Origin of the sequence: Amycolatopsis pittospori (genome assembly GCF_013870525.1) — a bacterium.
Lineage (GTDB): Bacteria > Actinomycetota > Actinomycetes > Mycobacteriales > Pseudonocardiaceae > Amycolatopsis > Amycolatopsis pittospori.
This window is the reverse complement of the sequence record NZ_JACBXD010000004.1, coordinates 115,344-172,365: the sequence shown is the minus strand read 5'-3', so window position 1 is coordinate 172,365 and position 57,022 is coordinate 115,344. Positions and strand designations below refer to the sequence as shown.

Annotated in this window: 53 protein-coding genes and 1 riboswitch (1 of these 54 running past the window's edge); of the genes, 31 read left to right on the top strand and 22 right to left on the bottom strand. The window is 68.9% G+C overall.

All coding sequences use genetic code 11. From position 1 onward, the window contains the following. Positions 1-474, top strand: the 3' portion of a protein-coding gene (gene wag31, locus H5J31_RS03845) for a DivIVA-like cell division protein Wag31 (protein WP_181771022.1). The gene continues 393 nt to the left of window position 1, outside the view; 474 of the gene's 867 nt are visible here — the last part of the coding sequence; its start codon lies off the left edge, out of view; its stop codon occupies positions 472-474. A 91-nt stretch (positions 475-565) separates the two neighbouring features. After that, positions 566-1,177, top strand: a complete 612-nt coding sequence (locus H5J31_RS03840; protein ID WP_181771021.1) for a translocon-associated protein subunit alpha — start codon at positions 566-568, stop codon at positions 1,175-1,177. 162 nt (positions 1,178-1,339) lie between these two features. Here the strand turns inward: H5J31_RS03840 and H5J31_RS03835 are convergent, their stop codons facing one another. Beyond that, positions 1,340-3,157, bottom strand: a complete 1,818-nt coding sequence (locus H5J31_RS03835) for an FUSC family protein (RefSeq protein ID WP_181771020.1) — start codon at positions 3,155-3,157, stop codon at positions 1,340-1,342. 472 nt (positions 3,158-3,629) lie between these two features. Here H5J31_RS03835 and H5J31_RS03830 point away from each other — a divergent pair, with 472 nt between their 5' ends. Beyond that, positions 3,630-4,886 carry an HNH endonuclease signature motif containing protein gene (locus H5J31_RS03830; protein WP_181771019.1) on the top strand — a complete coding sequence of 419 codons (1,257 nt, stop codon included), beginning with the start codon at positions 3,630-3,632 and terminating at the stop codon, positions 4,884-4,886. 176 nt (positions 4,887-5,062) lie between these two features. Here H5J31_RS03830 and H5J31_RS03825 read toward each other — a convergent pair whose 3' ends face one another. Further along, positions 5,063-5,614 (bottom strand): hypothetical protein, encoded by a 552-nt coding sequence (locus H5J31_RS03825; RefSeq protein WP_181771018.1) that lies wholly within the window; start codon positions 5,612-5,614, stop codon positions 5,063-5,065. Positions 5,615-5,694: 80 nt separating this feature from the next. Between H5J31_RS03825 and H5J31_RS39595 the strand changes: the two genes are divergently transcribed. From H5J31_RS39595 to H5J31_RS03775, 11 genes are all read left to right on the top strand, one after another. Then, the gene (locus H5J31_RS39595; protein WP_207897367.1) at positions 5,695-5,835 is read left to right on the top strand and encodes an Imm21 family immunity protein; all 141 of its coding nucleotides are present in this window, start codon (positions 5,695-5,697) and stop codon (positions 5,833-5,835) included. An 82-nt stretch (positions 5,836-5,917) separates the two neighbouring features. Then, the gene (locus H5J31_RS40550; protein ID WP_407925037.1) at positions 5,918-6,031 is read left to right on the top strand and encodes a hypothetical protein; all 114 of its coding nucleotides are present in this window, start codon (positions 5,918-5,920) and stop codon (positions 6,029-6,031) included. Between the two features lie 374 nt (positions 6,032-6,405). Continuing rightward, positions 6,406-9,576, top strand: a complete 3,171-nt coding sequence (gene ileS / locus H5J31_RS03815) for an isoleucine--tRNA ligase (RefSeq protein WP_181771017.1) — start codon at positions 6,406-6,408, stop codon at positions 9,574-9,576. Positions 9,577-9,784: 208 nt separating this feature from the next. Further along, positions 9,785-11,383: a penicillin-binding transpeptidase domain-containing protein gene (locus H5J31_RS03810; RefSeq protein WP_181771016.1), complete on the top strand. Its 1,599-nt coding sequence runs from the start codon at positions 9,785-9,787 to the stop codon at positions 11,381-11,383. 43 nt (positions 11,384-11,426) lie between these two features. Then, on the top strand, positions 11,427-12,110 hold the full coding sequence (locus H5J31_RS03805) for an ArsR/SmtB family transcription factor (protein WP_181771015.1): 684 nt from the start codon (positions 11,427-11,429) through the stop codon (positions 12,108-12,110). Positions 12,111-12,221: 111 nt separating this feature from the next. Next, complete coding sequence (locus H5J31_RS03800) at positions 12,222-13,700, top strand: potassium/proton antiporter (protein WP_181771014.1); 1,479 nt, start codon at positions 12,222-12,224, stop codon at positions 13,698-13,700. Between the two features lie 131 nt (positions 13,701-13,831). Further along, entirely contained in the window at positions 13,832-14,512 is a 681-nt protein-coding gene (locus H5J31_RS03795; protein WP_181771013.1) for a M23 family metallopeptidase, read from the top strand. A 161-nt stretch (positions 14,513-14,673) separates the two neighbouring features. Beyond that, a riboswitch (SAM riboswitch) is annotated at positions 14,674-14,788 on the top strand. Positions 14,789-14,820: 32 nt separating this feature from the next. Further along, positions 14,821-16,197, top strand: coding sequence for an aminotransferase class V-fold PLP-dependent enzyme (locus H5J31_RS03790; protein ID WP_181771012.1), 1,377 nt, complete (start codon positions 14,821-14,823; stop codon positions 16,195-16,197). Between the two features lie 19 nt (positions 16,198-16,216). After that, a complete protein-coding gene (locus tag H5J31_RS03785) occupies positions 16,217-16,831 on the top strand; it encodes a hypothetical protein (RefSeq protein WP_181771011.1) in 615 nt (204 codons plus the stop codon). Positions 16,832-16,855: 24 nt separating this feature from the next. Further along, positions 16,856-17,419: a signal peptidase II gene (gene lspA / locus H5J31_RS03780; protein WP_181771010.1), complete on the top strand. Its 564-nt coding sequence runs from the start codon at positions 16,856-16,858 to the stop codon at positions 17,417-17,419. Next, positions 17,416-18,342, top strand: a complete 927-nt coding sequence (locus H5J31_RS03775; protein ID WP_181771009.1) for an RluA family pseudouridine synthase — start codon at positions 17,416-17,418, stop codon at positions 18,340-18,342. The genes lspA and H5J31_RS03775 overlap by 4 nt, the downstream gene beginning before the upstream one ends. 143 nt (positions 18,343-18,485) lie before the next feature. Here the strand turns inward: H5J31_RS03775 and H5J31_RS03770 are convergent, their stop codons facing one another. Further along, on the bottom strand, positions 18,486-19,505 hold the full coding sequence (locus tag H5J31_RS03770) for an AsnC family protein (RefSeq protein ID WP_181771008.1): 1,020 nt from the start codon (positions 19,503-19,505) through the stop codon (positions 18,486-18,488). A 134-nt stretch (positions 19,506-19,639) separates the two neighbouring features. Here H5J31_RS03770 and H5J31_RS03765 point away from each other — a divergent pair, with 134 nt between their 5' ends. From H5J31_RS03765 to H5J31_RS03745, 5 genes are all read left to right on the top strand, one after another. After that, entirely contained in the window at positions 19,640-22,954 is a 3,315-nt protein-coding gene (locus H5J31_RS03765) for a DUF885 domain-containing protein (RefSeq protein ID WP_181771007.1), read from the top strand. 39 nt (positions 22,955-22,993) lie between these two features. After that, entirely contained in the window at positions 22,994-23,782 is a 789-nt protein-coding gene (locus tag H5J31_RS03760) for a class I SAM-dependent methyltransferase (RefSeq protein ID WP_181771006.1), read from the top strand. A 32-nt stretch (positions 23,783-23,814) separates the two neighbouring features. Next, positions 23,815-24,855 (top strand): LLM class F420-dependent oxidoreductase, encoded by a 1,041-nt coding sequence (locus H5J31_RS03755; RefSeq protein ID WP_181771005.1) that lies wholly within the window; start codon positions 23,815-23,817, stop codon positions 24,853-24,855. 209 nt (positions 24,856-25,064) lie between these two features. Next, positions 25,065-26,021, top strand: coding sequence for a Ppx/GppA phosphatase family protein (locus H5J31_RS03750; protein WP_181771004.1), 957 nt, complete (start codon positions 25,065-25,067; stop codon positions 26,019-26,021). Positions 26,022-26,072: 51 nt separating this feature from the next. Then, entirely contained in the window at positions 26,073-26,252 is a 180-nt protein-coding gene (locus tag H5J31_RS03745) for a hypothetical protein (protein ID WP_181771003.1), read from the top strand. A gap of 3 nt (positions 26,253-26,255) precedes the next feature. Here the strand turns inward: H5J31_RS03745 and H5J31_RS03740 are convergent, their stop codons facing one another. From H5J31_RS03740 to H5J31_RS03725, 4 genes are read right to left on the bottom strand one after another with little or no spacing between them, the layout of a single operon-like run. Further along, positions 26,256-28,556, bottom strand: a complete 2,301-nt coding sequence (locus tag H5J31_RS03740; RefSeq protein WP_207897391.1) for a glycoside hydrolase family 65 protein — start codon at positions 28,554-28,556, stop codon at positions 26,256-26,258. Between the two features lie 56 nt (positions 28,557-28,612). Then, a complete protein-coding gene (locus tag H5J31_RS03735; RefSeq protein WP_181771001.1) occupies positions 28,613-29,347 on the bottom strand; it encodes an HAD family hydrolase in 735 nt (244 codons plus the stop codon). A 35-nt stretch (positions 29,348-29,382) separates the two neighbouring features. Continuing rightward, positions 29,383-29,727 (bottom strand): ArsR/SmtB family transcription factor, encoded by a 345-nt coding sequence (locus tag H5J31_RS03730; RefSeq protein WP_181771039.1) that lies wholly within the window; start codon positions 29,725-29,727, stop codon positions 29,383-29,385. Between the two features lie 16 nt (positions 29,728-29,743). Beyond that, on the bottom strand, positions 29,744-30,334 hold the full coding sequence (locus tag H5J31_RS03725) for a TetR/AcrR family transcriptional regulator (RefSeq protein ID WP_328701367.1): 591 nt from the start codon (positions 30,332-30,334) through the stop codon (positions 29,744-29,746). Positions 30,335-30,408: 74 nt separating this feature from the next. On the opposite strand from H5J31_RS03725, the gene H5J31_RS03720 reads away from it, so the two are divergent. Continuing rightward, positions 30,409-30,915 (top strand): PaaI family thioesterase, encoded by a 507-nt coding sequence (locus H5J31_RS03720; RefSeq protein ID WP_181770999.1) that lies wholly within the window; start codon positions 30,409-30,411, stop codon positions 30,913-30,915. Between the two features lie 9 nt (positions 30,916-30,924). Here H5J31_RS03720 and H5J31_RS03715 read toward each other — a convergent pair whose 3' ends face one another. The 3 genes from H5J31_RS03715 to H5J31_RS03705 all read right to left on the bottom strand — a co-directional run bounded on the left by H5J31_RS03715 (position 30,925) and on the right by H5J31_RS03705 (position 33,497). Continuing rightward, positions 30,925-31,290: a nuclear transport factor 2 family protein gene (locus H5J31_RS03715; protein ID WP_181770998.1), complete on the bottom strand. Its 366-nt coding sequence runs from the start codon at positions 31,288-31,290 to the stop codon at positions 30,925-30,927. 55 nt (positions 31,291-31,345) lie between these two features. Further along, positions 31,346-32,548, bottom strand: a complete 1,203-nt coding sequence (locus H5J31_RS03710) for an ROK family transcriptional regulator (RefSeq protein ID WP_181770997.1) — start codon at positions 32,546-32,548, stop codon at positions 31,346-31,348. Between the two features lie 220 nt (positions 32,549-32,768). After that, complete coding sequence (locus H5J31_RS03705; RefSeq protein ID WP_181770996.1) at positions 32,769-33,497, bottom strand: zf-HC2 domain-containing protein; 729 nt, start codon at positions 33,495-33,497, stop codon at positions 32,769-32,771. Positions 33,498-33,555: 58 nt separating this feature from the next. Between H5J31_RS03705 and sigC the strand changes: the two genes are divergently transcribed. The 5 genes from sigC (at position 33,556) to H5J31_RS03680 (ending at position 39,282) form a co-directional block, all read left to right on the top strand. Beyond that, positions 33,556-34,125, top strand: coding sequence for an RNA polymerase sigma factor SigC (sigC, locus tag H5J31_RS03700; RefSeq protein WP_181770995.1), 570 nt, complete (start codon positions 33,556-33,558; stop codon positions 34,123-34,125). A 205-nt stretch (positions 34,126-34,330) separates the two neighbouring features. Continuing rightward, entirely contained in the window at positions 34,331-36,586 is a 2,256-nt protein-coding gene (locus tag H5J31_RS03695) for a xanthine dehydrogenase family protein molybdopterin-binding subunit (RefSeq protein ID WP_181770994.1), read from the top strand. Positions 36,587-36,612: 26 nt separating this feature from the next. Continuing rightward, positions 36,613-37,068 (top strand): (2Fe-2S)-binding protein, encoded by a 456-nt coding sequence (locus H5J31_RS03690; protein ID WP_073848534.1) that lies wholly within the window; start codon positions 36,613-36,615, stop codon positions 37,066-37,068. A 140-nt stretch (positions 37,069-37,208) separates the two neighbouring features. Then, on the top strand, positions 37,209-38,450 hold the full coding sequence (locus H5J31_RS03685; protein ID WP_181770993.1) for a PucR family transcriptional regulator: 1,242 nt from the start codon (positions 37,209-37,211) through the stop codon (positions 38,448-38,450). 10 nt (positions 38,451-38,460) lie between these two features. After that, positions 38,461-39,282: an aldo/keto reductase gene (locus H5J31_RS03680; protein WP_181770992.1), complete on the top strand. Its 822-nt coding sequence runs from the start codon at positions 38,461-38,463 to the stop codon at positions 39,280-39,282. On the opposite strand, the gene H5J31_RS03675 is transcribed toward H5J31_RS03680, so the two are convergent. The 5 genes from H5J31_RS03675 to mgrA form a co-directional block, all read right to left on the bottom strand. Then, complete coding sequence (locus H5J31_RS03675) at positions 39,268-40,161, bottom strand: TIGR03564 family F420-dependent LLM class oxidoreductase (protein WP_181770991.1); 894 nt, start codon at positions 40,159-40,161, stop codon at positions 39,268-39,270. The two genes, H5J31_RS03680 and H5J31_RS03675, sit on opposite strands and share 15 nt — an antisense overlap. A 12-nt stretch (positions 40,162-40,173) precedes the next feature. Beyond that, positions 40,174-40,848 (bottom strand): TetR/AcrR family transcriptional regulator, encoded by a 675-nt coding sequence (locus H5J31_RS03670; protein WP_181770990.1) that lies wholly within the window; start codon positions 40,846-40,848, stop codon positions 40,174-40,176. A 4-nt stretch (positions 40,849-40,852) separates the two neighbouring features. Continuing rightward, a complete protein-coding gene (locus H5J31_RS03665; RefSeq protein WP_181770989.1) occupies positions 40,853-42,046 on the bottom strand; it encodes an MFS transporter in 1,194 nt (397 codons plus the stop codon). Between the two features lie 53 nt (positions 42,047-42,099). Next, on the bottom strand, positions 42,100-42,858 hold the full coding sequence (locus tag H5J31_RS03660) for a class I SAM-dependent methyltransferase (protein WP_181770988.1): 759 nt from the start codon (positions 42,856-42,858) through the stop codon (positions 42,100-42,102). A 68-nt stretch (positions 42,859-42,926) separates the two neighbouring features. Further along, a complete protein-coding gene (mgrA, locus tag H5J31_RS03655; RefSeq protein WP_181770987.1) occupies positions 42,927-43,961 on the bottom strand; it encodes an L-glyceraldehyde 3-phosphate reductase in 1,035 nt (344 codons plus the stop codon). Positions 43,962-44,170: 209 nt separating this feature from the next. Here mgrA and H5J31_RS03650 point away from each other — a divergent pair, with 209 nt between their 5' ends. Then, positions 44,171-45,148, top strand: a complete 978-nt coding sequence (locus tag H5J31_RS03650) for an ArsR/SmtB family transcription factor (protein WP_181770986.1) — start codon at positions 44,171-44,173, stop codon at positions 45,146-45,148. Between the two features lie 158 nt (positions 45,149-45,306). On the opposite strand, the gene H5J31_RS03645 is transcribed toward H5J31_RS03650, so the two are convergent. After that, positions 45,307-46,287, bottom strand: a complete 981-nt coding sequence (locus H5J31_RS03645; protein WP_236004642.1) for a helix-turn-helix transcriptional regulator — start codon at positions 46,285-46,287, stop codon at positions 45,307-45,309. Positions 46,288-46,349: 62 nt separating this feature from the next. Here H5J31_RS03645 and H5J31_RS03640 point away from each other — a divergent pair, with 62 nt between their 5' ends. From H5J31_RS03640 to H5J31_RS03630, 3 genes are read left to right on the top strand one after another with little or no spacing between them, the layout of a single operon-like run. Then, complete coding sequence (locus H5J31_RS03640) at positions 46,350-47,795, top strand: MFS transporter (RefSeq protein WP_181770985.1); 1,446 nt, start codon at positions 46,350-46,352, stop codon at positions 47,793-47,795. Between the two features lie 21 nt (positions 47,796-47,816). After that, positions 47,817-48,698, top strand: a complete 882-nt coding sequence (locus H5J31_RS03635; RefSeq protein ID WP_181770984.1) for an AAA family ATPase — start codon at positions 47,817-47,819, stop codon at positions 48,696-48,698. Beyond that, positions 48,695-50,044: a vWA domain-containing protein gene (locus H5J31_RS03630; protein ID WP_181770983.1), complete on the top strand. Its 1,350-nt coding sequence runs from the start codon at positions 48,695-48,697 to the stop codon at positions 50,042-50,044. The genes H5J31_RS03635 and H5J31_RS03630 overlap by 4 nt, the downstream gene beginning before the upstream one ends. Here H5J31_RS03630 and H5J31_RS03625 read toward each other — a convergent pair. Continuing rightward, positions 50,041-50,598, bottom strand: coding sequence for a TetR/AcrR family transcriptional regulator (locus H5J31_RS03625; RefSeq protein WP_181770982.1), 558 nt, complete (start codon positions 50,596-50,598; stop codon positions 50,041-50,043). The two genes, H5J31_RS03630 and H5J31_RS03625, sit on opposite strands and share 4 nt — an antisense overlap. 102 nt (positions 50,599-50,700) lie before the next feature. Between H5J31_RS03625 and H5J31_RS03620 the strand changes: the two genes are divergently transcribed. Next, the gene (locus H5J31_RS03620) at positions 50,701-51,624 is read left to right on the top strand and encodes an NmrA family NAD(P)-binding protein (protein ID WP_181770981.1); all 924 of its coding nucleotides are present in this window, start codon (positions 50,701-50,703) and stop codon (positions 51,622-51,624) included. Here the strand turns inward: H5J31_RS03620 and H5J31_RS03615 are convergent. Then, on the bottom strand, positions 51,614-52,426 hold the full coding sequence (locus H5J31_RS03615) for a lytic murein transglycosylase (protein ID WP_328701366.1): 813 nt from the start codon (positions 52,424-52,426) through the stop codon (positions 51,614-51,616). The genes H5J31_RS03620 and H5J31_RS03615 overlap by 11 nt on opposite strands. 137 nt (positions 52,427-52,563) lie before the next feature. Continuing rightward, positions 52,564-53,538 (bottom strand): adenosine deaminase, encoded by a 975-nt coding sequence (gene add, locus H5J31_RS03610; RefSeq protein WP_181770979.1) that lies wholly within the window; start codon positions 53,536-53,538, stop codon positions 52,564-52,566. Between the two features lie 163 nt (positions 53,539-53,701). Here add and H5J31_RS03605 point away from each other — a divergent pair, with 163 nt between their 5' ends. Then, the gene (locus H5J31_RS03605; protein ID WP_181770978.1) at positions 53,702-53,920 is read left to right on the top strand and encodes an antitoxin; all 219 of its coding nucleotides are present in this window, start codon (positions 53,702-53,704) and stop codon (positions 53,918-53,920) included. A 4-nt stretch (positions 53,921-53,924) separates the two neighbouring features. Here H5J31_RS03605 and recQ read toward each other — a convergent pair whose 3' ends face one another. From recQ to H5J31_RS03590, 3 genes are read right to left on the bottom strand one after another with little or no spacing between them, the layout of a single operon-like run. Further along, positions 53,925-55,760, bottom strand: a complete 1,836-nt coding sequence (gene recQ / locus H5J31_RS03600; protein WP_181770977.1) for a DNA helicase RecQ — start codon at positions 55,758-55,760, stop codon at positions 53,925-53,927. 48 nt (positions 55,761-55,808) lie between these two features. Further along, positions 55,809-56,639, bottom strand: coding sequence for an SMI1/KNR4 family protein (locus H5J31_RS03595; protein WP_328701365.1), 831 nt, complete (start codon positions 56,637-56,639; stop codon positions 55,809-55,811). A gap of 9 nt (positions 56,640-56,648) precedes the next feature. Beyond that, the gene (locus H5J31_RS03590) at positions 56,649-56,996 is read right to left on the bottom strand and encodes an ArsR/SmtB family transcription factor (protein WP_181770976.1); all 348 of its coding nucleotides are present in this window, start codon (positions 56,994-56,996) and stop codon (positions 56,649-56,651) included. Positions 56,997-57,022: the final 26 nt, after the last annotated feature.

Genomic DNA, 57,022 nt, shown 5'->3' with positions numbered 1-57,022 from the left:
CTCACCGCCGAGGCCAAGACCGAGTCGGACGGCATGCTCGCCGAAGCCCGGACCAAGTCCGAGCAGCTGCTTTCGGACGCGCGGTCCAAGTCGGACTCGATGGTGAACGAGGCACGTACGCGTGCCGAGACCATGCTGAACGACGCGCGTACCCGTGCCGAGACCTTGGAGCGCCAGGCGCGCGACAAGGCGACGACCATGGAGCGCGAGGCTCAGCGCAAGTACACCGAGACCATGAACAACATGAACGCGGAGAAGGGCTCGCTGGGCAAGAAGATCGAAGAGCTGCGCACGATCGAGCGGGAGTACCGCACGAGGCTGCGTGGGTTCCTCGAGTCCCAGCTGCGTGAGCTCGACGACCGCGGGTCGGCCGCCCCTGCTTCGGCGTCTTCGTCGAACTCGGGTCAGTCGGCGTCGTCCTCGGGCGGTGGCGGACAGGGTTACTCGTTCGGCCCTCGCGCCGAAGCGGGCTGATTTTCTTCACTGGTTTCTACCCAGTGGAACGGCCTCGGCACTCTCCGGAGGGTCGGGGCCGTTTCGCTTGCCCGTCGTGTTGTAATTCACCGTGCTCTACATCGTCCTAGTACTGGTACTGGCGGCTCTGGGGCTGCTCGTCGCGGCGCTCATCACCGCCAACTCGCTGTGGGCCTGGATCTCCATCGGCCTCTCCGTCCTCGCCGGGCTGCTGCTCGTCTTCGACTGGCTGCGCCGTCGGAAGAAGCGCTCCGCCGAGGCGGCCGGCGCCGATGAGCCTTCCGACGTCGATTCCGACTCCGAAGACACCGCGGACTCCTCGGACGTTGAGTCTTCTGAGACTGCGGTCGAAGAAGACGACGAGAAGAAGCCCGAGGACGCCGAGCAGACCGTTCTGATGCCCGCCACCGGTGAGCTGGGCGAGGCGGACGAAGCCGAGGAAACCCCGCGCAACGGTGATCCGGGTGAGGAGAAGAGCGATCCCGCGGACGTGGCGATCGTCTCCGAACTCGAAACCGAGATCGTCGTCGTCGACGAGTACCCGCGCTATCACGTGACCACTTGCACTTGGCTCGAAACCCGGGACACCATTCCGCTCGGCATCGGCGAGGCGCGTCAGCTCGGGTTCACCCCGTGCGCGCTGTGCAAGCCCGACGCCGAGATCGCCGGGCAGCACCGCGACAAGTCCACTGCGGACGACTAGGGCGTGTTTCACAAGTCGGGTTCGCGGTCTTCGCGCCCAGGCGGCCCCTGACGGCACGGGCGGATACGCCCGAGTACGACCCCCGGTACGAGGGCGATCCGCCCGCACCGCCAGGAACCACCTGGATCACGAAGCCCATCGAACAGACTTATGAAACACGCCCTAGGCGTCCTTGAGCGTCTGAGCCGCTTCGCCGACGGTGACCACGTCGGCGGCGATCGTGTCGAGCACCAGACGTTGTTCCTCGTCGGCGTCCGCCGGCACCGGGATTTCCGCCGGATCTTCGGTTCCGAGCGCGCGGGCCGCCTCCTCGACCGCTGCCGCCACTCCGGCCGATCCGGGGCGCAGCAACAGCGACGAAGCGGTGACGGACAGGCCGCGCAAGGCCTCGGCCGCGTTCTCCAGTGCGTCACGCTGTCCCGGCGCGGGTTCCTTCGTGCCCGGCTCCGCGGCGAGCAGCCCGTGGTGCGCGATCGCGGCGGCGCGGAATTCGCGGCCGAGCGTCCGCGGGTCGACGTCGTCGCCGCGCAGTTTCCGCCCGACCGAGCCGAGCAGCGCGCGCGTGGCGTCGACGGCGGTCCCGAATCGCTCCGCCGGACCGGGTTTCGGCACGCCAGGGATCGCGGCGAAGCCGAACAGCAGCGCGATGGCGCCCGCCAAGATCATCAGAAGCAGATACTCGACGAGCACATAACGCGGGTCCAGGTGTTTGGTCGTCGCGTTCATGCCGACGGACATCAGCACCATGCAGCCGTTGAAGATGGTCGGACGCGTTTGCATGACGGAGAATCCGCCGAGTAGCGCGACGAGGCCGACAGGTAGCAGAAACCCTTGCGGCAGCAGCCAGAGGACGAGCGCGAGTACGACCGCGCCGCCGAGGGAGCCGCCGATGCGCTGCCACGCCTTGCTGAGGCTGTCGCGCCATTCCGGTTGCATGATGGCGAAAGTGCCGAGCAGGAACGACACCGTGAGCGGGTCGCCGGGCCGGAAACTCGCCACCACCAACGCCAGCGCCACCCCGAGACCGCAGCGGAGCGCGTGCCGGAACTGCGGCGACTGCCACGAAAGCGCGCCACCGAGCTCGATCCGGCGCAGTTCCCGGCGGAGTCCTTTCGGGACGTCCACACGGGACTCGTCGCGATCGGTCGCCGCCGCCCGGACGGTTTCGAGAGAGTCCCAGAGTGCGGTGACAAGCCTCTCCGTGGCGCCCGGCAAGCCAGCGAGTTCCTTGCGGTGCACCGGTTCGACGTCCTCGGGTGCCTGCGGTGCGCGGACGGCTTCCGCGAGCCTCACCGCCTCTTCCTGGGCCGCTTCGAGAGTTTCGCCGATTTCGTTGTTGTTCAGTCTTTTCCGGCGGATTTCGAGCAACCCGGTGGCCGCGCGGTACCGGAACGCCCCGCCGAGAACCCTGGCCGTCCAACGATGAGGCCGGTCCGCCAGCCAAAGCCTCGCCGCGCGCTCCTGCTTTTCCGAGGTGCCGGTGGCGAGCGCGTCCGCCAACGCTTCACGGGTCGGCTTGGCTGGATCCTTGACGCCCATCAGCACCCGCAGCAGCAGAACGACGCCCACCGCGAGCGCCGGCGCCCCCAGGATCTGCCCCGCGGACGCCGTCCCGGTCAACTGGAAGCCGTACCCGAACAGCGACGCCATCCCGAGCCCCAGGCCGACCGTGACGAACCGCGCCCCGAGCACCGGCAACAACCCGGCGACGACCACGATCACGACGAGCAGCCCGATCGCCGCCCACTGCGAGACCTCGCCCACCAGCCGCGGTACCCCGACCGCGAGGATCAGCGCGGGCGCGAACCACGCCAGCATCCGCAGATCCGCCCAGAGCGGCCCGCCGACCGCCGCGATGAGACAGAAGAGCGCCGTCAGCGCCGCGAGGACGGCCGCGTTCCCCAACCCCAGCAGGAACCCCAGCCCGCTGACGCCGCCGAGGACCACCAACACGACGATGAGGAGGCCGGGCCCTTTCATCGGACCTCGAAGTCAGGCATACCCGCCAACCTAGAGGTGATGGCGGGGACGGCAACTCGAGGCCTCTTGTCCCGAGTCCCGGCGGATCGCATTCAGAGGACTAAATGCGGCCCGCTGGTCGCGTTTAGGGTCCCTTTATTGAGGTGCTAGGCAAAGGTGGAGTGGTCGGCGCCGACCATTGTGTCCGGGTCGTGGATAGGTCTCGTTCGTCCGGATTATGGGCGGACGCAGGGGCGCGACTCGTGTACTTGGACCCGGATCTCGTGTGCTTGGAGGCGTGATTCGCGTGCCTGGCTGCCAAACTCGGGTGTGCGGCGCCGAGCACGCGAGATCCGGCTCCAAGCCGCCGCCCCGCCGAGACGCGACATGTTTGCCTTGCCCCTCAATAACCCTGTCGGGTGATTGGTGCTCGTTCGCATTTCGTGCTGATATTGGTAGCACAGGTGTTCGACTGTCGGGTATCGTTGATGTCGTGGCCAGCGAAAACAGTCCCCAGGCAGCGTGTACCGAGTGGTGGCGTGTCGATACTGCGACGCTGCATGCCCGCAAACAGGAAATCGAAGTCCTGAAACGCCGGTTGGACGCGGAGCAGTACGCGATCTTCGCGGAACTCAATACGCGCGGGATTCGTGGTTGTTATGGGCATTCGACGTTGATGGGGTTGATCCTGCAGGACTTCCATGTGTCGGAGAAGGAAGCCTCAGCCCGCGCCGATCGGGCGTTGGCTTTGCATCCTGGGGTGTCTGTCGGCGGTGACGTCGTGCCGCCGTTGGCGCCTTTGACTGCTGCGGCTGCTGCGGAGGGTGCGATCGGTGGCGGTCAGATCGATGCGATCATCGGTGCTCTGGCTCAGGTTCCGTCGTTCGTGCCTGAGGAGGATGTGCGGGCGGGTGAGAAGATCCTGGTCGACTTGGCTCGTCGTGCTGGGCCGAAGGAGATCGTCAAGGCTGGGCGTCGGATGCTGGACACCATGGATCCCGACGGTAAAGAGCCTCGTAACGAGGATCCGAAGGATGCTCGGCCGGAGTTGCGGTTCGTCAAGCATCGGGATGGCACCCTGGGTCTGAAAGGGACTCTCGATCTGGAGACGTATGCGCGGTTGAAGTCCGACCTCGACCCTTTGGTCAAACCGCACAAGGCCGTCGACGGTGTTCGAGACTCCCGCAGCCAAGGTGAACGCTATGGGGACGCGTTCTCCGACTACGTCCGGATGAAGACCGCCAGCCCCGACATCCCCAGCCAGGCCGGGGAGTCGACCCAGATCCTGGTCACCATGGCCTACGAGGATCTGATGAACGAGGTCGGTGACGGCCTCCTGGATTTGGTCGGGCCGATCTCCGCGACTGATGTGCGGATCCTCGCCTGCGACGCCCGCATCCGGCCGATCGTGCTCTCCGGCGCCGGACAACCCCTCGACGTAGGCCGCTCCAGCCGCTCCACCACCACACCGCAGAAACACGCGTTGAAGATCCGGGACGGTGGCTGTGCGTTCCCGGGCTGCGACATGCCGGTGCAGCGTTGTACGGCTCACCATATTGTTTTCTGGCGCCATCGTGGCGAGACGAAGATCGACAACCTGGTGCTGCTGTGCACGAAGCATCACCGGTTGATCCACAAAAGCGAGTGGAAAGTGCGGATCGCCCAGGATGGGTTGCCGGAGTTCATCGCACCGGCCTATCTGGACCCGACCGGGACACCGAGGCGCAACACCATGCACCTACAGGTATAGGCCGATTGTCCAAGGCGTGCTTTCGTTGTCGTGCCCGCACTGACCCCGACCGGGCCGGCCGGGCTGGGCCGGCTTCTGCTGAGCACGCTCCGGCAACGCCCAAAGACGAACTTGCCCCCGGCATATCGAGACGCAACACCATGCGTACGGGTCTAGGCCGATGACTGTATAACGCCCTACACGCTGGCGTATTCGACACATCCTTCCCTTGAAGTATTCCAGGGAAGTCGATCGGCCGCGGCAGGGTCGAGAAAAGCAAGGACGGACTCGTCGAGCCGCTGGAATATCAACTCGCCTGTGTAGTGCTCCTCCAGTTCGCCTGCGAGCAGGACCAGCGGCCGTCCGCCGATTCGTAAGTGCGCCTCGGCCAAGACGTCTTCGTCCGAGAACACGGCCACCCGCTCGACCAGGCCGGTCGGCAATTCGGGAAGCGACCTCCAGCGGTAGATCCCGTCCCAATGCTCTGCGTCACGGAACTCGCTCGCAGGACGGCAGTACAGGCCGAACAGGTCGTTGTTCTGGTAGGTGCCGACACTCAGAGAAGTGTCGGTGCCCACGCGAGCCTGCAACTCGAGCAGCTGAAGACAAGGGACGTCCGGATCTGTGAACTGAGGGCCGTTTCCCGCCACGTTCTCCCTCAGCGCCATCTCGACACCCGCCCATGCCTCGATGCGTTCGCCGACCAGTGCGGTGAACCTCGATGATGGCTCGGCTACCCAGTCCGTCATGGCGGCAGTATGGACGTGGCCCGAACCGGCCCCCCATCGTGACACCGGAAACCGTCGGTCCTTCAAGTCACACTGCCACCGTGACCATCACGCAGATGCAAGCCACCTGGGTCGAGTCCCTCGGCGGCCCGCTCATCGTCGTGCCCGTCTCGGCCTTGGCGCGGTGGAGGGGGAGCGCCGAAGAGTCCGACGGTCCGGGACGACTACGACCGCGCCTGTGAGGTCAACGCACCGGCCGCCACCCTCCCCGTCGGGTAAGCCCAAGGGCTCGTCCTCGGGGATGATCCGGCCACCACCTGCTACCTGCCCCGGCATCGCGTCTTCCTCCGCTGGCCGGCCGGTGACCGCCGGAGCCGAACTGGGCGTCGAGTATCCCGCCGGCGGGATACCGGAGCAGGCGCACGTCGAGATCGATAAGGGGGCGATTCAGGGTGCGCGCGATCCACACGGACGGCGAGTCCACCTGGGTCGGCGTGGTCCAGCTCCTGCCCGAGGACTGAAGCCGGCGGCGATCCCGGCCACCCCGACAAACCCCGTTGCCCCCGCGCGCTACCCTTGAAGCAACTGGCACCGATCCGGCCATCACCGGGGAGCCTCCGGAAGAACAGGGCTCGCGCCCTCAGTAGAACCGGACGGGTACGGCCCGTCACAGCCGTCGAATGAGCGGCCCAGCCGGAACACCACCGGCGGGGCAAGCGGGGTGGTACCGCGGAACGCGCCGGAAACGGCCGTCTCGTCCCCGTGTGGGTGAAAACCCGTACGAGAGAGACGAACCGCGAGGAGCACCGAAGATGTATCCCAAGGCACAGATGGACGGCGAGACCGGCGTCCCGTCCCAGCCTTCGTTCCCTGAGTCGGAAAAGCGCGTCCTCGCGTACTGGGAATCCGATCGGACCTTCCAGGCCTCGATCGACAACCGCGATCCCGGTGTCAACGGCTCGAACGAGTACGTCTTCTACGACGGCCCGCCGTTCGCGAACGGTCTTCCGCACTACGGTCACTTGCTCACCGGGTACGTGAAGGACCTGGTGCCGCGTTACCAGACCATGAAGGGCAAGCGCGTCGAGCGCCGCTTCGGCTGGGACACCCACGGCCTGCCCGCCGAACTCGAGGCGATGCGCCAGCTCGGGATCACCGAGAAGTCCGAGATCGACGCGATGGGCATCGACGTCTTCAACGAGGCCTGCCGCGAGTCCGTGCTGCGCTACACCGGCGAGTGGCAGGACTACGTCACCCGCCAGGCGCGCTGGGTCGACTTCGACAACGACTACAAGACGCTCGACCTGTCCTACATGGAGTCGGTCATCTGGGCGTTCAAGCAGTTGTGGGACAAGGGCCTGGTCTATGAGGGCTACCGCGTCCTGCCCTACTGCTGGCGCGACGAGACGCCGCTGTCCAACCACGAGCTGCGGATGGACGACGACGTCTACGCCAGCCGCCAGGACCCGGCCGTCACGGTCGGTTTCCGCTTGGAAGGCAACGACAACGAGCTCGACGGCACCTATCTGCTGATCTGGACGACGACGCCGTGGACGCTCCCGTCCAACCTCGCGACCGCGGTGCACCCCGACGTCCGGTACGTCGTCGTGGAGTCCGAGGCGCAGGAGGGCAAGCGGTTCCTGCTCGCCGAAGCGCGCGTCGCGTCGTACGCCCGCGAGCTCGGCGAGGAGCCGACGATCGTCGGGCACTACACCGGTACCGAGCTGCTCGGAACCCGTTATGCCCCACCGTTCCCGTACTTCGCCGGACACGAGAACGCGCACCGCGTGCTGTCCGCGGATTACGTCACCACCGAGGACGGCACCGGTATCGTCCACATCGCTCCCGCCTACGGTGAAGAGGACAAGGCCGTCACCGACGCCGTCGGGATCGTGCCGGTCACGCCGGTCGACGCGCAGGGCAAGTTCGACGCGACCGTCGGGGACTACGCGGGCCAGCAGGTGTTCGACGCCAACCCGAACATCATCAAGGATCTCAAGAACGGCACCGGTTCCGCCGGTCGTCAGGGCGCGGTATTGCTGCGCCACGAGACCTACGAGCACCCGTACCCGCACTGCTGGCGCTGTCGGAACCCGCTGATCTACCGCGCCGTCTCGTCGTGGTTCGTCGCGGTGACCGAGTTCAAGGACCGGATGATCGAGCTGAACCAGCAGATCACCTGGTACCCGGAGAACGTCAAGGACGGCCAGTTCGGCAAATGGCTGGAGAACGCCCGCGACTGGTCGGTCTCCCGCAACCGCTACTGGGGCACGCCGATCCCGGTGTGGCAGTCGGACGACCCGGCGTACCCGCGCACGGACGTCTACGGCTCGCTCGACGAACTCGAGCGCGATTTCGGTGTGCGGCTGGAGAACATGCACCGGCCGTTCATCGACGAGCTGACCCGGCCCAACCCGGACGACCCGACCGGGAAGTCCACCATGCGCCGGATCGAGGACGTGTTCGACGTCTGGTTCGACTCGGGTTCGATGCCCTACGCGCAGGTGCACTACCCGTTCGAGAACACCGAGTGGTTCGAGCACCACTACCCGGGTGACTTCATCGTCGAGTACATCGGGCAGACCCGCGGCTGGTTCTACCTGCTGCACGTGCTGGCGACCGCGTTGTTCGACCGGCCGGCGTTCCGCACCTGTATCTCGCACGGCATCGTGCTCGGCTCGGACGGTCAGAAGATGTCCAAGTCGCTGCGCAACTACCCGGACGTCAACGAGGTCTTCGACCGCGACGGCTCGGACGCGATGCGCTGGTACCTGATGGCGAGCCCGATCCTGCGCGGCGGGAACCTGGTCGTCACCGACCGGGGCATCCGCGACGCCGTCCGCCAGGCCGTGCTGCCGCTGTGGAACTCGTACTACTTCCTCGCGCTCTACGCGAACGCCGAGGGTGTGGAAGGCAAGTGGCGCACGGATTCGAAGCACGTCCTCGACCGGTACGTGCTGGCGAAGACGCACGAACTGGTGACCGACGTCGAGCACGCGCTCGACACCTACGACGTCGCCGGTGCCTGTTCGACCGTCCGCGACTTCCTGGAGGTGCTGACGAACTGGTACGTGCGCCGTTCGCGCGACCGGTTCTGGGCGGGCGAGCAGGACGCGATCGACACCCTGCACACCGTGCTGGAGGTGACGTCGCGGGTCGTGGCGCCGCTGCTGCCGCTGACCAGTGAGGTCGTCTGGCGTGGACTGACCGGTGGCCGTTCGGTGCACCTGACCGACTGGCCGAACGCGCTCGACCTGCCCGCCGACGCGGCGCTCGTGACGGCGATGGACCGCGTGCGCCAGGTCGCTTCTTCGGCGCTTTCGCTGCGGAAGTCGAACAAGCTGCGGGTGCGGCTGCCGCTGGCCAAGCTGGTCGTCGCCGCGCACGAGGCCGATTCGCTGCGCGAGTTCACCGACATCCTGCGCGACGAGGTCAACGTCAAGTCCGTCGAGCTGACCACGGATGTGGCCGCGCACGGCGGGTTCGAGGTCGCGGTCAACGCCCGTGCCGCCGGACCGCGGCTCGGCAAGGACGTCCAGACGGTGATCAAGGCCGTCAAGGCGGGCGAGTGGACGACGTCGGAGAGCGGCGCCGTCGTGGCCGCCGGGATCGAACTCGTCGAGGGCGAGTACGAGCGGCGCCTGGTCGCCAAGGGTGGCGGCGCGGCCGCGGAACTGCCGGGCGGTGCCGGTCTGGTGCTGCTCGACACCGAGGTCACCGACGAACTGGCGGCCGAGGGGCTGGCCCGCGACCTGGTCCGGGTCGTGCAGCAGGCCCGCCGTGACGGCGGTCTCGACGTCGCCGACCGGATCGCGCTCACCGTCGACGCGCCGGAAGACGTGGTCACGGCCGCGAAGACGCACGAGGAGTTCATCGCTTCGGAGACCCTGGCGACTTCGGTGGCGTACGGCGACGTCGCCGACGGCTCGGCCGGGACGGTCGGTGAAGGCACGAAGGTGACCGTGGCGGTCGCCAAAGCCTGATCCTCTCAAGTGACATGAAAGACCCGTTACTTGCAAAATTTGCAAGTAACGGGTCTTTCATGTCATCCCGGACAGGGGCTGGACCACCGGATCACGAAACGGATTCGGAAACGTCGCTTTCTCGCTCGAAGGCGGCCTTGCGTGGCGGAAATCGGCAGGCTGACCCGAGGCGCGCGAAGGCCGTGCCGCACTGGGGGAGAGCGAGTCCATGAGTCCTGCCCGGAAAAGAGGGATCCTGATCGGCGCCGCGCTGGCCGTCGTCGCCATCGTGGTGGCCGCGGTGGTGCTGCTGGCGAGGGAGGACACCGCGCCCGCGGCCACCGGCCCAGGGGAGTCCGGGGAGACCGCGCAGGAGAGCCCGGCGAAGGTCGCGACCCGGTTCCTGCGGCAGTTCGACGCCGGTGACCTGAACACGGCGCCGGTCGACGATCCGCCGGGAGCCTCGGTCGCGTTGGCCGAAGCGCGCGGGGCGCTGAAACCCGCCTCGGTCAAGACGACGCTCGGCGAGGTCCCGACGACGAACGGCGACGCGACCACCACGTCGGCCACCTTCCACGCCTCCTGGACCCTCGCCGCCAACAGCGTCTGGACCTACGAAGGCAAGCTGGAACTGGTCCGGAACGCCGGGAAATGGGTCGTCCACTGGGCGCCGTCGGTGATCCATCCGAAGCTCGAAGCCGGTCAGAAGCTGTCCGTCGCCCCTGTTTCGGCCAAGCCGGTCGTGGCCGACCGTGACGGCAAGGCGCTCGTCGGCGGGGATGCCGCCGGGGTCGCGCCGATGCTGCAGAGCGCGCTGAGCACGGTCGCGTCCGAGCAAGGCGGCTCCGGGAGTCCGGCCGGCGTCACGGTGTCGCGGCTCGACGCCTCGGGCAAACCGGTCGAGACACTTTTCGGGAAGGCCCAGGACACTGACAAACCGCTGGTCTCGACGTTGAGCGTGGCGAGCCAGAGCGCCGCGCAGAAGGCTGTCGACGGTTTCCAGGGACCGGCGATCATCGTCGCGATGAAGACCTCCGGAGATCTTCTGGCGGTCGCGCAGAACTCCGCGGCCGGGAGCCAGCCGAAGGCCCTCAGCGGCCTGTACGCGCCCGGTTCGGCCTTCAAGATCGCCACGGCGACGGCGGCGCTTCAGCAGGGTGGGGTCTCCGTCGACTCGCAGGTGGCTTGCCCGGGCAGCGAACAGATCGGCACCCGAACCCTCAAGAACGACAACGGGTTCGACCTGGGGACCGTCTCGTTGAAGACGGCGTTCGCCGCCTCGTGCAACACGACGTTCGGGCGGCTCGCGGGGCAACTGCCCAAGGACGGTCTCGCGAAGGCCGCGAACCAGTTCGGCCTCAACGCCGACTTCGAGATCCCTGGGCTGTCCACGGAGACCGGGAAGGTGGAGCCGTCGAGTAGCGGCGACGAACAGGTCGAGGCCGGCATCGGACAGGGGAAGGTGCAGGTCAGCCCGCTCGGAGCGGCGTTGATGGCGGCCACCGTCGCGGCCGGGAAACCGGTGGTGCCGAAGCTCTGGCAGGGGCTGGAAACCAAGGTCAACGCCGGTTACCAGGCTCCGCCCGCCGGTGTGCTGAACCAGGTCCGCGCGATGATGCGCGAGGTTTGCACGACAGGGACCGCGAAGGCGCTGAAGAGCAGCGGGAACGTCTTCGGCAAGACCGGGACGGCGCAGTTCGGTTCCGGCGTCGACGCCAACGGCTGGTTCGTCGGCTATCGCGGCGACGTCGCCTTCGCGGTCATGCTCGAAGGCTCCAACGACTCCAAACCCGCGGTGCAGCTGGCGGCGAAGTTCCTGGCCGGCTGATATTTCGGCGCCCGCCGAACCGTCCGCCTTCTACGGTGAACGCATGGAGACGATCGCCTTGGCCGAGGTCGCGGCCGTGCTCGCCGATCCGAGCCGCGCGTCCATGTGCCTGGCACTGCTCGACGGACGGGCCTGGACGGTGACCGAGCTGGCCGGAGCGGCCGAGATAGCCGCTTCGACGGCCAGCGAGCACGTGACGAAACTGGCCGAAGCCGGCTTCGTCGCGCGAGTCAAGCAGGGGCGGCACAGCTACGTCCGGATCGCCGACCCCCGGGTGGCGGAGCTGATCGAGCATCTGGCGCAGCACGCCGAACACCGTCCGGTGAAGGGGTTGCGCTCGTCGGTCCGGGTGAAGCGGCTCGAGTTCGCCCGGACCTGTTACGACCACCTCGCCGGGACGGTCGGGGTGGCGTTGCGGGACGGCATGCTCTCCGCCGGGCTGATCGACGAATCCGACGGCCTGACGCTGACCGGCCGGGGCCGGGAGGTGCTCGGCGCGCTCGGGGTGGAGATCGCCGACAGCCGCCGTCCGATGCTGCGCGACTGTCTGGATTGGACGGTCCGCCGTGATCATTTGGCGGGCCGGGTACCGGCGGCGTTACTGTCTCACGGAGTGAGTGCCGGCTGGTTGTCCCGTGAGGGCGATCGCGCGGTGAAAGTCCTGCCCGCGGCGGAAGAACCGTTCGCGGAACTCGGTGTCGACCTCGTGTCCCTGCGGAGTCCGTAAAGGACAGTCTGTAACACAGGCTATCCGGACGGTTTTCGACCGGTACACGATCGAGTGACGATCGCCGCCTCACTATTCTGGAGCCCTCACGGCGACCGGACGGGAGGCGACATGGAGCAGCTCCCGCTCATCCTGGGTACCGGTGGTGCGGTACTCCTCGTCGCCGTGATCGCCGTCCGCGTGTCGATCCGGGTCGGTCTTCCCTCGCTGCTGCTCTATCTGGGCATGGGCGTCCTGCTCGGCGAAGCCGGGCTCGGCATCCAGTACGACAACCCCGAACTCACCCAGTCGCTCGGCCTCGCCGCGCTGGTGATGATCCTGTCCGAAGGTGGCCTCACCACCCGATGGGCGGCCGTGAAGCCCTCACTGGGCATCGGAATCGCACTGTCCACAGTGGCCGTCGTGGTGAGCATCGCGGTCACCGGCGCCGCCCTGCACTGGTTGCTGGGCCTCGATTGGCGGATGGCGTTGCTGTGGGGCGCGGTGCTCGCGTCGACCGACGCCGCCGCGGTGTTCTCGGTGCTGAGATCGGCTGGTGTCGGGAAGCGGCTCGTCGGCGCGCTCGAAATCGAGTCGGGGATCAACGACGCCCCGGCCTACATCGCCGTCGTCGTGCTGGCCGAGGGGACGACCGTCGACTGGTCGCTGCCGCTGCTGGTGGTCTACGAGCTCGCCGCCGGACTGGTGATCGGCCTGGCGTTCGGCTGGATCGGCGCGCACGCGCTGCGGCGGGCCGCGCTCCCGGCGACCGGTCTCTATCCGCTGGCCACGGTCGCGGTCTGCGTCGTGGCGTACTCGAGCGGGCAGCTCGCGCACGCCTCCGGCCTGCTCGCCACCTACGTCGCGGGCCTGGTGCTGGGGAACTCGAAGCTGCCGCACCGGTCGGACACCCTCTCCTTCGCCGAAGGGCTCGGCTGGCTCGCGCAGATCGGGCTGTTCGTCCTGCTGGGCCTGTTCGCCTCGCCGAGCCGGATCTTCGAAAGCCTGGTCCAGGGCCTGGTCGCGGGCGCCGTCGTACTGCTGCTGGCCCGCCCGCTGTCGGTGGTGCTCTCCGCGCTGCCGTTCAAGATCCCGTGGCGGGATCAGGTGTTCTTGTCCTGGGCGGGGCTACGGGGGGCCGTGCCGATCGTGCTCGCGCTGATCCCGCTTTCGTCCGGGGTGCCGGGGGCGCAAGAGCTGGTCGACGCGGTGTTCGTGCTGGTCATCGTGCTGACCCTGCTCCAGGGGGCGACGCTGACGCCGCTCGCGAAGGTCCTCGGGCTGGCGCAGGGCTCGGAACCGCACGAGATCGATGTCGACTCCGCCCCGCTCGACGAGATGGGCGCGGAACTCCTGCAGGTCCGCATCAACACCGGGTCCAAGATGCACGGCGTCTACCTGGCGGAGCTGCGGCTGCCGATCGGGGCGACGATCAGCCTCCTCGTGCGTGACGGCACCGGCTTCACGCCGAACAAGAACACCCGCCTCCAGGAACGCGACCAGTTACTCGTCGTGACCACCTCCGAGGCGCGCGACGTGGCCGAACGACGCCTGCGGGCCGTCGACCGGGCCGGTCGCCTCGCCAGGTGGAAGGGCGAATCCGGCCAGTAGGTCACGAACCTGCACCAGCTGTTCGTCGGTTGATCTCAGAATTTTCTTCCCATTTGTACTCCTTTTGGATTACTTTCCCCGCAATCGACTCCATCGAATGGGTGAGCGTGACGGGTTAAGGAGTACGTAGGGTGACGAAGCTTCAGGCAAGGTTCGCCGTTCTGGGGGCCGCGGCCGTTCTCGTCGGAGTGGTTCTCTCGGCGCCGGTGGCGTCCGCCGCCGGTGAATTCCCGGCTTTCGGGCTGCCGTTCGATACCGGCCAGTCGATCTATTCGGCGGGTATCCACTCGGACAACGGGACCTCCGGCGTGAAGAACGCCATCGACTTCAGCCCGGCGGACAAGACCGTCCGCGCCCCGCTGCCGGGCACCGTCCGGATCCAGCACTGCGACGGCGGCGACTGGGTGACCATCGACCACGCCGGCGGATGGCGGACCGGGTATTACCACATGGAGGGCATTTCGGTCACCGAAGGCCAGCAGGTCGTCCCGGGTGACGCCCTCGGCCGGACCGGCAACGCGTTGCCGTGCGGTGGCAGCAGCACCGGCGCCCACGTGCACTTCACGCTGTGGACCCTGCCGACGGCCGCGGCGCAGGGCGACTCGCGTGACTTCGGGGTCGGCGCCGGCAACTGGAACGGCCTCTCCTACGACGAGGTCTCGACCAAGGTCGCCGACGCCTACGGCGAAGCGGTGAACGGCAAGACCTTCGGCGGCTGGCAGTTCACCGAAGGCGCCGATCAGTACTCGGGGACCGCGACCGAGGTCTCCTCGCGTTCGACGATCCCGCTGCCGGGCCGATTCCGCGTCTGACCTCCCGCGTTTCGTCCTCTACTTGCGGTAGTTGCACGCACAAATACCGCATGTAGAGGGCGAAATGCGGGTTCTTCTCGCTTGCGGAGTACGTGAGCGGCGTCTCAACATGCGGGCAAGGGGTGGCTCGATCGCCCGGACATCCGCTAACTTCGTTCGTAGGTCACGAGTGTCAGCGTCAAGCCCCGGCTAGCTGACCGGCAACCCTCCTTCCGCGGTGGGGTGCCCCGGGTGAGGACCTGGCTCGTCGCGCGGTGCGACGGGCAAGCGCGGGATCCTCGGCGGGTCCCCTGGCCCGGAGGATGATCATGACTCTTGCTCTCGAACGCACCAGCGCCGTTGTCGCGAAGACCGCCGTTGTCGCGGAAACCGTTGCCACGCAGGAGATCCCGACCGTCGCGTGTGCCGATCTGCGGGTCCCGCTCGTCACCGGTGGCGACATCGCCTACGCCAACCTCGACCACGCGGCGAGCGCTCCCTGTCTGGACAAGGTGCGGGACGCGGTCGACGAATTCCTGCCCTGGTACGCCAGCGTGCACCGCGGCGCCGGGTTCGCCTCGCAGGTCTCCACCAAGCTTTACGAGCGCACGCGGGGAATCCTGCGGGACTTCGTCGACGCGCGATCGACCGACACCGTCGTGTTCACCCGCAACACCACCGACTCCTTCAACCTCCTCGCGCGCAGCCTGCCGAAGCACACGTCGGTCGTCGTGTTCGACACCGACCACCACGCCGCGCTGCTGCCGTGGAAGGGGCCGAACGTGCGCCGGATCCAGACGCCGCGCACGCGTCTCGCGGCAGTGTCCGCTGTGGACGAAGCGCTCGCGGACTGCCCGCAGGGACCGCGGCTGGTCGTCATCACCGGCGCCTCGAACGTGACCGGGGAACTGTTGCCGGTCAAGGAGATCGCCGCCGTCGCGCGTCGGCACGGCGCCCGGATCGCGCTCGACGCCGCGCAGCTGGCCCCGCACCGCAAGATCTCCGTGCGCAAGCTGGACGTCGACTACATCGCACTCTCCGGTCACAAGCTGTACGCGCCTTTCGGGGCCGGCGCGCTGATCGGCCGCGCCGACTGGTTGCGCGCCGCCCAGCCGTACCTCGCCGGCGGTGGTGCCACGAAGCTCGTCACCCGTGACTCCGAAGACCTCGGCGTCGTCTGGAACGCTGGAGCCGAGAGGCACGAAGCCGGTTCTCCCAACACCGTCGGCGTCTACGCCCTCGGCGTCGCCTGCGAGACGCTGGCCGCGAACTGGGACGGGATCGTCGCCCACGAGGACGAACTGCTGGTGCGACTGCGGCGCGGTCTCGCCGGGATCCCCGGGTTCGCCGAACTGCGGCTGTTCGACGCACCGGTCGACCGGGTCGGCACGCTGAGCTTCATCGTCGACGGCTTCGAGCCCGGCTGGCTCGCCGCGGTCCTTTCCGCTGAATACGGCATCGGCGTGCGGGATGGCGCGTTCTGCGCGCACGTCGCGACCAAACGGCTGATCGCCGCCGCCGGTTCGGAGGGGCAGCAGGCCGTCCGCGTCAGTCTCGGTCTCGGCAGCACCGCCGAGCACGTGGACCGGTTGGTGCTGGCGCTGCGCCAGATCGTCGCCCGCGGCGCGCGCTGGCAGTACGAGAAGCCGGAGGGCCGCTGGGTGCCGGAGCACGATCCGCGGGAGCTTCCCCCGTTCTGCGCCTGACCCACTACCCTCACCCCGCATGGGGAACGAGCGACCGCGTTACTGGTTTCCGCTGGCGCTGCTGGGCTTCGCGCAGCTGGTGGTAGTGGCGTTTTCTTTCGTGGGCGGGCGATCCGGGGGATGGTTCGCGTACACGCCGTACGAGGACGCCGGCCGTTACGCGACGCTCCAGGGTGTCGGCATGAGCAGGGCCTACAGCACCTCACTGGACGTCACTTTCTCCGGCGTGGGCAGGAACGACGGCTGGCTCTTCGCCGTACTCGCGGTCTACCTCTGCACCGTGGTCTTCTACGCCGTCCACGCTTGGCGGGTGGGCAGCGGGACGAAGTGGTGGAAGGTGCTCGCGATCGCCCTCGGCGGCCTGGTCGCGATCGCGCTGGCCGACCTGGTCGGCTACTGGGAATTCGACATGGACGGCGACGCGCGGTCGGCGGTCCTGCTGACCCTTGGCCTGGTCCTGCTCGCGTGGCTGGACCGCAGCGTGCTGGTGCTGGTGGTGGCCGCGGCCTACGTGCTCTGCGCGGTCGTGCTGACGCAAGGGGCACTCGCGCTGGTGCTGTCGTCGCTGGTCGCGCTCGCCGGGGCGTTCGCGGCGCTGCTGAGCAGGCCGAAGACGGCCGCCGAGGGGACCTGAACACGCTCCGTGGACAATGGGGGAGTGAGTACAGAGCCCGAGACCGCGCCCCCCGCGCCGTCGCTGCCGAAGAAGCGTGTCGGCGTGGTGTTCGTCGTCGCCGCGGTGCTGTGGGGGATCGACATCCTCACCAAGCAGATCGCCGTGTCCACGCTGGCGGGCAAGGAGCCGGTCGAGTTCCTCGGCGGGTTCGTGTACTTCCAGCTCGTGCGCAACCCCGGTGCCGCCTTCTCGATGGCGACCGGGCTGACCTGGGTGCTCGCGCTGGTCGCGGCCGCGGTCGTGGTCGCCATCATCTGGCTTTCCCGGCGGCTGCGCTCGGTCGGCTGGGCGATCGGCCTCGGCCTCGTGCTGGCCGGCGCGCTGGGCAACCTGACCGACAGGCTCTTCCGCGCGCCGGGCCCGCTGCAGGGCCACGTCGTCGACATGATCTCCGCCTTCGCCCCCAACGGCAAGGGCTGGGCGATCTTCAACGTGGCCGACGCCGCGATCTGCGTCGGTGGCGTACTCATCGTGATTCTTTCCTTGCTGGGCAAGGACTACGACGGAACGTCTATAAAGGACAAGAAGAAGGCGGCAAGCGAATGAGCGCGCGGATGTTGCCCGTTCCCGACGGGCTCGACGGCATGCGCGTCGACGCGGGACTGGCGAAACTACTGGGACTTTCCCGCACCGTGGTGGCGGAACTGGCCGAATCCGGCGAGGTCCTGCTCGACGGCAGGCCCGCCGGGAAGTCCGACAGGCTCGCCGCCGGCGGACTGCTCGAAGTGACGCTGCCCGACCCGGCCTCGCCCATCGAGGTCGTCGCGGAACCCGTCGAAGGCATGCGGATCCTGCACGACGACGACGACATCGTGGTGATTTCGAAGCCGGTCGGCGTCGCCGTGCACCCGAGCCCCGGCTGGAACGGGCCGACCGTGGTGGCCGGTCTCGCCGCGGCCGGGCTGCGGATCGCCACTTCCGGTGCCGCGGAGCGCCAGGGCGTCGTGCACCGGCTCGACGCGGGGACCACCGGCGTGATGGTCGTGGCCAAGAGCGAGCACGCGTACACCGTGCTGAAGCGTGCGTTCAAGGAGCGCACCGTCGACAAGGGTTACCACGCCATCGTGCAGGGCCATCCGGATCCGACGCGTGGCACCATCGACGCGCCGATCGACCGGCACCCCCGGCACGACTACAAGTTCGCCGTCGTCCAGGGCGGGCGGCCGAGTGTCACGCACTACGAGGTCGTCGAGGCCTTCCGTGCCGCGTCGCTGGCCCAGATCAAACTGGAGACCGGTCGCACCCATCAGATCCGCGTGCACTTCTCGGCGCTGAAGCACCCGTGCGTCGGCGACCTGACCTACGGCGCGGACCCGGTGCTGGCGCGCAAACTCGGACTGTCCCGGCAGTGGCTGCACGCGAAGACCCTCGGGTTCGCGCATCCGGCCGACGGCCGCTGGGTCGAGTTCGAATCCGAGTACCCGGACGACCTCGCCAACGCGCTGCGCATCCTCCAGGACGAGAACTAGGCCCCGGCGGCGCGGCGGGGGGTGTTGCGAAAGCCACTTTCGCAACCTTCAACGTTGCGAAAGTGGCTTTCGCAACGCTCTGCGGGACGTGATTCGCGCATCCGGTCGCCGCACCTGGGTGACCCGTTCGGTACCGGCGGCGGCTAGTCGTCGATCGACCAGGTCAGCGTGCGCTCGTCCGGTTCCGGGCGGGGCGACCACCGTACGGCGACCACCCGGGTGGCGTCCGGCAGGACGTAGACGGTGTGACCGCCCAGGGTCTCCCCGGGCCGGACGCCGATCTTGTGCGGCGGCCGCGAGGTGAGCGAGACGGGTGCCTTGGTGATCGGCTTGCCGTCCGCGCTGAGCAGTTCGAGGTAGTTGTCCGGCAGCGAGACGAACGGGATGTTCCCGCGGTTGGTGATCTCGGTGTGCACCACGACCGACCGCTCGCCGGCCTCCAGTGAGTAGCCCGCCGCGCTGAACAGGTAGTCCGCCGGGTCCTGGACTTCGAGCAACTGGACGGTCAGTTGCTCGCCCTCCAGTCCCTGGGTCTCCATGACGTCGCCGGTCTTGCCCTTCTTGCCCTCCGGCACCTGCTGCGGCGTGACCTGCTGCTCGTCGCCGCGGGCCCAGGACGCCGTCTGCGGGACGCCCCAGGTGCTCATCACCGGGTCGGCGGGCGCCATCGGCGGTGCGAACTGCTGCTGCGGCGGCGCCGGGGGGCGCTGCTGGGGTTGCTGCGGTGGGGGCGGGGCCATCGGCTGGCGGACCGGGGCCGACGGCGGTCCGGGGTAGCGGCCTGATGGCGTCCCGTGGACGTTGTACGGCCCCGAAGGAGTGCCTTGCACGTTGTACGGCCCGGACGGCGTGCCCTGGACGTTGTACGGCCCGGACCCCTGGCCCGGCGGACGTTGCGGCGGCTGTTGCTGCTGGGGCGGCTGCGGTTGCTGAGGCTGCTGTGCCCAGGACGGAGGCGAGCTCGCGATGGCGGCGCGTAGTCCGTTCGGGTCGCTCTCCACGCCCACGAGCAGGGGTAGTCCACTTCCCGACAGTGCGACCAGGCGGTAGGCGACCTCGCGCGGATCCATGCCGACCTTGGCCGCGAGCTCGTGCACGGCCGCCTTGCCCATGTCCGCGAGGGCGGCGAGCAGGCGGGTATCCACGGGATCGGTCACGGCCACGTCCGGGAACGCTACCGCCTCGCCCCCGTCGCCGTGCGAAGGCCGTCCGCGTGCCGCAAAACCCGGCTTCGGTAGGAGGGGATCTCCATTAGGGTCGGGGTTACCGCGAGTCCACCTATCTCCTGGGGAAGAACATGAGCGAAGTCTCCACCCTCGCCGACGAGTTCGTCGAAGCCCTCTTCGACGCCGAGCCGGTCATGCCCGCCTTGCAGGGCTTCCGTCCGGAATCGACCGGGCTCACCGACCTCAGCGAGGCCGCGGGAGACGCCTTCCGGGCGAAGCTGGCCGGACTCGCCGAGCGGGCCGAGGCCATCGACGCCGCCGGGCTGGGCGCGGAGGAGAAGACCACCCGTGACGTCCTGATCGCGATGGCGCGGGCGAGGATCGCGCTGCTCGACTCGCGGTTCGTCGAGTTCACCATCAGCGACCTGTTCATCTCGCCCGCCGCCGAGGTGCTGACCGTGCTGCCGATGCTGTCCGTCGGGGCGGGCACACAGGCGGAGGCGCACCTCGGGCGGATCGCGGCGGTCCCGGAGTACCTGCGCCAGGCCGCGCAGCGGCACCGCGACGGCGTGGCCCGTGGGCTGGTCCCGGTGGCATACCTCGTCGATGCCGCCGTGGCGCATCTCGACCGGTACCTCGCCGACCCGTCCGCCGACCCGCTGCTGCGCCAGCCCGCGCCCGACGAGGACTTCGAGACCCGTCGCGCCGAACTGCTGCGCGACGTCGTCCGCCCCGCGATCACGGAGTACCGCGAGGTGCTCGCCAAGGAGATCGCGCCGAACGGCCGTCCCGAGGACAAGCCCGGCGTCTGCTGGCTGCCCGACGGCGAGCGCATCTACGCCCTGCTGGCCGAGATGCACACCACGACCGACCGCACCCCGCGCGAGCTGCACCAGACCGGTCTCGACGTGATCGCGAACCTCGCCGCCGAGTACCGCGAGTACGGTTCGAACGTCTTCGGCACCACCGACCTCGCCGAGATCTTCTCGAAGCTCCGCACCGACCCCGCGCTGCGCTGGTCGAGCGCCGACGAAATGCTCGATTCCGCCCGCGCGGCCATCACCAGGGCCGAAGCCGAGGCGCCGAACTGGTTCGGGCGGATCCCGCCGCAGCCTTGGACGGTCGAGCCGGTCCCGGCGGAATCCGCGCCCGGCGCGCCCGCCGCCTACTACATGTGGCCCGCGATCGACGGCTCCCGGCCGGGGATCTACTTCGCCAACACCCACAAGGCGGAGGAACGGTTCCGGCACGCGGCCGAAGCGACGGCGTTCCACGAGGCCATCCCGGGCCACCACTTCCAGCTGAGCCTCGCGCAGGGCCTCACCGAACTCCCGGTGCTGCGCCGTATCGGCGACTTCACCGCGTACGCCGAAGGCTGGGGTCTCTACACCGAGCGCCTCGCCGACGAGATGGAGCTCTACTCCGACGACGTCGCGAAACTCGGCATGCTGACGATGGATTCGATGCGCGCCGGACGCCTGGTCGTCGACACCGGTCTGCACGCGCTGGGCTGGAGCCGCCGTCAGGCCATCGATTTCCTCACCGAGAACACGCCGATGGCGCTGGTCGAGATCGAGTCCGAAGTGGACCGTTACATCGCCTTCCCCGGCCAGGCGCTGTCGTACATGGTGGGGCGGCTGGAGATCCAGCGCATCCGCGAGGAGGCCGAGCTGACGCTGGGGAGCCGGTTCGACATCAAGGCCTTCCACGACGTCGTGCTCGGCGGGGGATCGCTGCCGCTTTCGGTGCTCGACGGTGTCGTCCGCGACTGGGTCGCCGGCCACGGTGACACCCCGAACAGCCTCGCCGAGGAGCTGATGGCGCTCAAGTTCGAGGAGTACCCGCTGTGGCGTTCGCTGCTCGGGCTCCCCGGTGACCACGGCGCGCTGCCCGACCCGAGCGCGGCGGCCGCGGCGGCCCAGCGCGCGTCGGCTGCCGCCATCGCGGATCGGGCCGAAGCCCTTGGCGTGGAAGGACTTTCCACGGTCGAGGCGGTCACCCGCGAGGTCGTGATCCAGCAGGCGAAGGCGATGATCGACGTCGCCGACTCCCGTTCCGCCGACATCTCGGTCAGCGACGGGCTGGCCTCGCCCGCGTTGTCCGTCCTCAACGAACTCGCGATGCTGGCGCTGACCGACGAGGAAAGGGTCCGGGGTTACCTCGAACGCCTGGAGGGAATCGGGTCCTATTTGGACGCCTTGATCGTGCGCCAGCGCGCGGCGGCGGCCGAAGGACTGGTGCCGCCCGGCTTCCTCGTCGAGAGCGGTGTCGCTTACGTGGAGCGGTATCTCGGTGACGAGGCGGGCGACCCGCTGGCGCTCACCGCGTCCGTTTCCGTGGAGGGCTATGAAACCGAGCGCGACCGGCTGCTCGCCGAGGTGGTCCGGCCCGCGTACCGGCGGTACCGCGACTTCCTCGCCACCGAACTGCGTCCGCTGGGGAAGCCCGAGGAGGAGCCGGGTCTGTGCGCCCTTCCCGGCGGGCAGGAGAAGTACGCCGCGCTGATCCGGGCGCACACCTCCACCGAACGCACCGCGCAGGATCTGCACGACACCGGGCTCGACATGATCGCGAAACTGGCCGACCAGTATCGCGAGCTGGGTGAGAAGATCTTCGACACCGGGGATCTCGGCGAGATCTTCGAGCGGCTCCGCACCGACCCGGCCCTGCGCTGGCGCGACGGCGACGAGCTGCTGGACGCCGCGCGTGACGCCATCACCCGCGCCGAAGCCGTCGCCCCACAGTGGTTCTCGACCATTCCCGAGGAAAAGTGCCAGGTGGAGCCGGTGCCGCCCGCGGAGGCGCCGGGCGGCACGCTCGCGTACTACCTGGAGGCCGCGCTCGACGGCTCCCGTCCGGGCACGTACTACGCGAACACCTACGAGGCGGATCAGCGCCCCAAGCACACCAGCGAGGCGATCGCGTTCCACGAAGCCGTTCCGGGGCACCATTTCCAGATCTGCATCGCGCACCACCTCAAGGGGCTGCCGATGCTGCGGAGCCATGCCGACGTCAACGCCTACGTCGAAGGCTGGGGCCTCTATTCGGAGCGCCTCGCCGACGAAATGGGGCTGTACTCCAGCGAGCTGACCCGTTTCGGCATGCTCACGCAGGACTCGATGCGGGCCGGCCGCCTGGTCGTCGACACCGGGATGCACGCGTTCGGCTGGAGCCGTCAGCGGGCGGTGGACTACCTGGTCGAGAACACGCCGATGGCGCGTGTGGAGATCGAGGCCGAGATCGACCGGTACGCCGCGTACCCGGGGCAGGCGCTGTCGTACATGGTGGGACGGCTGGAGATCGAGCGGATCCGGGCCGAGGCCGAGGCCGCGCTCGGCGACCGCTTCGACATCAAGGGCTTCCACGAGGTCGTGCTCGGCAACGGGATCCTGCCGCTGCGGGTGCTGGACAACGTCGTCAAGGAATGGGTGTCCGCACACAAATAGCGGTATCTCGGGATCCGAGACCGTAAATACCCTCGCCCGATGGTGACTACAGCGCAGGCGAAGGCGAAGTACGACCAGCTGGTGGACCGTTACGAGGACATCTTCTTCTACGTCGCCGACGTGGGGAAGGATCTCGTCGCCTTCGCGAACCCGGCCCCTGGCGTCCGAGTACTGGACGTCGGGGCCGGGCGCGGGGCGGTCGCGCGGGCGGCGCTCGCCAAGGGCTGTGCGGTCACCGCCATCGACGCGTCACCGCTGATGATGCGACGGCTGGCCGAGGAACATCCCGAGATCGCGGCGAGCGAAGGGGATCTCTACCGGACGGGTTTCGCGGACGGGTCCTTCGACCTGGTCACCGCCGGTTTCGTCATGCAGGTCCTCGACGACCCGCTCGCCGCGCTCACCGAGTTCCGGCGGGTGCTGGTACGGGGTGGACAGGTCGCGTTGTCCCTCGAACGCCAGTCCGTCGGACGGCTGGCGTGGTTCCAGGACCTGAGTCTGGAGTTCTTCGCTCCCGAGGGATCTTCCGCGCCGTCGTCCGAGCAGGCCGGCCCGATGACGCACGACCAGCTCGACGCGCTGCTCGTCGAGGCCGGATTCGAGGACCTCGTGCGGGAATCCGTCGAGATGCCGACGCCGTTGGCCGATCCGTCCGCCCTCTGGGAATGGCTGATGCCGCGAGGCCTGGCCGAGATGGTCCCGGCGCTGCCGCCGGAGCGGCGAGCGGAGTTCCACCGCAGATTCCTCGAAGACGCGCGGCGGATGCATGAAGACGGCGGCATCGTGCTCGAGTTCGCGGCGACGTTGCATCGGGCATACTATCGCTAAGCAACCGCTCAGTAACTTTCGAGGAGATGCGGATGAGGATCGGGACCGCGATCAACTACGCCGGTGGTTTCGCCGAGAGCGTGGCGGACATCGTCGAGCTGGAGAAGGCCGGCCTGGACATCGTCTTCGTCCCCGAGGCCTACTCCTTCGACGCGGTCAGTCAGCTCGGCTACGTCGCGGCGAAGACCGAACGGGTCCAGATCGCCTCCGGCATCTTCCAGATCTACACGAGGACGCCGACGCTGACCGCGATGACCGCGGCCGGGCTCGACTTCGTCTCCGACGGGCGGTTCACCCTCGGCATCGGCGCGTCCGGTCCGCAGGTCATCGAGGGTTTCCACGGCGTGAAGTACGACGCGCCGCTCGGCCGCACCCGCGAGATCATCGACATCTGCCGCCAGGTGTGGCGGCGCGAGAAGGTCGTCCACTCCGGCACGCACTACACGATCCCGCTGCCGCCGGAGCAGGGTACGGGCCTCGGCAAGCCGCTGAAGCTGATCAACCACCCGGTGCGTGAGCGGATCCCGATCCTGCTGGCCTCGATCGGCCCGAAGAACGTCGCGCTCACCGCCGAACTCGCCGAGGGCTGGGAGCCGATCTTCTTCCATCCGGAGAAGGCCGCCGAGGTCTGGGGCGCGTCGCTGGCCGAGGGCAAGGCGAAGCGCGACCCGTCGCTGGGCGAGCTGGACACCTTCGTCGGGACCGCGCTCGCGATCGGCGACGACGTCGACGGGCTGCTGGACCACCTTCGAGGCATGTTGGCGCTGTACATCGGCGGCATGGGCGCGCGCGGCAAGAATTTCTACAACAGTCTCGCGCAGCGGTACGGCTATGAAGCCGAAGCCAAGCTCATCCAGGACCTCTACCTCGACGGCAAGAAGGACGAGGCCGCGGCGGCGGTGCCGAAGGAGCTGATCCGGGCGATCTCACTGGTCGGCCCCGAGGGGTACATCAAGGAGCGGCTGGCCGCGTTCCGCGAGGCCGGGGCGACCACGTTGGTGGTCAACCCGCTGCTCCCGGGCCGTGAAGCACGCGTGGCGCAGGTGTCGAAGTTGCGCGAACTTCTCGGCTGAACCCGTTCGAAGTTTCGACTCTCGGAGAGAGGCGAACCTCTCACCTGGATCGATACGGTACCCTCGACCTGCGCCGACGTGGTCAAAAAGCGGCACTTCGGTGGAAAGAGAACGTAAAGCACGCCTGAACGGCCGGAAAATGGGCCATTATCAGGAGTGAAACGGAGTCCTCGGGGGAATACGTTCGCGACGAAGGTGAGGTGCCTCGCGTGCGCAAGCAGATCGAGGAGCCGTCCGCCGCGGTCCTGGACGTCGGATCGTTCAGTGCTCGGCTGGTGGTGCTGGCCAAGGGCGGCTCGCCGCTCGATCCCGTGCTGAGCCATCAGACGCGCCTTCGGCTGGACCGGGAACTCGATGACGACGGGAAGCTGACCCGGCGTGGCATCGACGCGGTCTCCTCCGCCGTCGAGGCGGGAATGACGACAGCGGCCAAGCACGGCGTCGAAGACGTGTATCCCCTCGCGACCTCTTCGATCCGCGACGCGGCCAACGTGAAGCAGGTCGTCTGCGACGTCGCGAAGGCCACCGGGGTCAAGCTGCAGTTCCTCAGCGGTCGTCGCGAAGCCGAGCTGGCGTACGTCGGGGCGCGCCGGTGGTACGGCGCTTCCGCGGGAGGGCTGCTCGTGCTCGACATCGGCGGCGGGACCGTCGAACTCGCCGCTGGGACCACCGAGGAGGCCGGGTTCGCGCATTCGCTGCCGCTCGGCGCCCGGTCGCTGACGCGGGACTGGTTCGCCACCGAATGCCCGTCGCCCAAGGTCGTGCGGGCCATGCGTGAACACGTCCTCGACGAAGTCCGTGACGCGATGCAGGACGTCCTGCCGGAGATCCGCGATCATCGCGCCGTCGGCTGTTCCAAGGTGCTGAGGCAACTTGCCCGGCTCGCCGGCGACAGGCCCTCCCGCACGCGGGAACTGCATCTCGACGACCTCCGCGCGTGGATCCCACGGCTGGCGAAGCTGCCGGCGAAGCGCCGCGCCGAACTGCCGGGCATCTCGCGGCAGCGTTCGCACCAGGCGCTCGCGGGCGCGATCGTCGCCGAGGCCCTGTTGACGCTTTCGGGTGGTCAGGTCGCCATCTGTCCCTGGTCCACCAGGGACGGTCTGCTGCTGAACATGCTCGACGGACTGGTCACGCTCGACGGCAAACCGGCGAAAGCCGCCTGAAATACCCGCTGAAATGTGGCGTTTCGCGCCGCGAGCGGGTACCCCGGAGTCATGAGGGAAAGCAAGAAGACCTTCGGGCAGGACGAGGACGAAGACCTCGACGATCTCCGCAAGACGCAGCCGAAGACCGACGTGCCGAGCGCGCCCAACCGTGACATCGGCCCGCACGGCACCGAGGAGGTCGACGGCGTGCCGGGCAGCGGTGAGGTGCCGATCGAGCCTCCGGACTGAGGCTCAGCCGTCCTTAGGCTGCCGCCGCACCGGAGCCCGGCCTTCGGGTTGCACCGGCGCCGGACCCGGATCGAGCGACGGGATCGGCAACCGCACCGGTTCCGCGGTGACGGTGAACGTCTCGCCGTGGTGCGCCAGTTCCAGCGGCTCCCCGGTGATCACGTGGTACGTCGCGCCTTCGCCGTCGATCTCGACCTGGAACCGGGTGCCGCGGAAGGTCAGCCGGAACGCGATCCGACGCAGTTGTGGCGGTAGCCGCGGCGCGAAGGTCAGCCGGCCGCCGTGGTCGCGCAAGCCACCGAAACCCGCGACGGTGCCTTGCCACGCACCGGCGAGTGACGCCAGGTGCAGGCCGTTGCGGACGTTGTTGTGCACGTCGTGGAGGTCGGTGAGCGCGGCTTCGGCGAGGTAGTCGTAGGCCAGTTCGAGATGCCCGACCTCGGCCGCCATCACGGCCTGCGTCCCCGCCGACAGCGAGGAGTCCCGCACCGTCCGGGCCTCGTAGTAGGCGAAGTTGCGCGCCTTTTCCTCCGGCGTGAACGAATCCCCGCAGAGATGCAGTGCGAGGACGAGGTCGGCCTGCTTGACCACCTGCTTGCGGTACAGGTCGAAGTACGGGTAGTTCAGCAGCAGCGGGTAGAAATCCGGCTCGGTCGCGTCGAAGTCCCACTCGTCGTGTTCGAGGAAGCCTTCGGACTGCGGGTGGACGCCGAGATCGTCGTCGTAGGGCACCAGCATCGCCTCGGACGCCTTGCGCCACGACGCGATCTCGTCCCCGGTGACGTCGAACGCCCGTGCCGTGTCCGCGTAGCGTTCGCAGATTTCGGCGGCGTAGAACAGGTTCCGCCGCGCCATCAGGTTCGTGTAGACGTTGTTGTCCGCCACGGCGGAGTACTCGTCGGGTCCGGTGACGCCGTCGATCCGGAACCGGCCGCGCCGGTCGAAATGTCCCAGCGACGCCCACATCCGGGCGGTTTCGAGCAGTAGTTCAGCGCCGCAGGTCCGCATGAACTCCTCGTCGCCGGTGGCGTTGAGATAGCGGACGACGGCGTCGGAGATGTCCGCGCTGACGTGGAACGCCGCCGTGCCGGCGGGCCAGTACGCCGAACATTCCGCGCCGTTGATGGACCGCCAGGGGAAGGCAGCACCGCGCAAGCCCAGTTGTGTCGCCCGCTCCCGTGCTTTGTCCAAAGTGGAGTGACGCCAGCGCAGGGCGTCACGGGCGGCGTCGGGAATGCTGTAGGTGAGCACGGGCAGGACGAAGGTCTCGGTGTCCCAGAACGCGTGCCCGTCGTAGCCGGGACCGGTCAATCCCTTGCCTGCCAACGCCCGCGTCTCACCGCGGGCACCCGCCTGCAGGAGGTGGAAGAGCGCGAACCGCACCGCCTGCTGCAGTTCCGGGTCGCCTTCGACCTCGATGTCCGACGTCTCCCAGAAGTCGTCGAGGAATTTCTTCTGCTCGGCGAGCAGTCCCTTCCAGCCGGTCTGCCGCGCGCCGGCCAGCGCGGCCTCGACCTGTGCGCGCACCGCGGGTACCGAGCGCTGCGCGGACCAGCCGTAGGCGAGGAACTTGGTGATCCGCAGCCGTCCGCCCTTGGGCACGTCGACGGCGACGGTGAGCCGTGCCATGTCCTCTTCGGCCTCGATATGCGTGCGGACCCCGTCGGTGACTTCGATCTTGTGGTCCATCGCGGCGGCCACCCGCAGCCCCGAGTTACGGGTCTGGTGCACCAGCACGGCGTGATATCCCTCGGAATGCCGGAACAGCGAGACGAGCGGGGATTCGAGCGCGGCGGCCACCCGGGGGTCACGGGTGTCGGATTCGACGGGCTCGTTGGCCAGCAGATCCGACTGCGCGACCAGTTGCAGATCCTCGTCGAGCGGTTCGACCTCGTACCGGATCGCGGCGACGGCCCGCTGGGTGAAGGAGACCAGGCGTTCGGTCCGGACCCGCACCCGGCGCCCGGTCGGTGAGGACCAGACGGTGTTCCGCGCCAGCGTGCCCTTGCGGAAGTCGAGGACACGGTCGTGCTCGGTCGCCTGGCCGTACCGCATGTCGAGCGGTTCGTCCTCGACCAGCAGCCGGATGATCTTGCCGTCGGTCACGTTGACGACGGTCTGTCCCTCTTCCGGGTAGCCGTAACCGGTTTCGGCGTAGGGAAGATCGTGCTGTTCGTAGAAACCGTTGAGGTAGGTGCCCGGCAGGCCGCGTGGTTCGGCCTCCTCCAGCGTGCCGCGCAGGCCGATATGCCCGTTGGACACGGCGAACGCCGATTCGGTGCGCTGCAGGGCGTCGACGTCCATGCCGCGCCAGCGCAGCTCCCAGGGCGCGACTTCGTAGCCGCGGAAGTGCGGGTCGGTCACTGCTCGTCCTCCAGGAGTTCGGCCAGGTCTTCCACCACGACGTTCGCGCCGTGCTCCAGCAGTTCGCCCGCCTGGTGCGCGCGGTTCACTCCGACCACGTAACCGAAACCGCCGTCCTTGCCCGCTTGTACCCCCGCGAGCGCGTCTTCGAACACGGCCGCGTTCTCCGGGGCGACACCGAAGGCCTCGGCTCCGGCGAGGAACGAATCAGGGGCGGGTTTGCCGCGCAGGCCCCGCTCGGCGAGCACGATCCCGTCGATCCGCGCTTCGACGAACTTGGTCAGGTCGGCGGCGTCGAGCACCTTCGCGCCATTGGCCGACGACGTCACGACGCCGATGCGCAGCCCGGCCTTCTTCGCCGCCTCCAGATACCGCACGGAACCCGGGTACGGGGTGACGCCCTCTTCGTCGATGATCTTCAGGACCAGCTGGTTCTTCCGGTTCCCGACGCCGTTGACGGTCGGGACGTCGATGCCGTCGTCGGGCTTGCCTTCGGGCAGCTCGATCCCGCGCGAGGTGAGGAAGGTGCGGACGCCGTCGGCCCTCGGCCTCCCGTCGACGTAAGCCGCGTAGTCGGTGTCCGTGAACGGAGAGAACGAGTCGCCGTCGCGGGCGCGCAGGAATTCGTCGAACGTGCGCTTCCACGCTTCGCGGTGCTGCGCCGCTGTCCCGGTCAGCACGCCGTCGAGGTCGAAGAGGCAGGCCGTGATGGTGTCCGGCAGACCGATCATGCCTCCGCACGCTACCCGCGCTCGCGGGTGCCCGCTCAGCTTTCGGGATGTGGCCGGACGTGGTGGATGAGTTCGTGCACGGTCGCGTCGGCGAGGCTGTAGCGGACGATCCGGCCGTCGCGGCGGGTCGTCACCAGGCCGTGCGCGCGCAGCAGCCGCAACGCCTGGGAGACGGCGGTGTCGGTCATCCCGGTGGCCGCGGCGAGATCGGTGACGCTGATCTCACGCGCGTAGTGGATGGAGACGAGCAGCGCGAGCCGCGACGGATCCGCGACGAGCGAGAACCGTTGCGCCCATTCGGTGATCGCCTCGCGATCGCCCATCCCGGCGACGGCGGCGTCCACGCGCTCCGGGTCGATCAGGCGCCGGTCCGGCTCGATGCTCACCCCCGCGATGTTAGGCGGCCCGGACCACGAGTGCGACGTGCCGCGCGGCCCGGTCCAGCGGATCGGGTGACCGGCGGACGCGGCTGACCAGGAGCGCGCCTTCGAGGTTGTTCATGATGGCCATCGCGAGGTCGTCGACGGCGTCGGTGTCGGCGGTGTTGTCGGTGTTGTTGACGTCATGGGCGGTGAGCAGTTCGACGAGCAACGCGTGCCAGGCGGCGAAGGCGTCCTGACACGCCTTGGTGATCGCGGGGGAGGCGTGCGCCATCTCCAGCGTGATCGTGGCGAGCGGGCAGCCGCCGCGGTAGTCGTCGGCGGCCAGCGCCTCACCCGCCTTCCGGTACCACCAGCTCACGGCGTCCTCGACGGTCTCGTTGCGCTCGAAAGCACGTCGGACCGTCTTCGCCACGACGGTCGTGCCGAGTTCGATCGCGGCCACCGCCAGCTGTTCCTTGCCGCCGGGGAAGTGGTGGTACGCCGAGCCCCACGGCGTCCCGGCCTTTTCGACCAGCCGCCGCCACGACGTCGCCTGGTAGCCCTCGCGGCGGAAGAGCGTCATCGCGGTCGAGATCATCCGCTCGCGGGTGGTGGTTTCGGACACGTCGCCAGCATATCCCTTGACTAGGACGGTCGTCATAGTCAAGCCTAGGACGATCGTCTTAGCAGGAGGCAGGTATGACCGTCGACGTCACCGGGCAGACCAGGCAGAAGACCGTGACCTGGCAGGATCCGCTGCCCACCGCCCGGCTCGGCCGCGAGCTGTCGGGGCTGGAGTATCTGAGCAAGATCGCCGACGGCAGCATCCCGCCGCCCCCGATCTCGGCGCATTTCGGGATGCGCTGGGTGAGCGTGGCCGTCGGTGACGTCGTACTCGCGGCGACGCCGGACGAGTCGCTGTACAACCCGATCGGGACCGTGCACGGCGGCGTCGCGGCGACCCTGCTGGACTCGGCCGTGGCGTGCGCCGTGCACTCGACGCTGCCCGCCGGCGTCGGGTACACGTCTGTCGAGCTGAAGGTGAACTACCTGCGCGCGATTTCCGGCTCGGTGGGGGAGATCCGCGCGCACGGCTGGGTCGTGAAGGCCGGTTCGCGCGTCGCGTTCGCCGAGGGCGACATCCGCGACGCGCAAGGCAAGGTGCTCGCGACCGCGTCGAGCACCTGCCTCGTCATCCAGCCCTAGAAACCGGCTCTAGAACATCCCGTTCGGGACTTCGGCGGCGGGCGGTACCGGCTGCTTGACGTCCCAATGTTCCACGATGAGCCCGTTTTCGACCCGCACGATGTCGACGACGGCCGCGCCGCGTTCGTCTCCCGCCGGGACCACGTGCAGATGGACGGCGGCGTGGTCGTCGTCGGCGATCACGCGTTCGATGGAGACCTCCGCGCCGATCAGCGGTGAATTCCGCATCGCCTCGACGAAAGCGTCACGGCCGGACGGCAGACCCGGGCTGTGGGTACGGAAATCGGGGTGCACGTTCGCACTCGCGGCGACGAAGTCCTTGTGCACGAACATGTTCTCGAAACAGTCGAGGACGATCTGCTTGGTCGTTGTCATCCGGCCATCGTTCCGCGCGGTTCCACCGCCGTCGATTACCGCGAAGGTAATGCGCTCAGGCCGCGCCGACCTTCCGCTCGAACACCAGGCCCTCGGCCGCGCGCAGGCCGACACTGATCGCGCCGGTCAGCACACCGTCGTCGCCCAGTTCGCCCTGGACGACCGACGGGACCAGCGGGGTGAACGAGCGCAGCGCGCGGTCGATCGGGTCGAGCAGCAGATCCGCCGCGGTCCCGATGCCGCCGCCGAGCACGATCAGTTCGGGGTCGATCACCGCGGCCACCGACGCCACGGTGTAGGCGAGCCTGTCCGCCTCCGCTTCGACGGCGCGCAAGGCGAGTTCGTCGCCGTCGCGGGCGAGACGGAAGACCTCGCGGGCCGATTTGGCCGTGCCCAGGCCGAGTTCGCGGGCGCCGCGGACCACCGACTGGGCCGCTGTCGCCTCTTCGAGGTGGCCGCGGACCGGCGGGGTGTCCTCGCCGCCGCCCGCCGCGTGGGACTGGCCGTAGGGCAGGTAGCCGATCTCGCCCGCCGCGCCGGTCGCACCGCGGAAGACCTGGCCGTCGACCATCACGCCCATCCCGACGCCGGTGCCGATGGTGATGCAGCCGAAGACGGACGCGCCGCGCGCGGCACCACGTTCCCACTCGCCGACGGCGGTGAGGTTCGCGTCGTTCTCCACCATGAGGTCCGGGCCGAGGACGCCTTCGAGTTCGTCGAGCAGCCCCGCCTTGCCCCAGCCGGGCAGGTTCGGCGCGTGCCGGAAACAGCGTTTGGCGGGATCGGCGACACCGGGGGAGCCGAGGACGCGCACGACGATGTCGGCCTGGCTCAGTCCCGCCTCGCGGACGGTCGCCGCGGCGAGCGCGCCGACGGCGCTGACGAGCGCGGTGCCCGAACGTGAGGTGTTCCGCTCGTCACGACGGGCGACGACGGTGTGACCGAGGTCGGAGACGGCGACGCGAAGGTGCTCGCGGCCGATGTCGACTCCGAGGACGTAGCCGGCGGTGGGATCCGCTTCGTAGAGGACGGCGGACCGGCCGGTGCCGGTCGACGTATGCCCGGTCGCCCTGGCGAGACCGGCCGCTTCGAGGGCCAGCAACGCTTGGCTCACCGTGGGTTTCGAGAGACCGGTGTCCTTCGCGACTTGCGGTCGCGTCGCGGGGCCGCTGCGGCGCAGGAGGTCCAGCACGGCGCGCTGATTGATCTTCCGCATCCCGGCGGGTGTGCCGACGGGCGGACTTTCTGCGCCAACCACGAGCTTCGCCTCCTGTCGAACCAAGGTGTTCCCACCAAGTTATCCCGGGTCCGGCCCGAAATGGGCAAGAAGGTTTACATTCGGTGGTTCCCCGCGACGATAAACGGGTCGGCGGCGCAAATCGCGCATGGCGCGCGCGAGATCCGGTGATTCACCCGGTGTCCGGGCAGATGCTCCCAGTGACCGGTAATGGTCTAGACCAAGCGGGTCCGGGTTCCGGTCAGGCGACGTGGCGGCTCGCGGGGCGCCGGAATCCCTTGTGCTGACGGGGGCGTTCGGGTGCTTCGCCGGTTTCGTGGCCGGATCCCGCGGTCAGGGAATCCGGGGTTTCTTCCGTGGTCGCTGGGCTCGGCCGGTTCCGGAGCCGGTGCTGCCGGTTCACCACGAACAGCAGGACCAGGCCGAGGACGACCAGACCGTGGGTGAGCACCCGCCCGGCGGTGACCTGCCCGGCGACGAGGTCGCCCGCCGACAGCGCCAGCAGCAGGGCGACGAACCCGGTCAATGCCGGTAGCTGCCCCGCCGCCGCCTTCGTGCGGACGGCCGCCCAGCCGAGTCCGACGCCGACGGCGAGGTTCCAGGCGCTACTTTCGTGTGAAAGATGCCCGACCAGGGACTCCGCGCCGTGGCCGGCGCCGTGGTCTTCGACACCCAGCAGCTGCGCGAAGGCCAGGCCGAGCTGGGCGATCGCCACCAGGGCGAGCGCGATCCGCGCGGGCCAGCCGTCCCGGGGCGGGGCGGGTGTGCGTTCCAGGATGACGGCGGTGAGGTCCGGGACCGGCGGCGCGGGACGCAGGAGAATGGTGCGGTGCAGCCGCTCGGCACGGCTGAACCACGACCGGCAGGCGGCGCAACCGGCCACGTGCCGGTCCACCGCCTCGGGCGGAGCGGGTTCGGTTTCGCCGTCGAGCCGGGCCGACAGGGCCTCGCGGCAGTCCTCGCACTTCACGTCTCAATTGTCGGACAGGGCCCTGCCTGGGTTCCCGGCACGCTGCTACGTTTCTCGTATGGCCGGGGCGCGCAACAGCGACGACGAGCGGGTGACCGCGCTCGCACTCGACGCCGCCCGCGGTGACCGGCGGGCGCTCGAGGACTGGGTGCGGGCCACCCAGGCCGACGTCTGGCGCTTCGTGGCGCACCTCGCGGACGTCGGTGCCGCCGACGATCTCACTCAGGAGACGTACCTGCGCGCGTTCGGCAGCCTGCGCCGGTTCGCCGGCCGGTCGTCCTCGCGAACCTGGCTCCTCTCGATCGCGCGACGCGTGGTCGTGGACCGCATCCGGGCCGCTTCGGCGCGCCCGAAGCTCGCCGACGTCGACTGGGAAGCCACCGCCGAGCGCCACGGCGCGCGACAGGCGGAAGGCGTCGCGGGATTCGAGGACCTGGTGGAGCTGCGGATGCTGCTCGACGGACTCGACCCGGAGCGCCGTGAGGTCCTCGTCCTCACCCAGGTGCTGGGACTGTCGTACGCCGAGGCCGCCGAGATCTGCGGCTGCCCGGTCGGCACCGTGCGCTCCCGTATCGCACGGGCCCGCGAAGACCTGCTCGAAGCAGGCCGGGAGCGCGACTCCATCTAGGCCGTCCGGCGGAGTGTGTTGGACCGGTCGCACTGTGGCGCGGCACACATTTGGCGCCGTTCGCTGTCATCTCGTCACACAGATCGGCCGACACGACTACTCCGCGTTGACCGGACCGAAGGCCGCTGCCTAGCGTGTCGCCATCCAACCCCAGGTCGCGCGAGGGTCCCCGCCTTCTCCGCGCGCTCTCGAAGGGATCTTCCCGATGGCCAGTCCCACCACCGAGAACCAAGGCCACGGAGGCGAGACTCCCGAACCGGGCGGCCTCGGCCGTCGCCGGTTCCTGAGCTTCCTCGTCGCCGCCCCCACGCTCACGATCGCGACGAAGATCGGCATCGACGGCTTCGCGCCCGAAGAGGCCGAAGCCGTCATCCCGACCCTCCCCGGTCCTGCCGAGATCCTCGACCTCGGCGACGTGCTGATCCTGTCGAACGCGCCGACCGCCGGCCTGCTCGTGCTCGAAGTCCGCGAAGACGGCCGTGTCCGGCTGGAACTGCCGCGAACCGAGGTCGGCCAGGGCATCACCACCGCGAACGCGATGCTGGTCGCCGAGGAGATGGACCTGCCGCTCGACCGCGTCGACGTCGTGCTCTCCGACGCCCGCCCGGAACTGCTGTTCAACCAGCTGACCGGCGGCTCCAACACGATGCGCTCGCTGTACACACCGGTGCGGACCGCCGCGGCCGCCGCCAGGGCCCGGCTGGTCGCGACCGCCGCTCAAGAATGGGGTGTCAAGGCCGATCGTCTGTCCACAAGGGATGGTTCGGTGATCGCCGCGGACGGTCGCCGGCTGGGGTACGGTGCGCTATCCAAGCCCGCTGCCCGAGCCGATCTGGGGAAGCTCACCGCGACCCCGAAGGCCGAGTCCGCGCACAAGCTGGTCGGCACGCCGCAGTCGCGCAAGGACGCCCGCGCGATGGTCACCGGGCAGCTGAAGTACACCCTCGACCTGGACATCCCCGGCGCGAAACCCGCGATGGTCCGCCGCCCGCCGACGATCAACGGCACGGTCAAGAAGGTCAACAACGAAGCGGCCGTACGCGCGATGCCCGGCATCATCGACATCGCCGTCATCAAGACCGGCGTCGCGGTGCTGGCGGAGACCTTCGGCCAGGCGCTCGACGGCAAGAACGCGCTCGACGTCACCTGGAACGGCGGCACCGTCGACGGCGAGAACAACGCGACGATCAAGAAGAAGCTGCAGGCCGCGGCGCTGCCGTTCGTCGTCCCGCCGCTGCTGACGCAGTACGTCGACGGCGAGTTCGACTTCGCCTTCGCGAGCCACGCGCCGCTGGAGACCAACTCGGCGGTCGCCGACGTCCGGGAGGACAGCGCGACCATCTGGTCCGGGATGAAGGTCCCGATCCTCGCGAAGCAGAACATCGCGCAGGAGCTCGGGTTGCCGGCGAACAAGGTGACCGTGCACGTCCAGCAGGCGGGCGGATCGTTCGGACGGCGACTGTTCTCCGACGGCGCGATCGAGGCCGCGCGGATCTCGAAGGCGATGAAGCGGCCGGTGCGGCTGATGTGGAGCCGTATCGACGACATGCGCCACGGCCGCGCCCGCGCCGCGAGCCACCACAAGATCCGCGCCACCTTCGCGCTCGGCCAGGTGCTCACCTTCGAGCACCGCGTCGCCAGCGTGGAGACCGACTGGGGCCACGGCCTCGGGGAGGTCCTCACCGCCTTCGCCGCACAGCTCCCGGTCGGCGGGAACCTGAGCTTCGCGCAGACGGTGTTCCTGCTGACGGTGAAGTCACCGTACAACTTCGGCGTCACCACGCAGTTGCTCAACGAGGTCCCGGTGGACTTCCACACCGGCGCCTGGCGGTCGGTGTACTCGTCGAGCACGCGCGGCGCGGAAGAGATCATGGTCGACGAGATCGCCGCGAAACTCGGCAAGGATCCGGTGGCGTTCCGGCGCGAGTTCATCAAGAACGAGCGGCAGCGCGCCGTCCTGGACAAGGTCGCCGAACTCGGCGAGTGGGGCAAGAAGATGCCCAAGGGCTTCGCGCAGGGCGTGGCCGTGCACGGCGAGTACAAGTCGTACACCGCGTGTCTCGTCGAACTCGACGGCCGCGACCCGAAGAAGCCACGCGTCACCAAGGCGACCATCGCGGTCGACGTCGGCAAGCCGATCAACCCGCGCGGGATCGAGGCGCAGATGCTCGGCGGCCTGACCGACGGTATCTCCACGACGCTGACCGCCGGACTGCACATCGACAAGGGTCTGCCGCTGGAAGGCAGCTACTCGCAGTTCCACTACGCGAGGCAGAAGAACTCGCCGATGGACGTCAAGGTGTTCGTGATGCCGGAGACGGGCGAGATCGGCGGTGCCGGGGAACTCGGCGTGCCCGCGCCGGTCGGCGCGATCGCGAACGCCTACGCGCGGGCGACCGGGATCAAACCGCGCAGTTTCCCGATCAACTTCCCGGTCGACTTCGAGCCGTTCCCCCGCTGACCTTCCTTCCCCGCCAAGGAGTTCCGATGCCCAACTACACCTTCACGGTGAACGGGAAGACCGTCACCGTCGACGCGCCCGCGGATCTGCCCATGCTGTGGGCGCTGCGGGACAAGCTCGGTGTCCGCGGCCCGAAGTACGGCTGCGGGATCAACGTCTGCAAGGCCTGCACCAGCCACCTCGACGGCGAGGCGTTCAACCCGTGCGTGACGCCGGTGTCCGACTGCTCGGGCAAGGACGTCACCACGATCGAAGGGCTCGCCGACGGCGACGACCTGCACCCGGTGCAGGAGGCGTGGCTGGAGCAGGACGTCGCGCAGTGCGGCTATTGTCAGCCGGGTCAGATCATGGCCGCGGTGGCGTTGCTGAAGAAGACGAAGAACCCTACGGACGCCGAGATCGACGCGATCCAGAACGTCTGCCGGTGCGGTACCTATTTCCGGATCCGCGAGGCGATCAAGAGCGCGGCCGCGAAGATGTGAAATCCCGCCTGTGCGGTGAAAATCCCGTATTTTCGCCGCACAGGCGGAGCTTTTCGGCTTCGACAGGCCACCTCCGGGTAAGTCGTGTTAGATGACCTCCCCAGGGGCTCGACGAGGAGTCCCTGCCCCGGAGGACGTCCATGCACTATCGATCTGTGCTCCGCGAAGGCTCGGCCGCCATCGTCGCCGAACTGGCCGTCGAGGTCGAACGGCAGCTGCCCGCGCTCATCGAAACCACGGTCGAGCAGATCCGTTCCGAGATGCCGGTCTACCGCGACGCCCAGTTCGTCTCGCTCGCCGAACTGCGGACGTCGGTGCGGAACAACCTCGAATACGTCATGCGGACACTGCGCGGCACCGAGGAACCCGACCTCGCGCAGGCGCGGGCGACCGGACGCGCTCGTGCGTTGCAGGGGGCGCCGCTGCCGGAACTCCTGCGGGCGTACCGGATCGGGCTCACCGAAGTGTGGAACCGGTTCGTCGAACTGACCGCTTTGGGCGAGCACCAGGACCTGCGCGGACTGGTCGCCGCGACGTCGGCGATCTGGGCACTGGTCGACGACTACGCCGAAGCACTGACGACGACCTACCGCGACACCACCGCGGAAGTCATGCTGGCGCACCAAAGCCGGCGCTCGGCCTTGGTCGAGGCGCTGTTCGCCGGCGGTGCGGCCACCGAAGGCACGCTATGGGACATCGCGCGAGTGCTGGAACTCTCCCTCGACGGGACATACGTGGTCGTCGCCGCCGAAACCCCGCGCGTCGGGCACGAGCCGTTGCCACAGATCGAAAACCGGCTCCGCGAACGGCATCACGCGTCCGCCTGGCGGCTCACCCCGGACCTCCAGGTCGGCGTCGTCTCCATGCGGGATCCTGAGGCGTCCCAGGTGATCATCGAGCTACTGCGGGAGAACTCGATCGGCCGCGTCGGGGTCAGCCCGGTGTTCACCGGTCTCGGGAACACCGCCCGCGCGCTGCATCTGGCGCGCGTCGCGCTCTCCAGCATGATGCCGGGAAGCTCGGGAATGGTGCAGTTCAACGAATCCCCGCTGGCCGGGCTGGTCGCCAGCGCCCCCGAGGCGTCGGTGCAGCTCGCGCACCACGTGCTGCGCCCGATCCTGGACCTGCCCGGCGACGACCGGAACGTCCTGCTGCTGACACTCAGGGCGTGGTTCGAATGCCAGGGTTCGACGAAACTGACGTCGGAGCGGATGTTCTGTCACCCCAACACGATCCGGCACCGCCTGAAGCGGATCACCGAAGAACTGGGCCGTTCGCTGACCGACCCGGCCGACATCGCCGAACTCGGCGCGGCCCTGCGCGCACTGCACATGTTCCCGGACACCTCTCATCTTCCCTCTCCGAGGGATCCGCTGCGCTAGGTTCAACCCCATGAACACTTTCGCCATCGGCGGAGACCTTCCCGTGCACCGTCTCGGCTTCGGCGCCATGCGCCTGCCGACCGAAGCCGGTCCTGCCCGGGAGGACGCGATCGCCGTCGCCCGGCGCGCGGTCGAGCTGGGCATCACGCTGATCGACACCGCGCATCTGTACAGCTGGGGAGCCAACGAGGAACTGCTCGCCGAGGCGCTGTATCCGTACCCGGACGACCTGGTGGTCACCACCAAGGTCGGCGTCGTGCGGACCGGAGGCGAATGGAAGTACGACGGGCGCCCGGAATCCCTGCGCGCGCAGGTGGACGAGGGGTTGCGACGGCTGCGTGTCGAACGGATCGAGCTGCTGCAACTGCACCGCGTCGATCCGGAGACCCCGCTCGCCGACCAGCTCGGCGCGCTGCGGGACCTGCGTGACGAAGGCAAGATCGGCCGGATCGGGCTGTCCGAGGTCACCGTGGACGAACTCGCGCGGGCCCGGGAGATCGTCGACATCGCGAGCGTGCAGAACAAGTACAGCCTGGTCGAGAGGGACTACGAAGCGGTGCTGGACGCGTGCGAGGCGGCCGGGATCGCTTTCCTGCCTTGGCGTCCGGTGCTCGGCGCAGCGTCGAACGCCACCGCCGCGATCGCCGCGGTCGCGGGCGAACTCGGGGTGACGACGGCGCAGGTCGGGCTCGCTTGGCTGCTCGAGCGGTCGCCGGTGATCCTGCCGATCCCGGGGACGGCGAAGATCGCCCACCTGGAGGAGAACTTCGCCGCCGCGGAGATCACGCTGACTTCGGAACAGCTGGAACGGTTGGCGTCAGGCGGCGAGTAGTTCGCGGGTGCGGTTCTGCTCCTCGGCCGTCCCGACGGGCATCAGGAGCAGTTCCGTCGCGCCCGTGTCTTCGAGTTCGCGGATCCGCGCCCGGACGAACTCCTCGTCGCCGGCGAGCACCGTCCCGCCAGGGCCGTCGACGCCGTCACGGTCGAAGATCGCCCGGTAGGCCGGGATGTTCGCCGCCATGCCGTAGTTCTCGGCGACCCAGTTCCGCGGACCGTCGGGTTCGCCGGTGACGCAGACCAGCTGCCCGGTGACGACGCGCGGGGCCGCGCGCCCGGCGTCCGACGCGGCTTTCGCCAAGATCGGGACGATGTGCTCCGCCAGTGAGCGCGCCCCGGCCCAGGTGGTCACCACGCCGTCGGAGTACGTCCCGCTGACCTTCAGCGAAAGCGGGCTCAACGCGCCGACGACGACCGAAGGCGGCTCGGCGCCGGGTGCCTCGATGGTGCCGACGGCAGTCAGCGTCTCGCCGTGTACGTCGACCTTTTCGTGGTGCAGCAACGGGTTCAGCGCCTGCAGGTATTCGCGCAGATGCCGGATCGGGCGGTCGAACGAAAAGCCGTACTGGTCTTCGATGATCGGCCGGTGGCTCAGCCCGACGCCGAGGGAAACGGGTGCGCCCGACGCGGCCTGCAGGGTCAAAGCCTGCGCCGCCAAGGAGATCGGGTGCCGCGGGTAGGTCGGGATCACCGAGGTACCCAGTGCGATACCGGGTGCGGCCGTGCTCAGCGCCGTCAACGCGGTCAGCGCGTCCCAGCCTCCGCGCTGGGCGAGCCAGATCGCGTCGTAGCCCAGTCGCGCGGCTTCCCGGGCTTGCGAAACGACTTCGCCGAAGGGGACACCGATTTCGTCGAGGAGGATTCCGGTCCGCATGCGCGGCTCCCGTCAGTAGGCGCGCCGGACGTTGGCGCGGTCGATTTCCGCGGTCGCGCGGAAGAGGGCGATGGCCCCCGGGGCGGCCGCGCGCACCTTCGCGGCCGGGGGAGTGGCCGTCGGCTGGAAGGCGCGGGCGACGGTGTCGGCCAGCAGATCCGCCGCGGCTTCGGGATCCGCTGCCGCCGGAGCGAGCAGGAAACCGTGCAGGACGGCCTGATACGCCGTCGCCAGGTCTTCGACCTTCAGATCGGTGCGGATCAGGCCGTGTTCGGCTTGCAGCCTCAGGTAATCCAGGAACGCCTCGTGGTGCCGAGGGTCCTGGTTCTCGTGGAGTTTCGCCGCGAGCTTGCCCAGCACACCGGAGTCGGCGAGGTAGGGCGCGTGGAGCAAGGGCCTGCGCACGACGTTGAGGAACTGGGTGCGGGTCATCCGGTGCAGCAAAGTGAGCGCCGGATCGTCCTCGATCGCCTGTGCCAGGTCCTCGATGGATCGCGCCGCCTCGCGCAGCATCACCGCGAGGAACAGCTGCTCCCGGGTTTTCCAGTGCAGGTAAAGGGTTCCCTTGCCGACGCCGGCGTGCTCGGCGACGTCTTCCACGGTCACGCGCCGGTAGCCGTGCCGCAGGAGCAGGTCCGCGGCGGCGTCGAGGATGCGTTCGGCGCGTTCCTGCCGGTCTTCGGTCACGAAGCTAGTTTATGACTGATTTTGAAATCTGGTCAAGCGATGGACGCCGGAGTTTGGTCAGGGCCACCACACCCAGGAGCGGCCCGATCGCCAGCGCCGGGATCGCGGCCCGCCAGCCGACGAGGTCGGCGAGCAGCGGCAACCCCTGGATGGTCAGCGCGCTGACCAGGAAACCGATCGCCGTCTGCGCGGTGAGCGCGGTGCCGACGTAGCGCGGATCCGCGGCTTCGCTCAACGCGGCGGAGAACTGGCCGGAGTCGGCGATCGCGGCGACTCCCCAGGCGAACAGCAGTGTGCCCAGCACCGCGGGGTGGGCGTCGAAGGCGGACACCGAGAGCACACAGCACAGCCCGCTCACCGCCAGCGCCGCGAGTGCGACGTCGATCCGCCCGACCCGGTCCGAGAGCGCCCCGCCGACCAGGCAGCCGACGGCGCCCCCGACCCCGATGACGGCGAACGCGAGCAGGCTCACCGTGCCCGGTGCGGACTTCAACGCCGCGGCCGCGTAAGCCGGGACCCAGGTCCAGAACGCGTAGAGCTCCCACATATGGCCGAAATAGCCGAGCGCGATCAGCCGCTGCCGCCGGTCGCGCACCATCGTGATCAGGTACGCCGGTTCCCACGGTGGTGACCGCCGCGCGTCCGGGCCGGCCCGGACGAACACCGCGGCCAGGACCGCCGCGACGAGGGCCAGGAGAGCGGCGACGACGAGCACCGTCCGCCAGCCTGGAAGGCCGCCGGCCACCAGATGAGGAGACGCCGAGCCGAGGGCGAGCGCGGCCAGCAGCACCCCGAGCGCGAGGCCCCTGTTGTTCGGGAACCATGAGACGACGATCTTCATCCCGACCGGATAGACCCCCGCCAGCGCGACCCCGGTACCGAACCGCAGTAGGACGGCGAGCCAGAAGTGGCTGCCGCACAAGGGAAAGAGCAGGGTCAGGACGGCGCCTGTCGCGGCGCTGGCTGCCAGCAGCCGCTCGGGCCGGAGCCGGTCGGCGAGGTTGGCGACGGCCGAAACCACCGCACCCGCGGCGAAACCGATCTGCACGGAGGCGGTGAGGAGTACGGTGCCCTGGGTGGTCAGCGCCCATTCGGCGCGCAGGGCGGGGACGACGCTGGACGCTGAGAACCACAGTCCCATGGCGAGGATCTGTGCGGCCGAAACGAGCGCCAGCTGGCGCGGAGCGGAGCTGGACACGCCAGCAGGTATCGCACCCGCGGGCGGGCCCGCTCAAGCTCTGGCGGCAGTGATCACCCGAAGGTGTGGTGAGGTTTGACGGCCTCCACGAGTACCCGCCGCGAATGCGCCACGAACTTCCCGTCGGTCTCGATCATCCGATGGAGTTCGGCCAGCTTGTCGCGGTACTTCCCCACCTCGAAGCCCGGCACGATCCAGATCACCTTGCGGAGGAAGTGGACGACCGCGGCGAGGTCGAAGAACTCCATCCGCAGTTTCGCCGGTTCGAGGCGCTCGACCGTCAGTCCGACTGCTTCCGCTTCGCCCCGCAGGACTTCGGGCGTCCAACCGCCGTAGTCTTGCGGGCCGAGGAAGAACTCCTTCAGTTCTCGGACCGTGCCGGCACCGATCTGTTGCGACAGAAAGGATCCACCCGGCCGCAGCACCCGCGCGATCTCTCGCCAGGGGTTCTCGATCGGATGGCGGCTGCTCACGACGTCGAAGGATTCGTCGGGGAACGGCAAAGGCGCGTCGTACTCCGCCTCGACCACCTCGCCGCCCAGCGGCGCGAGGGTCTTCCGGGCGACCTCGACGTTCGGCGGCCAGCCTTCGGTGGCGGCGAGGACCGGCGGCGGTTTCGGGATGCCCGCGAGCACCTCGCCGCCGCCGGTCTGCAGGTCCAGGCCGGCTTCCGCGGTCGCCATCCGTTCGCCGAGCAGCCGCGAGTAACCCCACGGAGGCCGTTCCTCCGTGGCCCTTCCTTCGAACCACGAGAAGTCCCAGCCTTCGACCGGGACGGCCTCTCCTTCGGTGAGCAGCTCTTCGAACGTCATGACCGCAGTCTCGATCCACTCGCCCGGCGGGGCAACGCGTTTTCGGGACCTGTCCCCGAACGTGGCGGTCAGACGCCGTCGGTCGAGCGCTTCCACAGATTGATCTCGGCCTCGGTGGCGTAACGGTCGATCTCCGCCAGCTCTTCGTTGGTGAAGTGCAGGTTCTTCAGCGCGCCGACGTTGTCCTCCAGCTGTGTGACGCTGCTCGCGCCGATCAGCACCGACGTCATCCGCGGGTCGCGCAGGCCCCACGCCAGGGCGAGCTGGGCCAGCGTCTGGCCACGACGCCCCGCGATCTCGTTCAGCGCCCGGATCTTGCCGACGGTGTTCTCGGTGATCGTGTCCGGATTCAGCGACTTTCCTTGCGCCGCACGGGAACCCTCGGGGACGCCGTCGAGGTACCGGCTGGTGAGCAGCCCCTGCGCCAGCGGCGAGAACGCGATACAGCCCGCGCCTTCGGCTTCGAGGGTGTCGAGCAGCTTGTCGCCTTCGAGCCAGCGGTTGAACATCGAGTACGACGGCTGGTGGATCAGCAGCGGGGTGCCCAGTTCCCGCAGCAGTCGCGCGGCTTCGGCGGTCTTCTCCGACGAGTACGACGAGATGCCGACGTACAGCGCCCGCCCGGACCGGACGGCGGTGTCGAGCGCGCCGACGGTCTCTTCGAGCGGCGTCTCCGGGTCGAAACGGTGCGAGTAGAAGATGTCGACGTAGTCCAGTCCCATCCGGGCCAGCGACTGGTCCAAAGAGGACAGCAGGTACTTGCGCGAACCCCACTCGCCGTACGGGCCGGGCCACATGTCGTAGCCCGCCTTGGTCGAAACGACCAGTTCGTCGCGGTACGGCTTGAAGTCCGAGGCCAGCAGCCTGCCGAAGTTCTCCTCGGCCGAGCCGTAGGGCGGACCGTAGTTGTTGGCGAGGTCGAAGTGGGTGATGCCCAGGTCGAACGCCCGCCGCGCGATGTCACGCTGCGTGCCCAGCGGCTTGTCGTTCCCGAAGTTGTGCCACAGACCCAGCGAGATCGCGGGCAGCTTCAGCCCGCTGCGCCCGGTGCGGCGGTACGGGATGCTCTCGTATCGGCCCTCGGCCGCGACATAGGTGCTCACGTGCCGATGCTAGCCGCAGGAACCGCGCCGTCGAATGTGACATCTCGCTTCCGGCCGTCTCGGTTCCGTTTTCCTGTCCGGTTCGTTGGCGGTACCTCATTATTTCGAACTTGTTCGAAAGTCCGGTGCAATACCGGAATGGGTGGATGGTCGGCGAGTGGAAGCGGGCTATCCTGCGAGGGTAAGGGAACGAACTGGGGGTTCCATTAATGCTGCGCATATACTTTTCCACGGAGGACCTGCTCAGGATCCGGCTACTCGCCGAACCACATCCGATGTGGGAGGTCTTGCTGAGCCTTCATCTGGTCCAGACCGGGCAAGGTCAGCCGGTCTTCGGCGGTTGGCGGCGGAAGTTGCGGCCTCGGCTGCCATCCAGCACTGGTCTGCTCACCGCACTGGCGAGACCCTCGGGCTACTCGCCGGACTTCCTCACCCCGCCTGGCGACATCCCCGATCTGGAGACCGGTATCGACCTGCTCCTCGGCACCACGAGGACGAGATTGAAGACCGATATCGCGGTGCTCGCCCGGCATCGGGTGCTGCCCACCTGGGTGGCCGAGATCGCCGACGGCGAGGTGGAGTCGCTGAGACGGCTGGCCGAGGCCCTGCGTGCGTACCACCGTGAAGCCATCGAGCCGTTCTGGCCGGGTATCCGCCACCACGTCGAGCTGGACAGGCGGAGCAGGGCGGATGTCGTCGCCATCGCGGGATTCGAGGCCGTGCTGACCGGGCTGCACCCCGCCATCCGGTGGCGGCCGCCCGTACTCGAGGTCGACTACCCGGTCGAACAGGATCTGTATCTCGACGGCCGGGGTCTCGTACTGGCGCCGTCGTTCTTCTGCTGGGGCGGACCCATCACCACGCTCTCCGACGACTCCGCCACGCCGATGCTGGTCTACCCCGTCGAAAGATGTCCCGGGTGGGCGGCGGACCCCGACGAGGAGGCCGTGCGCGTCCGATCGCTGACCGCCCTGCTCGGCCGGACCAGGGCGACCGTGCTGCGGACGATCGCCGATCTGCCGCAGGTCAACACCACGGATCTCGCCAACGCCCTCGGTATCTCCCTCGCGGGAGCCAGTCAGCACGCGACCGTGCTGCGCAACGCCGGCCTGGTGCAGACGGCGCGGACGAACGGCGCGGCGGTGCACCGGATCTCCCAAAGAGGTTCCGCATTACTCCGACCGTGATCGGGGGTTTCAGTCACAAGTGAAAGGTGTTGTCGCACGCGGATCGAATTCATACTTTGAGATGTCCGATCCGGAACAGGAGTGAAAAACAGATCCTTTCCCGATGGCGGAATCGTCCCGCTCGGCCATCGGGAAAGGTTCTTTCCTGAATTGCTCGGTTACTGCGACGGCGACGCGCTTTCGTTTCCACCACCGGCGGCCGCGAAGAGCCTGGAAACGCCACGCAGGTGATCTTTGAAGGCGGTGGGCCGCTCGACCTCGAAGGGCGCGCCGATGGCGGCGAGGATCAGCACGGGCCAGTCGAAGGTGTCGACGTTCATCGTCAACCGGCAGGATTGCTCGTCGATCGCTTCGAGCGCCCCGCCGAGATACCGCACCGCCGCTTCGACCTGGTCTTTCGGCGCGTCGACCCGGACGACGAGCGTATGCGTGGTCGGCCTGGCCTTGATCTGGGCCTCGACGAACTCGACGGCGTCGCCGCCCGGGATCTCCCTCGGCCGGTAGCGGGCGCCGGTGGTCCGCGGCTCGGTGAGCCTGTCGACGCGGAAGGTGCGCCAGTCGACGCGGTCGAGGTCCCACGCCACCAGATACCAGCGGCGTCCGAGCGAGACGAGCCGATGCGGCTCGACCAGCCGCGCGGACTCCTCGCCGCCGCGCGCCGCGTAGTCGAACTTCAGCCGCTCGTCGTCGCGGCACGCCTGCGCGATCACCGTCAGGCTGGCGGCGTTGACCCGGGGACCGGTGACGGCCGCCGGCGTCGTGTACGCCTGGAGCGCGTCGACCCGTCTGCGCAACCGGGGCGGCATCACCTGGACGACCTTCGTCAGCGCACGGACCGACGTCTCTTCGATGCCCTCCACCGAACCGCTCGCCGCTGTCCGCAGGCCGACCGCGATCGCCACGGCCTCCTCGTCGTCCAGCAGCAGTGGTGGCATGACCGTGCCCGACCGCAGCTGGTAGCCGCCCGCGACGCCACGGCTCGCGTTGACCGGATAGCCCAGCTCGCGCAGGCGCTCGACGTCGCGTCGCAGCGTCCGCTCGCTCACTTCGAGCTTGTCGCTGAGTTCGGTCCCCGACCAGAAGCGGTGTGTCTGCAGCAGGGACAGCAGCCGCAGCATCCGCGCACTCGTATTCGCCATGAATCCAGATTCGCTCCGATTCCGGTCAGAAAGTGGCCGGAATAGACTTTAGCGTTGCTCCCATGACGATGACACTGGACACCCCGAGCGCTGTGACCTCGGAAGACACGCTCGAGGCGAAGCCGTACCGCTGGCGCTGGCCCGCGCTGTTCGTGATCCTGACCGGTTCGGTCATGGAACTGCTCGACATGACGGTCACGAGCATCGCCGGACCGGTCATGCAGGCCTCGCTCGGCGGCGGCACGTCGATGATCCAGTGGCTCGGCGTCGCCTACACCCTCGCGATGGTGTCCGGGCTGCTCACCGGCGGGCGGCTCGGCGACATCTTCGGCCGCAAACGCATGTTCCTGATCGGCGCCGTCGGCTTCGTCGTCGGCTCGCTGTTCTGCGCGATCGCGGTGAGCCCCGAGATGATCATCACCGCGCGCGTGGTGCAGGGCCTGTTCGGTGCCGCGATGGTCCCGCAGGGCCTCGGCATGATGAAGGAGATGTTCTCCGGCAAGGAACTGCAGTCCGCGTTCGGCATGTTCGGGCCGGTCATGGGCCTCGCCGCGGTGGGCGGGCCGATCCTGGCGGGCTGGCTCGTCGACGCCGACCTCTTCGGCACCGGCTGGCGGATGATCTTCCTGATCAACCTCCCGATCGGCGCGCTCGCCGTGCTGGCCGCACTGAAGTTCCTGCCCGAATCCCGGCGCGGCGCCTCGCTCACCCTCGACATCCCCGGCGCCCTGCTCGCCACCGCCGGCGCGTTGCTGATCGTCTTCCCGCTGGTCCAGGGCCGCGAGTACGGCTGGCCGCTGTGGACGTTCGCGATGATGGCCGCCGCGGTCGTGGTGTTCGGCGTCTTCGCCTGGTTCGAGAAGCGCAAGAGCCGTCGCGGCGGCGACCCGCTGGTGGAGCCCAGCCTGTTCCGCAAGCGCAGCTTCCTCGCCGGGATGGCGACCGGGACGATCTACTTCGCGGCGTTCTCCGGCTTCGGACTCGTGTTCACCCTGTACCTGCAGCTCGGCCTCGGTTTCTCGCCGCTCAAGGCCGGCCTGACCGGTGTGCCGATGTCGCTCGGGATGATCGTCGGGATGGGCCTCGTGCAGGCCGTCCGCAAACACGGCCGCAAGGTGCTGCACACCGGCGCGCTGATCATGGCCGCGGGCGTGGTCGCCCTGCTGCTGATCATCGGCCCGGACGCCGGACCGTGGCTGATCGCGCCCGCACTGCTGGTGGTCGGGATCGGATCGGGTCTGATCATGGGGCCGTACTTCGAGATCGCACTGTCCGGTGTGGAGCCTTCCGAGGCCGGGTCCGCTTCGGGAGCTTTGACGTCGCTTCAGCAGGTCGGCGGCGCGCTGGGGCTGGCGCTGCTGGGCACCGTCTTCTTCGACGCGGGTCTCGCCGATCCGACGGCCGCCGCGCAACGGACGTTCTGGGTGGTCGCGATGATGGTGGTGCTGACCTTCGCGGTCGGGTTCCTGCTGCCCAAGCCGGAACGCGACGTAGAGTCGGCCGGGTAGGCGATCGAGCTGGGAGGCCGCGTGGCTGGGACCGGGTACTTCACATCCGTCGAAGACGTGACGGCGAAGCTCGCCGACACCGGCTACCTGGCTTCGGCGGCCGTCGCCACCACGGTGTTCCTCGCGGACGCCCTCGGCAAGCCGTTGCTGATCGAGGGCCCCGCGGGGGTCGGCAAGACCGAACTGGCGAAGGCGGTCGCGGAGGCCAGCGGGTCCCGGCTCGTGCGCCTGCAGTGCTACGAAGGCGTCGACGAGTCTCGCGCGCTGTACGAGTGGAACCACGCGAAGCAGCTTCTGCGGATCACCGCCGGCAAAGACGAGACGTGGGACGAAGCCCGCAACGACATCTTCGGCGAAGAGTTCCTGCTTGCCCGGCCGCTACTGACGGCGATCAAGGGCGACGAACCGACGGTCCTGCTCATCGACGAGACCGACAAGGCCGACGTCGAGATCGAGGGGCTACTGCTGGAGGTCCTCGGCGACTTCCAGATCACCGTCCCGGAACTCGGCACGATCACCGCCGGACGCAAGCCGTTCGTGGTGCTCACGTCGAACGCCACGCGAGAACTTTCCGAAGCGCTGCGGCGGCGATGCCTGTTCCTGCACATCGATTTCCCCGACGCGGCACTGGAACAGCGCATCGTGCGGCTCAAGGTGCCGGGCGTCGACGACGCGCTGGCCGCGTCCCTGATCAAGGTGATCACCGCGCTGCGGGCGATGGAACTGCGGAAGGCACCGTCGGTCGCCGAGACCATCGACTGGGCGCGCACCCTCCTGGCGCTCGGCGCGGACAGCCTCGGTGAAGACGTCGTCCGCGCGAGTCTCGGCGTCATCCTCAAACACCAGGACGACGTCGTGAAGGCGGACGCGCGGCTGGAACTCGGCAAGGTCCTCGACTCGTGAGCGGCGTGCCGGGCAGGCTCGTCGAGTTCGTGGAAGCGCTGCGGGAGCACGGGATCCCCGCCGGTCCCAGTGAGACGGTCGACGCCGCCGCGGCACTCGAAGTGCTCGGCCTGGCTTCGCGCGAGCAGATGCGGGAAGGCCTCGCGGCGGCGCTGGTCCGGCGCGGCGGCCAGCGCGCGGTGTTCGACGCGACCTTCGACATCTACTTCCCGCTCGGCGTCGGCGCGCCCTCGCAGGACCCGGTCGACGACCTCGCGACCCTGCGCGATCGGCTCGCTTCGGCACTCGCGGCCGACGATCAGCCGGAACTGACGCAGCTCGCCGGCCTCGCCGTCGACATGCTGGGGGAGTACGGCGCCGCGGCGGGCACCGGTGGCTGGTCCGCGCATCAGACGTTGGAACGCCTTCAGCCACAGACACTGGTGGTGCGCGTACTCGACGCGATCCGCGCGGGCGCGCAGGAGGACTTCACCGACCGGCTCGACCGCGACGACGTCCGCCGCCGGGTCGAAGGATTCCGCGGTCTCGTACGCACCGAGGCACGACGGCGAGTGGCGGAAGTCCGCGGCAGGGAAAGGGTTTCGCGGCACGCCGTCGCACCCGCCGCCGACCGCGTCGACTTCCTGCTCGCCAGCCGCGCGCAACTCGCCGAACTCCGCCGCGTCGTGCAGCCGTTGTCGCGGAAACTCGCCACCCGCCTGGCCGCGCGCCGCCGACGGCACGCACGCGGCCAGATCGACCTGCGCCGGACTTTGCGGCGTTCGCTGTCCACCGGCGGCGTCCCGATGCGCCCGGCCTACCGGCGGCACCGGCCGGGGAGGCCGGAAATCGTGCTGCTGTGCGACATGTCGGGATCCGTGGCCGGTTTCGCGAACTTCACCATGCTGCTCGTACAGGCCCTGCGCGACCAGTTCGGCAAGGTGCGCGTGTTCGCGTTCATCGACGCCTGCGACGAGATCACCCACCTCGTCGACACCGGCGCGGCCGATCCGGAAGACCTCGGCGCGCGGATCCTCGCCGACGCGGAGCTGACCCGATGGGACGGTCACAGCGACTACGGTCACGCGCTCGGCGAATTCGTCGAGCGGTACTCGGACGCCGTGGGTCCCAAGACCTCCATGCTCATCCTCGGCGACGCCAGGACCAACGGCGGCGACCCCAATCTGGCGGCGGTACGCGGAATCGCTTCCGCCGCAAGGCATACGTACTGGCTCAACCCCGAGCGGACGGCGCTGTGGTCCACCGGGGACTCCGAGGCGCACGCGTACGCGGAGGTCGTCGAGATGCACGAATGCCGGAACGTGCACCAGTTGACGCGTCTGGTGACAAGGCTTCTGCCCGCCTAGCCCGGGCTCACCCCGGCGACGACGAGCCGGAACAGCCGGTTCGCCTCGGCGGCCGGATCGGGATGGTGCTCCGTGCCCAGCGCGATACCGACGATCACCGTGAGCAGGTCCGAGACGGTCACGTCCTGCGCCACGGCGCCGTCGCGCGCGGCGTTGCGCAGCAAGGGGGCCGCGGCTTCTCCCAGCGTCACCGCGCAGCCGTTCCCGTGCACCGGGTCGGTGTCCGGATAGGACAGTGCGGTCGCCAGCCCCCGCGCGGTGACGCAGTAGGTGACCACTTCGCCCAGCCAGGTCAGCAACGCGGCGCGGCTGTCGGCCTCGTCGGCCAATTCGCGGGCGCGGGCGGCGAGGGCCGCGATCCGCCGGTGGGAGACCGCTTCGAGGAGTGCGCGCCGGGTGGGGAAGTGGCGGCGCACGGTCGCCGAGCCCACTCCGGCCGTCCGCGCGATCTGTTCCAGTGAGGCCCCGGCGCCCTGGGCGGCGACCTCCTCCTCGGCCACGGCCAGAATGCGCGCGAAGTTGCGCTTGGCGTCGGCGCGCTGGTGGTCGGACACGATTTGACCTCCGGGTTTGCTAAGTGGCGGGCCCCGCCATATCGTAGCGGAAGCTAAGTGGCGGGCCCCGCCGTTTAGCTTTCCGTCCCGAGGAGGAGCGTCATGTCCCCTGAAACCGCACCCGTCCTGGTCACCGGAGCCACCGGCCGCCAAGGCGGAGCCACTGCCCGCGCCCTGCTCGCCGCAGGCGTCCCCGTGCGCGCACTGGTGCGCGATCCCGGCTCCGAACGTGCCAAGGCCGTCGAGGCGCTCGGCATCGAACTGGTCACCGGAGACCTGCACGACCGCGACTCCGTCATCCGGGCCGCCGAGGGCGCCCGGGCGGTCTTCTCCGTGCAGATGCCCGGTTTCACCGGCGAGGGCTTCGATTTCGACGGCGAGGTGACGCAGGGCGTCAACCTCATCGAAGGCGCGAAGGCCGCGGGTGTGCCGCAGTTCGTGCACACATCCGTCGCCGGCGCGGGTCAGCACACCCGGGAACCCGGCTGGGTCGACGGCCGCTGGCCTTCGGTGGAGGTGAGCCTCGGCGCCAAGAGCGCGATCCAGGACCACCTGCGCGACGCGGGCTTTTCCCGGTGGACGTTGCTGAAGCCGGGCTTCTTCATGGACAACTTCCTGCCGTCCATGGCTTTCCTGTTCCCCCGCGGGATCGAGGGCGGTCTGGTGAGCGTCGTGAAGCCGGGCACCCGGTTGTCCCTGGTCGAGGTGGACGACATCGGCACGGCGGCGGCCGCGGCCATCGCCGATCCGGACCGGTTCCACGGCGTCGAACTGGAGCTGGCGAGCGATCTCCTCTCGATGACCGAGATCGCCGAGGTCCTGTCGCGCGTCTCGGGCAGGCCGCTCTCGGCACCCGATATGACCGAGGAGCAGGCTTTCGCGGCCGGGATGCCGGAGATGGGCGCAGGGCACGAATACCTGAACGTCGTGGGCGCTCCTGCCCGGCCCGAGTCCGCGAAGGAACTCGGGCTCCCGCTCACGAGCTTCGAGGAGTGGGCGCGGCGCCGGTTCTCGGCTACGGCTTGAGCGCGGCCTTGCCGTAGGCGTCGGCGTTGCTGAACACTTCCTGCCCGTACGCGGTGGAGTTGTTGTAGGTCAGCACCGCGGTCCACCAGCCGGCGGGCTTGCCGAGGTCGCCGCCCTTCGCGCACATGTAGCGCGCTGTCGTCATGGCGGCGTCGTCGATGTTCTGCGGGTCCGGTCGGGCGCCGTCACCACTCGCGCGGACGCCGTACCGCTTCCAGGTGGCGGGCAGGAACTGCATCGGCCCGACCGCGCGATCCCATTTCGGGTCGCCGTCGAGGGCGCCCTTGTCGGTGTCGACGACCGCCATGACACCGGGGGAGCCGTCGAGCGGGATGCCGATGATCGGCGGCGTCACGACACCGTCCTCGCCGGCGCGGGAGCCGTCGTGACGGGCGTGCTGGGACTCGGTCCGGCCGATGCCGGCGATGGTCGCCCAGGTGATGTCGCAGCTGGCGGGGGCTTTTTCGGCCGCGTTCACGTACGCGCGCAGCGTGCGTGAAGGGATGTCCGTGTTCTCCGACACCTTCGCGATCCAGGCGTCCTTCGCGGGCGCCGCGGGCAGCGGTCCGGCGTCACCGGGGATCGCCGAACGGGCGGCGGGCTTCAGCGCGGGGACGGTGAACTCCGGTTTGGTCGGCACCGGTTCGCGATCGACGAGGCTGACCACGACCCACACCGCGCCGGCCACCAAGGCGCCCACGACCAGCAACGCGAGCATCACGCATCCACGCGGGCCGCGCTTCTTGGGCGGTGGCTGCCACTGGCCGATGAGGTCCAGGCTCGAAGGGGACGAAGCGGTCACCGGTTCCACGGTACGTGACGGATGTGGAGAACCTGTGTGGCCCGCCCCCCGCGTGAGCCGGGCCACCCCATCCCGCGTTTAGTCCTCTGAATGCGGTCCTTGCGCGTGCAACTAACGCATTCAGAGGACTGAACGCCTCAGGCGAGCCAGGCGTCGATCTCCTGGTGGACCGAACGCTTGAGGTCGGCGGGCGCGAAGGAGGCGTCGACGGAGGCCCGCGCCAGGGCGGCGAGCGCGCGGTCGTCGTAGGCGAACGCCTCCCGCGTACGCAGGAACTCGTCGGTCAGCGTGGTCCCGGTGACCGAGGGGACGTCGGTGCTGAGCGTGACCACCAGCCCGGCGTCGACCAGCCGGGGAAGCGGGTGCTCCTCGAACGACGGCACGAGCCCGAGCGTCACGTTCGACGACGGGCAGACCTCCAGCGCGATACCGCGTTCCCGCACTTCGGCGACCAGGGAGACGTCCTCCAGGATCCGGATGCCGTGCCCGATCCGTTCGCTGTGGCCGAGTTCGAGCGCCTCGCGGATGCTGGCCGGTCCGGCGTCCTCGCCCGCGTGGTGGATGAGGTGCAGTCCGGCCTCGTCGGCCTCGTCGCAGATCCCCGCGAACGGCGCGAGCGGATACTTCTCCTCACCCGCCAGGCCGATCGCGATCACCCCGTCCGGGGCGTACCGGCGGGCGAGGTCGAGGGTGAGCCGCGCGCGTTCGAGGGAACGGCGGCGTGAGTGGTCCAGGATCACCCGCCAGACGAGCCCGTGTTCGGCCGCGCCCGCCGAAAGTCCTTTGAGGACGGACGCCAGCGGCATGTCCGGTTCACCGAGCCGTTCGCCGTGCGCTCCTGCCGTGAAGGTGACCTCGGCGTAGCGGACGCCGTCCTCGACCTGGTCCTCGCAGAATTCGCGCGCCACTCGTTCGAAGTCTTCCGGCCGCTGGAGGCAGGACCGGAGCAGCCCGTTGTAGTCGCCGAACGCCCGGAATCCGTCGAACACGGGTTGCTCGGCGGGTACGGGGATGCCGTTCGCCTCCCCGAGCTCACGGAGCGTGTCCGGCCGGACGGTGCTCTCCAGATGGACGTGCAGATGGGCCTTGGGCAGCAGCGACAGATCCCGCATGATCCCGAACCTAGCGTCCGCCGCCGCGTCGCGCGTCCGGTTTTCGGCGATCCGACCTGGGCGGTTATCCGAAATGAGTGATTTGGCGCGCTACGGGGAACCCGGTGACCACCACTGGTCGTTGAGCAGGACAACCAGACGACCCCGAGGAAAGGGACCCATCGTGGCTCTACTGCGGAAGTTGACCGCCCTGGCCGGCACCGCCGGGGCCGTGCGCGCCTACGTGCGGAAGAATCCTGAGAAGGTCTCGAAGGTAGTGAACAAGGCCGCGACCTTCGTCGACGGCAAGACCAAGGGCAAGTACCACCACCAGATCGACGGCGCCGTCCGCAAGGTCGACGGGATGACCGGACGGCCCCCGCGCCGCCCGAACGAGTACTGACCGGTCAGCCCTGCTCAGCGAGCGTCTCGAGGATCTGTTCGCCGTACTTGGCGAGCTTGTTCTCGCCGACGCCGCTGACGGTGCCCAGCTCCGTCAGCGTGGCGGGCCGTTTGGTGGCGATCTGGCGCAGGGTCGCGTCGTGGAAGATCACGTACGCGGGCACTCCCTGCTCCTTCGCCGCCGCGGCTCGCCACGAGCGCAGCAGTTCGAACACCGGCGCCGCCTCGGCGGGCATGTCGGCTGCCGCTGCCTTCTTCGCGCTGGACCGCGCCGCCGCCTTGGCCGCGCGTTCCGGCTCACGCCGTAACTGGACCTTCCGCTGCCCGTTCAGCACCTCTGCGCTGCCCTCGGTGAGCACGAGCGACCCGTAGTCGCCCTCGACCGCGGCGAGCCCTTGGGCCAGCAGCTGCCGGACCACGCCCCGCCACTCCGGCTCCTTCAGCTCGGTGCCGATCCCGAACACCTTCAGCGAATCGTGCCGGTGCTGGGTCACCTTCGGCGTGGTCTTGCCGAGCAGGATGTCGATGATCTGCCCCGCACCGAACTTCTGCCGCCGTTCGTTCTGCAGCCGGACGATCGTGGAGAGGATCTTCTGCGCCGGCACCGTGCCGTCCCAGGACTCCGGCGGGGCCAGGCAGGTGTCGCAGTTCCCGCACGGTTCACTGCGCTGCCCGAAGTAGGTCAGGACCTGCACACGGCGGCATTCCACCGTCTCGCACAGAGCCAGCATCGCGTTGAGGTGCGCGCTCAATTGCCGCTTGTGCGCGTCGGATCCCTCCGACATGTCGATCATCTTGCGCTGCTGCACGACGTCCTGGAGGCCGTACGCCAGCCACGCCGTCGACGGCAGCCCGTCGCGGCCAGCACGGCCGGTCTCCTGGTAGTAGCCCTCGACGGACTTCGGCAGGTCCAGATGCGCGACGAACCGCACGTCCGGTTTGTCGATGCCCATACCGAACGCGATCGTGGCGACGACGATCAACCCGTCCTCGCGCAGGAAACGCGACTGGTGCTTCGCACGTGTCCGCGCGTCCAGCCCCGCGTGGTACGGCACCGCCGGGATCCCGTTCTCCACCAGGAAGTCCGCGGTCTTCTCGACCGAATTCCTCGACAGGCAGTAGACGATCCCCGCGTCGCCCTTGTGCTCGGTGCGCAACAGTTCCAGCAACTGGCGCTGCGGCGAGTTCTTGCCGACGATCCGGTACTGGATGTTCGGCCGGTCGAAGCTCGCGACGAAATGCCGCGCCTCCTCGAGATTGAGCCGGGACGCGATCTCGGCGTGCGTCGCCTTGGTGGCGGTGGCGGTGAGCGCGATCCTCGGCACGTCCGGCCAGCGCTCGTGCACCGCGGACAGCATCAGATAGTCGGGCCGGAAGTCGTGGCCCCACTGGGAGACACAGTGCGCCTCGTCGATCGCGAACAGCGAGATCTTGCCACGGTCGAGCAGCCGCACGGTCGACTCGACCGAAAGGCGTTCCGGCGCCAGGTACAGCAGGTCCAGTTCACCGGAGAGGAACGCGGCCTCTACGCGGTTGCGCTCGGCGTAATCCTGCGTCGAGTTGAGGAAACCCGCGCGCACGCCGAGGTTGCGCAACGCGTCGACCTGGTCCTGCATCAACGCGATCAGCGGTGAGACGACCACACCGACACCGGGCCGCACCAGCGCCGGGATCTGGTAACACAGCGACTTGCCGCCGCCGGTGGGCATGAGGACGAGCGCGTCACCGCCTGCGATGACGTGTTCGACGATGGCGTGCTGGTCGCCGCGGAAGCTGTCGTAACCGAAAACGCGGTTCAGCGTTTCGAGGGCTTCCGAGGTACCGATGTCGGGGGCTGCCACCCGGACGATTCTAGGGGCGGGGTCCGACAGTCCCCGCGCCCGCGTTCCTCAGCGCCGGAAGTCCCACTCCAGCGCCCGGTTTTCGGTGACGACCGGCCGGTAACCGCCGACCACCGCCCCGCCGGTCTCCAGCGCGGTCGCGGTCTGCTCCAGCAGCTCGGTCAGCGAACCGGGCCATCGGGCGAAATCGACGCCGCCTTCGTGGTCGCTCGCGCCCAGCCGCGCGGTGCCGGTGCGCTGGTCCAGGAAGAGGGTGTTGCCGGAGCCGTCGGCGGCGAAGGGCACGAACTTCCCGTGCCACCAGGAGCCGACGCTTTCGTCTACGCCGATCGAGACCAGCGCTTCGCACAGGGTTTTCGCCTCGGTCGCGATATTCGCCGTGGAAACCGGGGCGTAGAACGGCGGAAGGGTGAAACCGTCACCCCGTCCGGTCGCGCCGTCGTGCCGCAGCAGGGAGGCGACGAGTTCGGCGGGCAGGGCGACCCCGATCATCTTCTGCGTCTCGATCACCTCCGCGGTCGTCGCGGGCGGACGGAGAGACGCCGCCGAGGCCGGAGCTTTGGCCTTGAGCCACCGTTCGATGCGGTCCCAGGCGGCGCCGACGCGGCGGGTTGTGGCGTCGGCGACCGGGTCCAGCGCGGCCGGACCCTGGCCGGGATGGCAACCGCTGTCGACGGTCAACGTCCGACGAGTCGTGGGCGCGGGTGCGGCCGTCGAGAAGGACGGCGTGTTCGGCGTCGTCCGCGCAGGCTGCTCCGAGGACAGCCACTGGGTCTCCCTGGACTGCCCGCCGCGCACCGTGACGGCGAAGACGAGGCCCAGCACGATGACGACGCTGGCGACGGCGATCACCACCGCGCGCCCCCGGTTCTTCGACACGGGCAGAGGTTAGCCGGTTTCTTCCGCCGCCTTCCGGCGTTCGCGGCGGCCGCGGGCGATTTCGGTGGCGAGCGCGTCGAGGGGACCCGTCCAGAACCGGCGGTACTGCTCCAGCCAGCCGTCGATCTCCTTGAGCGGGCCGGGATCCACCGAGTACAGCCGGCGCGCGCCCTCGGCCCGGACGGTGGTGAAGCCGTTCTCGCGCAGGACACGCAGGTGCTGGGAGACCGCGGGCTGGGAGATGCCGAATTCGCCGCGGACCACCGTGGTCACGTCCCCGGAACTCAGCTCGCCGTTCGCCAGCAGTTCCAGGATCCGGCGGCGGACCGGATCCCCCAGGACGTCGAACGCGTGCATCCGGCAACTATCACGGCCTGAACTTA

Excerpts from the sequence above, each read along its gene's own strand:
- H5J31_RS03835 (WP_181771020.1), bottom strand. The coding sequence starts at position 3,157 with ATGAAAGGGCCCGGCCTCCTCATCGTCGTGTTGGTGGTCCTCGGCGGC.
- H5J31_RS03825 (WP_181771018.1), bottom strand. The coding sequence starts at position 5,614 with ATGACGGACTGGGTAGCCGAGCCATCATCGAGGTTCACCGCACTGGTC.
- ileS (WP_181771017.1), top strand. The coding sequence starts at position 6,406 with ATGTATCCCAAGGCACAGATGGACGGCGAGACCGGCGTCCCGTCCCAG.
- H5J31_RS03810 (WP_181771016.1), top strand. The coding sequence starts at position 9,785 with ATGAGTCCTGCCCGGAAAAGAGGGATCCTGATCGGCGCCGCGCTGGCC.
- H5J31_RS03805 (WP_181771015.1), top strand. The coding sequence starts at position 11,427 with ATGGAGACGATCGCCTTGGCCGAGGTCGCGGCCGTGCTCGCCGATCCG.
- H5J31_RS03800 (WP_181771014.1), top strand. The coding sequence starts at position 12,222 with ATGGAGCAGCTCCCGCTCATCCTGGGTACCGGTGGTGCGGTACTCCTC.
- H5J31_RS03790 (WP_181771012.1), top strand. The coding sequence starts at position 14,821 with ATGACTCTTGCTCTCGAACGCACCAGCGCCGTTGTCGCGAAGACCGCC.
- H5J31_RS03785 (WP_181771011.1), top strand. The coding sequence starts at position 16,217 with ATGGGGAACGAGCGACCGCGTTACTGGTTTCCGCTGGCGCTGCTGGGC.
- H5J31_RS03775 (WP_181771009.1), top strand. The coding sequence starts at position 17,416 with ATGAGCGCGCGGATGTTGCCCGTTCCCGACGGGCTCGACGGCATGCGC.
- H5J31_RS03765 (WP_181771007.1), top strand. The coding sequence starts at position 19,640 with ATGAGCGAAGTCTCCACCCTCGCCGACGAGTTCGTCGAAGCCCTCTTC.
- H5J31_RS03760 (WP_181771006.1), top strand. The coding sequence starts at position 22,994 with ATGGTGACTACAGCGCAGGCGAAGGCGAAGTACGACCAGCTGGTGGAC.
- H5J31_RS03755 (WP_181771005.1), top strand. The coding sequence starts at position 23,815 with ATGAGGATCGGGACCGCGATCAACTACGCCGGTGGTTTCGCCGAGAGC.
- H5J31_RS03745 (WP_181771003.1), top strand. The coding sequence starts at position 26,073 with ATGAGGGAAAGCAAGAAGACCTTCGGGCAGGACGAGGACGAAGACCTC.
- H5J31_RS03740 (WP_207897391.1), bottom strand. The coding sequence starts at position 28,556 with ATGGACGTCGACGCCCTGCAGCGCACCGAATCGGCGTTCGCCGTGTCC.
- H5J31_RS03735 (WP_181771001.1), bottom strand. The coding sequence starts at position 29,347 with ATGATCGGTCTGCCGGACACCATCACGGCCTGCCTCTTCGACCTCGAC.
- H5J31_RS03720 (WP_181770999.1), top strand. The coding sequence starts at position 30,409 with ATGACCGTCGACGTCACCGGGCAGACCAGGCAGAAGACCGTGACCTGG.
- H5J31_RS03715 (WP_181770998.1), bottom strand. The coding sequence starts at position 31,290 with ATGACAACGACCAAGCAGATCGTCCTCGACTGTTTCGAGAACATGTTC.
- sigC (WP_181770995.1), top strand. The coding sequence starts at position 33,556 with ATGGCCGGGGCGCGCAACAGCGACGACGAGCGGGTGACCGCGCTCGCA.
- H5J31_RS03695 (WP_181770994.1), top strand. The coding sequence starts at position 34,331 with ATGGCCAGTCCCACCACCGAGAACCAAGGCCACGGAGGCGAGACTCCC.
- H5J31_RS03690 (WP_073848534.1), top strand. The coding sequence starts at position 36,613 with ATGCCCAACTACACCTTCACGGTGAACGGGAAGACCGTCACCGTCGAC.
- H5J31_RS03685 (WP_181770993.1), top strand. The coding sequence starts at position 37,209 with ATGCACTATCGATCTGTGCTCCGCGAAGGCTCGGCCGCCATCGTCGCC.
- H5J31_RS03680 (WP_181770992.1), top strand. The coding sequence starts at position 38,461 with ATGAACACTTTCGCCATCGGCGGAGACCTTCCCGTGCACCGTCTCGGC.
- H5J31_RS03675 (WP_181770991.1), bottom strand. The coding sequence starts at position 40,161 with ATGCGGACCGGAATCCTCCTCGACGAAATCGGTGTCCCCTTCGGCGAA.
- H5J31_RS03660 (WP_181770988.1), bottom strand. The coding sequence starts at position 42,858 with ATGACGTTCGAAGAGCTGCTCACCGAAGGAGAGGCCGTCCCGGTCGAA.
- H5J31_RS03650 (WP_181770986.1), top strand. The coding sequence starts at position 44,171 with ATGCTGCGCATATACTTTTCCACGGAGGACCTGCTCAGGATCCGGCTA.
- H5J31_RS03645 (WP_236004642.1), bottom strand. The coding sequence starts at position 46,287 with ATGGCGAATACGAGTGCGCGGATGCTGCGGCTGCTGTCCCTGCTGCAG.
- H5J31_RS03640 (WP_181770985.1), top strand. The coding sequence starts at position 46,350 with ATGACGATGACACTGGACACCCCGAGCGCTGTGACCTCGGAAGACACG.
- H5J31_RS03620 (WP_181770981.1), top strand. The coding sequence starts at position 50,701 with ATGTCCCCTGAAACCGCACCCGTCCTGGTCACCGGAGCCACCGGCCGC.
- add (WP_181770979.1), bottom strand. The coding sequence starts at position 53,538 with ATGCGGGATCTGTCGCTGCTGCCCAAGGCCCATCTGCACGTCCATCTG.
- H5J31_RS03590 (WP_181770976.1), bottom strand. The coding sequence starts at position 56,996 with ATGCACGCGTTCGACGTCCTGGGGGATCCGGTCCGCCGCCGGATCCTG.